Annotated in this window: 58 protein-coding genes and 1 tRNA gene (1 of these 59 cut by a window edge); 29 read left to right on the forward strand and 30 right to left on the reverse strand. The window is 64.9% G+C overall.

The window, feature by feature from the left end:
- Window positions 1–318, forward strand: a 318-nt coding sequence (locus ACX80O_RS10720) for an HNH endonuclease (protein ID WP_459333439.1), incomplete at its 5' end; no start/stop codon positions are given.
- A 240-nt stretch (window positions 319–558) separates the two neighbouring features.
- Here ACX80O_RS10720 and ACX80O_RS10725 read toward each other — a convergent pair.
- Window positions 559–1,944 carry a GH1 family beta-glucosidase gene (locus tag ACX80O_RS10725; RefSeq protein WP_459306206.1) on the reverse strand — a complete coding sequence of 462 codons (1,386 nt, stop codon included), beginning with the start codon at window positions 1,942–1,944 and terminating at the stop codon, window positions 559–561.
- Between the two features lie 130 nt (window positions 1,945–2,074).
- Here ACX80O_RS10725 and ACX80O_RS10730 point away from each other — a divergent pair, with 130 nt between their 5' ends.
- Entirely contained in the window at window positions 2,075–2,971 is an 897-nt protein-coding gene (locus ACX80O_RS10730; protein WP_459333440.1) for a CPBP family intramembrane glutamic endopeptidase, read from the forward strand.
- Window positions 2,972–3,021: 50 nt separating this feature from the next.
- Window positions 3,022–3,831 carry an enoyl-CoA hydratase/isomerase family protein gene (locus ACX80O_RS10735; RefSeq protein WP_459306202.1) on the forward strand — a complete coding sequence of 270 codons (810 nt, stop codon included), beginning with the start codon at window positions 3,022–3,024 and terminating at the stop codon, window positions 3,829–3,831.
- Between the two features lie 128 nt (window positions 3,832–3,959).
- Here the strand turns inward: ACX80O_RS10735 and ACX80O_RS10740 are convergent, their stop codons facing one another.
- The 4 genes from ACX80O_RS10740 to ACX80O_RS10755 form a co-directional block, all read right to left on the reverse strand.
- Complete coding sequence (locus ACX80O_RS10740; protein ID WP_459306201.1) at window positions 3,960–4,196, reverse strand: DUF1059 domain-containing protein; 237 nt, start codon at window positions 4,194–4,196, stop codon at window positions 3,960–3,962.
- Window positions 4,197–4,278: 82 nt separating this feature from the next.
- Entirely contained in the window at window positions 4,279–5,172 is an 894-nt protein-coding gene (locus ACX80O_RS10745) for a sigma-70 family RNA polymerase sigma factor (RefSeq protein ID WP_459333441.1), read from the reverse strand.
- A gap of 212 nt (window positions 5,173–5,384) precedes the next feature.
- Window positions 5,385–5,864 (reverse strand): Dps family protein, encoded by a 480-nt coding sequence (locus ACX80O_RS10750; protein ID WP_459306197.1) that lies wholly within the window; start codon window positions 5,862–5,864, stop codon window positions 5,385–5,387.
- Between the two features lie 225 nt (window positions 5,865–6,089).
- Window positions 6,090–7,589: an FAD-dependent oxidoreductase gene (locus tag ACX80O_RS10755; RefSeq protein ID WP_459306195.1), complete on the reverse strand. Its 1,500-nt coding sequence runs from the start codon at window positions 7,587–7,589 to the stop codon at window positions 6,090–6,092.
- A gap of 123 nt (window positions 7,590–7,712) precedes the next feature.
- On the opposite strand from ACX80O_RS10755, the gene ACX80O_RS10760 reads away from it, so the two are divergent.
- From ACX80O_RS10760 to ACX80O_RS10770, 3 genes are read left to right on the forward strand one after another with little or no spacing between them, the layout of a single operon-like run.
- Complete coding sequence (locus tag ACX80O_RS10760; protein ID WP_459333442.1) at window positions 7,713–8,792, forward strand: acyl-CoA dehydrogenase family protein; 1,080 nt, start codon at window positions 7,713–7,715, stop codon at window positions 8,790–8,792.
- Window positions 8,786–10,147 carry a PIG-L family deacetylase gene (locus tag ACX80O_RS10765; RefSeq protein ID WP_459333443.1) on the forward strand — a complete coding sequence of 454 codons (1,362 nt, stop codon included), beginning with the start codon at window positions 8,786–8,788 and terminating at the stop codon, window positions 10,145–10,147. The genes ACX80O_RS10760 and ACX80O_RS10765 overlap by 7 nt, the downstream gene beginning before the upstream one ends.
- On the forward strand, window positions 10,144–10,848 hold the full coding sequence (locus tag ACX80O_RS10770) for a glycosyltransferase family 2 protein (protein WP_459333444.1): 705 nt from the start codon (window positions 10,144–10,146) through the stop codon (window positions 10,846–10,848). Before ACX80O_RS10765 ends, ACX80O_RS10770 begins: the two co-directional genes overlap by 4 nt.
- A gap of 17 nt (window positions 10,849–10,865) precedes the next feature.
- On the opposite strand, the gene ACX80O_RS10775 is transcribed toward ACX80O_RS10770, so the two are convergent.
- From ACX80O_RS10775 to ACX80O_RS10785, 3 genes are all read right to left on the reverse strand, one after another.
- On the reverse strand, window positions 10,866–11,084 hold the full coding sequence (locus tag ACX80O_RS10775) for a hypothetical protein (RefSeq protein ID WP_459306187.1): 219 nt from the start codon (window positions 11,082–11,084) through the stop codon (window positions 10,866–10,868).
- Window positions 11,085–11,196: 112 nt separating this feature from the next.
- On the reverse strand, window positions 11,197–11,994 hold the full coding sequence (locus ACX80O_RS10780; RefSeq protein ID WP_459306185.1) for an SDR family oxidoreductase: 798 nt from the start codon (window positions 11,992–11,994) through the stop codon (window positions 11,197–11,199).
- A 95-nt stretch (window positions 11,995–12,089) separates the two neighbouring features.
- Window positions 12,090–12,166 (reverse strand) — tRNA-Val (locus ACX80O_RS10785).
- Between the two features lie 176 nt (window positions 12,167–12,342).
- Here ACX80O_RS10785 and ACX80O_RS10790 point away from each other — a divergent pair.
- The 4 genes from ACX80O_RS10790 (at window position 12,343) to ACX80O_RS10805 (ending at window position 15,523) form a co-directional block, all read left to right on the forward strand.
- Window positions 12,343–12,579, forward strand: a complete 237-nt coding sequence (locus ACX80O_RS10790) for a DUF2630 family protein (protein WP_459306183.1) — start codon at window positions 12,343–12,345, stop codon at window positions 12,577–12,579.
- A complete protein-coding gene (locus ACX80O_RS10795; protein WP_459306181.1) occupies window positions 12,579–13,247 on the forward strand; it encodes a haloacid dehalogenase type II in 669 nt (222 codons plus the stop codon). Before ACX80O_RS10790 ends, ACX80O_RS10795 begins: the two co-directional genes overlap by 1 nt.
- A gap of 223 nt (window positions 13,248–13,470) precedes the next feature.
- Window positions 13,471–14,838, forward strand: a complete 1,368-nt coding sequence (locus tag ACX80O_RS10800; RefSeq protein ID WP_459306238.1) for a TrkH family potassium uptake protein — start codon at window positions 13,471–13,473, stop codon at window positions 14,836–14,838.
- On the forward strand, window positions 14,831–15,523 hold the full coding sequence (locus ACX80O_RS10805) for a potassium channel family protein (RefSeq protein ID WP_459333445.1): 693 nt from the start codon (window positions 14,831–14,833) through the stop codon (window positions 15,521–15,523). Before ACX80O_RS10800 ends, ACX80O_RS10805 begins: the two co-directional genes overlap by 8 nt.
- Before the next feature lie 81 nt (window positions 15,524–15,604).
- Here the strand turns inward: ACX80O_RS10805 and ACX80O_RS10810 are convergent, their stop codons facing one another.
- Together ACX80O_RS10810 and ku are read right to left on the reverse strand one after the other, a co-directional pair.
- Window positions 15,605–15,874 (reverse strand): hypothetical protein, encoded by a 270-nt coding sequence (locus ACX80O_RS10810; protein ID WP_459306177.1) that lies wholly within the window; start codon window positions 15,872–15,874, stop codon window positions 15,605–15,607.
- Window positions 15,874–16,734, reverse strand: a complete 861-nt coding sequence (gene ku, locus ACX80O_RS10815; RefSeq protein WP_459333446.1) for a non-homologous end joining protein Ku — start codon at window positions 16,732–16,734, stop codon at window positions 15,874–15,876. Before ku ends, ACX80O_RS10810 begins: the two co-directional genes overlap by 1 nt.
- A gap of 45 nt (window positions 16,735–16,779) precedes the next feature.
- Between ku and ACX80O_RS10820 the strand changes: the two genes are divergently transcribed.
- From ACX80O_RS10820 to ACX80O_RS10835, 4 genes are all read left to right on the forward strand, one after another.
- Complete coding sequence (locus ACX80O_RS10820; protein ID WP_459333447.1) at window positions 16,780–17,271, forward strand: SRPBCC domain-containing protein; 492 nt, start codon at window positions 16,780–16,782, stop codon at window positions 17,269–17,271.
- A gap of 61 nt (window positions 17,272–17,332) precedes the next feature.
- The gene (locus ACX80O_RS10825; RefSeq protein ID WP_459333448.1) at window positions 17,333–19,795 is read left to right on the forward strand and encodes an ATP-dependent DNA ligase; all 2,463 of its coding nucleotides are present in this window, start codon (window positions 17,333–17,335) and stop codon (window positions 19,793–19,795) included.
- 64 nt (window positions 19,796–19,859) lie between these two features.
- On the forward strand, window positions 19,860–20,324 hold the full coding sequence (locus tag ACX80O_RS10830; RefSeq protein ID WP_459306168.1) for an SRPBCC family protein: 465 nt from the start codon (window positions 19,860–19,862) through the stop codon (window positions 20,322–20,324).
- Window positions 20,325–20,569: 245 nt separating this feature from the next.
- Window positions 20,570–22,051, forward strand: a complete 1,482-nt coding sequence (locus tag ACX80O_RS10835; protein ID WP_459306166.1) for a flotillin family protein — start codon at window positions 20,570–20,572, stop codon at window positions 22,049–22,051.
- Window positions 22,052–22,064: 13 nt separating this feature from the next.
- On the opposite strand, the gene ACX80O_RS10840 is transcribed toward ACX80O_RS10835, so the two are convergent.
- A complete protein-coding gene (locus ACX80O_RS10840; RefSeq protein ID WP_459333449.1) occupies window positions 22,065–24,152 on the reverse strand; it encodes a caspase family protein in 2,088 nt (695 codons plus the stop codon).
- Window positions 24,153–24,345: 193 nt separating this feature from the next.
- Between ACX80O_RS10840 and ACX80O_RS10845 the strand changes: the two genes are divergently transcribed.
- Window positions 24,346–26,007, forward strand: coding sequence for a gluzincin family metallopeptidase (locus ACX80O_RS10845; protein WP_459333450.1), 1,662 nt, complete (start codon window positions 24,346–24,348; stop codon window positions 26,005–26,007).
- 37 nt (window positions 26,008–26,044) lie between these two features.
- Here the strand turns inward: ACX80O_RS10845 and ACX80O_RS10850 are convergent, their stop codons facing one another.
- The 4 genes from ACX80O_RS10850 to ACX80O_RS10865 all read right to left on the reverse strand — a co-directional run bounded on the left by ACX80O_RS10850 (window position 26,045) and on the right by ACX80O_RS10865 (window position 28,867).
- A complete protein-coding gene (locus ACX80O_RS10850; RefSeq protein ID WP_459306160.1) occupies window positions 26,045–26,872 on the reverse strand; it encodes a caspase family protein in 828 nt (275 codons plus the stop codon).
- Between the two features lie 74 nt (window positions 26,873–26,946).
- Window positions 26,947–28,056 carry a GTP pyrophosphokinase gene (locus tag ACX80O_RS10855; RefSeq protein WP_459333451.1) on the reverse strand — a complete coding sequence of 370 codons (1,110 nt, stop codon included), beginning with the start codon at window positions 28,054–28,056 and terminating at the stop codon, window positions 26,947–26,949.
- Window positions 28,057–28,125: 69 nt separating this feature from the next.
- Window positions 28,126–28,446 carry a hypothetical protein gene (locus ACX80O_RS10860; RefSeq protein WP_459333452.1) on the reverse strand — a complete coding sequence of 107 codons (321 nt, stop codon included), beginning with the start codon at window positions 28,444–28,446 and terminating at the stop codon, window positions 28,126–28,128.
- A gap of 61 nt (window positions 28,447–28,507) precedes the next feature.
- Window positions 28,508–28,867, reverse strand: a complete 360-nt coding sequence (locus ACX80O_RS10865) for a hypothetical protein (protein ID WP_459333453.1) — start codon at window positions 28,865–28,867, stop codon at window positions 28,508–28,510.
- Window positions 28,868–28,945: 78 nt separating this feature from the next.
- Here ACX80O_RS10865 and ACX80O_RS10870 point away from each other — a divergent pair, with 78 nt between their 5' ends.
- Window positions 28,946–29,845, forward strand: coding sequence for an alpha/beta hydrolase family protein (locus tag ACX80O_RS10870; protein ID WP_459333454.1), 900 nt, complete (start codon window positions 28,946–28,948; stop codon window positions 29,843–29,845).
- A gap of 98 nt (window positions 29,846–29,943) precedes the next feature.
- The gene (locus ACX80O_RS10875) at window positions 29,944–30,870 is read left to right on the forward strand and encodes an ROK family protein (RefSeq protein ID WP_459333455.1); all 927 of its coding nucleotides are present in this window, start codon (window positions 29,944–29,946) and stop codon (window positions 30,868–30,870) included.
- A gap of 58 nt (window positions 30,871–30,928) precedes the next feature.
- Here ACX80O_RS10875 and ACX80O_RS10880 read toward each other — a convergent pair whose 3' ends face one another.
- Window positions 30,929–31,528: a DUF6318 family protein gene (locus tag ACX80O_RS10880; RefSeq protein WP_459333456.1), complete on the reverse strand. Its 600-nt coding sequence runs from the start codon at window positions 31,526–31,528 to the stop codon at window positions 30,929–30,931.
- A gap of 196 nt (window positions 31,529–31,724) precedes the next feature.
- Between ACX80O_RS10880 and ACX80O_RS10885 the strand changes: the two genes are divergently transcribed.
- From ACX80O_RS10885 to ACX80O_RS10905, 5 genes are all read left to right on the forward strand, one after another.
- A complete protein-coding gene (locus ACX80O_RS10885; protein ID WP_459333457.1) occupies window positions 31,725–32,651 on the forward strand; it encodes a carbohydrate kinase family protein in 927 nt (308 codons plus the stop codon).
- 13 nt (window positions 32,652–32,664) lie between these two features.
- Window positions 32,665–33,195, forward strand: a complete 531-nt coding sequence (locus ACX80O_RS10890; RefSeq protein WP_459306150.1) for a YbhB/YbcL family Raf kinase inhibitor-like protein — start codon at window positions 32,665–32,667, stop codon at window positions 33,193–33,195.
- A gap of 31 nt (window positions 33,196–33,226) precedes the next feature.
- Window positions 33,227–33,457 carry a zinc-ribbon domain-containing protein gene (locus ACX80O_RS10895; RefSeq protein WP_459306149.1) on the forward strand — a complete coding sequence of 77 codons (231 nt, stop codon included), beginning with the start codon at window positions 33,227–33,229 and terminating at the stop codon, window positions 33,455–33,457.
- A gap of 82 nt (window positions 33,458–33,539) precedes the next feature.
- Entirely contained in the window at window positions 33,540–34,352 is an 813-nt protein-coding gene (locus tag ACX80O_RS10900; protein ID WP_459306148.1) for an HAD family hydrolase, read from the forward strand.
- Window positions 34,353–34,354: 2 nt separating this feature from the next.
- A complete protein-coding gene (locus tag ACX80O_RS10905; protein ID WP_459306147.1) occupies window positions 34,355–35,149 on the forward strand; it encodes a glycerophosphodiester phosphodiesterase family protein in 795 nt (264 codons plus the stop codon).
- Window positions 35,150–35,241: 92 nt separating this feature from the next.
- On the opposite strand, the gene ACX80O_RS10910 is transcribed toward ACX80O_RS10905, so the two are convergent.
- From ACX80O_RS10910 to ACX80O_RS10940, 7 genes are all read right to left on the reverse strand, one after another.
- Complete coding sequence (locus tag ACX80O_RS10910) at window positions 35,242–36,099, reverse strand: DNA-3-methyladenine glycosylase family protein (RefSeq protein ID WP_459306146.1); 858 nt, start codon at window positions 36,097–36,099, stop codon at window positions 35,242–35,244.
- A gap of 118 nt (window positions 36,100–36,217) precedes the next feature.
- On the reverse strand, window positions 36,218–37,213 hold the full coding sequence (locus ACX80O_RS10915; protein WP_459333458.1) for a phosphotransferase family protein: 996 nt from the start codon (window positions 37,211–37,213) through the stop codon (window positions 36,218–36,220).
- Window positions 37,213–37,908, reverse strand: a complete 696-nt coding sequence (locus ACX80O_RS10920) for an aspartate/glutamate racemase family protein (RefSeq protein WP_459333459.1) — start codon at window positions 37,906–37,908, stop codon at window positions 37,213–37,215. The genes ACX80O_RS10915 and ACX80O_RS10920 overlap by 1 nt, the downstream gene beginning before the upstream one ends.
- A 56-nt stretch (window positions 37,909–37,964) precedes the next feature.
- The gene (locus ACX80O_RS10925; RefSeq protein WP_459306141.1) at window positions 37,965–38,345 is read right to left on the reverse strand and encodes a DUF7793 family protein; all 381 of its coding nucleotides are present in this window, start codon (window positions 38,343–38,345) and stop codon (window positions 37,965–37,967) included.
- Window positions 38,346–38,400: 55 nt separating this feature from the next.
- Window positions 38,401–38,985, reverse strand: a complete 585-nt coding sequence (locus ACX80O_RS10930) for a hypothetical protein (RefSeq protein ID WP_459333460.1) — start codon at window positions 38,983–38,985, stop codon at window positions 38,401–38,403.
- A 177-nt stretch (window positions 38,986–39,162) separates the two neighbouring features.
- Complete coding sequence (locus ACX80O_RS10935; RefSeq protein WP_459333461.1) at window positions 39,163–39,726, reverse strand: RBBP9/YdeN family alpha/beta hydrolase; 564 nt, start codon at window positions 39,724–39,726, stop codon at window positions 39,163–39,165.
- A gap of 5 nt (window positions 39,727–39,731) precedes the next feature.
- Window positions 39,732–41,060, reverse strand: a complete 1,329-nt coding sequence (locus ACX80O_RS10940; protein WP_459306136.1) for a uracil-xanthine permease family protein — start codon at window positions 41,058–41,060, stop codon at window positions 39,732–39,734.
- Between the two features lie 76 nt (window positions 41,061–41,136).
- Between ACX80O_RS10940 and ACX80O_RS10945 the strand changes: the two genes are divergently transcribed.
- On the forward strand, window positions 41,137–41,964 hold the full coding sequence (locus ACX80O_RS10945; RefSeq protein ID WP_459306134.1) for an SDR family NAD(P)-dependent oxidoreductase: 828 nt from the start codon (window positions 41,137–41,139) through the stop codon (window positions 41,962–41,964).
- Complete coding sequence (locus ACX80O_RS10950; protein ID WP_459333462.1) at window positions 41,961–43,346, forward strand: aldehyde dehydrogenase family protein; 1,386 nt, start codon at window positions 41,961–41,963, stop codon at window positions 43,344–43,346. Before ACX80O_RS10945 ends, ACX80O_RS10950 begins: the two co-directional genes overlap by 4 nt.
- 120 nt (window positions 43,347–43,466) lie before the next feature.
- Here ACX80O_RS10950 and pgm read toward each other — a convergent pair whose 3' ends face one another.
- From pgm to ACX80O_RS10980, 6 genes are all read right to left on the reverse strand, one after another.
- Window positions 43,467–45,101: a phosphoglucomutase (alpha-D-glucose-1,6-bisphosphate-dependent) gene (gene pgm / locus ACX80O_RS10955; RefSeq protein ID WP_459333463.1), complete on the reverse strand. Its 1,635-nt coding sequence runs from the start codon at window positions 45,099–45,101 to the stop codon at window positions 43,467–43,469.
- An 83-nt stretch (window positions 45,102–45,184) separates the two neighbouring features.
- Window positions 45,185–45,811 carry a class I SAM-dependent methyltransferase gene (locus ACX80O_RS10960; protein ID WP_459333464.1) on the reverse strand — a complete coding sequence of 209 codons (627 nt, stop codon included), beginning with the start codon at window positions 45,809–45,811 and terminating at the stop codon, window positions 45,185–45,187.
- 51 nt (window positions 45,812–45,862) lie between these two features.
- The gene (locus ACX80O_RS10965) at window positions 45,863–47,386 is read right to left on the reverse strand and encodes a long-chain-fatty-acid--CoA ligase (protein WP_459333465.1); all 1,524 of its coding nucleotides are present in this window, start codon (window positions 47,384–47,386) and stop codon (window positions 45,863–45,865) included.
- A gap of 154 nt (window positions 47,387–47,540) precedes the next feature.
- Window positions 47,541–49,007: a peptide MFS transporter gene (locus tag ACX80O_RS10970; RefSeq protein WP_459333466.1), complete on the reverse strand. Its 1,467-nt coding sequence runs from the start codon at window positions 49,005–49,007 to the stop codon at window positions 47,541–47,543.
- 67 nt (window positions 49,008–49,074) lie between these two features.
- Window positions 49,075–50,478 (reverse strand): amidase, encoded by a 1,404-nt coding sequence (locus ACX80O_RS10975; protein ID WP_459333467.1) that lies wholly within the window; start codon window positions 50,476–50,478, stop codon window positions 49,075–49,077.
- Window positions 50,475–51,227, reverse strand: coding sequence for a Type 1 glutamine amidotransferase-like domain-containing protein (locus ACX80O_RS10980; protein ID WP_459333468.1), 753 nt, complete (start codon window positions 51,225–51,227; stop codon window positions 50,475–50,477). The genes ACX80O_RS10975 and ACX80O_RS10980 overlap by 4 nt, the downstream gene beginning before the upstream one ends.
- Window positions 51,228–51,319: 92 nt before the next feature.
- On the opposite strand from ACX80O_RS10980, the gene ACX80O_RS10985 reads away from it, so the two are divergent.
- The 4 genes from ACX80O_RS10985 (at window position 51,320) to ACX80O_RS11000 (ending at window position 54,098) form a co-directional block, all read left to right on the forward strand.
- On the forward strand, window positions 51,320–51,646 hold the full coding sequence (locus ACX80O_RS10985; RefSeq protein WP_459333469.1) for a rhodanese-like domain-containing protein: 327 nt from the start codon (window positions 51,320–51,322) through the stop codon (window positions 51,644–51,646).
- 10 nt (window positions 51,647–51,656) lie between these two features.
- Window positions 51,657–52,589, forward strand: coding sequence for a prephenate dehydratase (gene pheA / locus ACX80O_RS10990; RefSeq protein WP_459333470.1), 933 nt, complete (start codon window positions 51,657–51,659; stop codon window positions 52,587–52,589).
- Window positions 52,590–52,673: 84 nt separating this feature from the next.
- Window positions 52,674–53,648: a DNA topoisomerase IB gene (locus ACX80O_RS10995; RefSeq protein WP_459333471.1), complete on the forward strand. Its 975-nt coding sequence runs from the start codon at window positions 52,674–52,676 to the stop codon at window positions 53,646–53,648.
- 84 nt (window positions 53,649–53,732) lie between these two features.
- A complete protein-coding gene (locus ACX80O_RS11000; protein WP_459306119.1) occupies window positions 53,733–54,098 on the forward strand; it encodes a hypothetical protein in 366 nt (121 codons plus the stop codon).
- On the opposite strand, the gene ACX80O_RS11005 is transcribed toward ACX80O_RS11000, so the two are convergent.
- A complete protein-coding gene (locus tag ACX80O_RS11005) occupies window positions 54,095–55,195 on the reverse strand; it encodes a diacylglycerol/lipid kinase family protein (protein ID WP_459333472.1) in 1,101 nt (366 codons plus the stop codon). The genes ACX80O_RS11000 and ACX80O_RS11005 overlap by 4 nt on opposite strands.
- 72 nt (window positions 55,196–55,267) lie before the next feature.
- Between ACX80O_RS11005 and serS the strand changes: the two genes are divergently transcribed.
- A protein-coding gene (gene serS / locus ACX80O_RS11010) for a serine--tRNA ligase (RefSeq protein WP_459333473.1) crosses the window boundary here: on the forward strand, window positions 55,268–55,417 show its beginning. 1,137 nt of this gene lie beyond the right edge of the window; 150 of the gene's 1,287 nt are visible here — the first part of the coding sequence; the start codon lies at window positions 55,268–55,270; its stop codon lies off the right edge, out of view.

A 55,417-nucleotide genomic window follows, 5' to 3' on the forward strand; every position in this document is an offset into this window, starting at 1 on the left:
CGGGTGCCGAAAGATTTACAGGACGCGGTCAGGGTACGGGATGGGACGTGCCGTCATCCGGGGTGTAACCGGTTGGCGGTGTTCTGCGAACTCGACCACACGATCCCCTGGTCCCGGGGCGGGACGACCCGCTACTCAAATCTGGCAGCGCTCTGTAAACGTCACCACATGTTCAAAACGGAGGGTTTCTGGCATTACACCCAACCCGAACCCGGGATGATCATCGCGATCTCCCCCGCCGGGGAAACCTACACCACCAAACCCAACCCACCACCCACACCACCACCACCGCGACCAGAAACCCCACCACCGTTCTAGGATGAAGCCCCTCCGTTCGCTTCAATACCACCGCTGCGTGGGGATCTCTCGGTTGGCGGTTGTCTAACGGATGCTGACCTCTCGATGATCACAGCTGCCACCGACACGGAGTTTAACTGGCCACCCGGTAGGGGGGAGCGTGCCCCTCTTGCCCCCTCCAGACAGCCTTTTACCTGTCGCTCTTGCGCCTGTGTCAGATGAAGTAATAGTCCGCCATCAGGGGATGGGCTGCCAGGTTCGCTACTTCGTTGGAGGGTTTTGCTCGGTGGGATGCGGGCCGCTGACCGAGCGGATGATCTCCGCGTAACGGTAGAAGGATGCACGCGGCACCCGCTCCAGTGTCGCGGGTTCCAATCGCACCAGACCAAACTTCTTCGTATACCCCTCCTGCCATTCCCAGTTGTCCATCAGGGTCCAGTGGAAATAGCCGCGCACGTCAATGCCGGCGGCCACTGCTTCACCGATCGCCGCGAGATGCTTCTCGAGGAACTCGATCCGCCGGGTGTCCTGCAGACCGCCGTTCCGGCCAGCCGACCCGCCCTGCGGTTCGTCGTCGTACGCGCAGCCGTTCTCTGTGACGTACACCGGGGGTAGATGGGGATACGAAGCCTTGAGCTGCTTCAAAATTGTGGGTAGACCGGCAGGCAGGACGGGCCAGCCGAAGTCGGTGACCGGGACGCCGTCGTACGGCTTCGGAGCAAAAGGCACCGGGTAAAACGGGGGAGCCGCCCCGACCTTGGTGGGGAAATAATAGTTGACGCCGTAGAAGTCCAGCGGTGCTGAGATGATTTCCATGTCGCCGTCCTGGATTACCTCGAAGGAGATCCCGTCCACCTCCTCCAGTTCGGGCGGATATCTGCCGGCGAGGACCGGGCCGGCGAACTGGCCGTTGTGATAATGGTCGTAGAGCACCGCAAGACGCGCATCCTTGTCGGAGTCTGTGGCAGGTTCCACCGGGGAATGGTTATTGACGATTCCCACTGGGGTGGAGAGGGTCTCGCGCAGAATCCGCACCGCGTGACCGTGCGCCAACAGTAGATGGTGAGCGACGACGAAGGCACTGCCCAGCAGCATCAGACCCGGTGCGGCGTGTCCGATCGCATGCCCGACGCCGGCATGCACCACCGGCTCATTCAGGGTCATCCAGGCAGCAACCTTGGTGCCGAACTCGTCGCGAAGGATCCGGGTGTAGTCGGCGAAGGCGCCAACCGTGTCACGGTTCTGCCAGCCGCCGGCATCCTGTAGCGCAAGGGGCAAGTCCCAGTGGTAGATGGTGACCCAGGGCTGAATGCCGCGCTCCAGCAAGGCATCGAGCAGTCGATGGTAGAAGGCAACGCCCTCCGGGTTGGCCGGTCCGCGACCCATCGGCTGGATCCGCGGCCAGGCGATCGACATCCGGTACACCTGCCCGCCCAATTGCTGGAGCAGGTCGAAGTCCTCGGCATACCGATGATAATGATCGCAGGCGATCGCAGCGCTCGACGCATCAAGGATGTTCGTGTGGGTCCTCGCGTAAGCGTCCCAGATACTCTCGCCGCGCCCGCCCTGGTGGATCCCGCCCTCAATCTGCGCGGCAGCGGTGGAGGTTCCCAAGACAAACCCGGGCGGTAAACCAAACTCATTCATCTATTTCACCCGTTCTAACGCTCGGACTGATTCCTTTACCTAAAACCCCTAAACACGTTTGGTCAATGGCATCGGCCTGCGATGTCGGCGATTGCTGCGGTCAGTGAGGCGTGCGGGTAGTGTGCTGACTATGCGGATCAAACCCACCCCCGACCCGTCCGGGGCGCAGGCAGCTGGTCCAACAGACGGCCTGAACGGTGCGCCACACGCCCGGTTCGCCAACCCCGCACAGCATAGCCCGGCAGGACCCCTCAGGCCGGGGTGGGGACTCTGGCAGGCGGCAACCGGTCTGGTGCTGGTACTGGCGTTACCCCTGGGGGCTACGCTGGCCCTCTCCTCGGTCCTCCCGTTCGGGCCTGAGCTGGTCTTCGTGTCATTGTGCTTCACCTGGATCGCCCTTCTGGGGACCAGCATTCTCGCATCGCGGGTGTGGGGCTTCGGATCGCTGGCCAGTGACTTCGGGCTGCGGTTCAAGTGGATCGACCTGGCGATCGGGGTTGGCGTGGGCATCGCGGCGCGCATCATCCTGGCACTCGTACAGGTGATCATCACCCTGCTCTGGCCACTCGGTGAAGGTGAAGTTCTGCAAGGAAACGCCGGAGTCTTCCTGACCGGCGACACTGGCTGGATCTTTGTGAACGCGGTCCTCGGCGGGGCGCTGATCGCGCCGTTCCTTGAGGAACTCTTCAACCGTGGACTCGTCCTGCGTGCCGTCCAGAACGCATGGTGGTTACGTGGCTCCGCCAAAGGCAAGGTCTCGCCCGCAACCCCACGGCGCTCCCTGACGACTGCGACAGTGGTGGCAATCCTCATCAGTTCCCTCGCCTTCGGCCTGCTGCATACCGGCGCGGTTGCCGACCTCCGCTCCTCGGTCTACCTGTTGGTCGGCACCTTCACGGTGGGAGTAATCTGCGGCGTCCTTACCGTGTGGACCGGCCGACTGGGGCCAGCGATCATCACCCATGTGGTCTTCAACGGTTCGGCAATAGGGCTGCTCTTGATCCTCCCGCCCGAGCTGCTCCCATAGATCGCCTATTCACCACCTAAGTCACCGCCGACAGGAAAGCGCCGCAGCCCATGCAGCTCAAGCAATATTCGACCGTCCTGGTCACCCACGAGGACTCATTGGTCACCATCACCCTCAACCGGCCGGAGGCGCTCAACGCTCTGTCGTCACAGGTACTCGACGATTTGGAGGCCGTCTTCAACGTTCTCAGCACGGCGGCCGACGACGGCGACTGGCCATTCCGCGGCGCAATCATCACCGGAGCGGGCGAGAAGGCATTTGTAGCCGGGGCGGATATTCGCGAAATGGCCGCAATGACACCCGATCAAGCCTGGGCGTACAGCACCAGGATGCAGGCGCTTACGCTCACGCTGGAGGCTCTCCCGGTACCGGTTATCGCTGCGGTCAACGGGTACGCCCTGGGCGGAGGATGTGAGCTGGCGATGGCCTGTGATTTCATTTATGCCACAAGAGCAGCCTCTTTTGGCCAACCGGAGGTGAGTCTGGGGCTTGTTCCGGGGTTCGGTGGTTCCGTCAGAATGCAGCGCAGGGTGGGACCCGCCGTAGCCCGGGAACTGCTCTACACCGGTCGGCGTATCCCAGCGGATGAGGCGCTTCGATTGGGCCTCGTCAACGCGATTTTCAGCGACCAGGATGAGCTGCTCGCGGCCGCACGGAAAACGATCGGAGCAATTGCCAGGCAATCTCCCACGGCGGTCGCCGCGGTGAAGGAGACGGTGGCACGCGTAGAGGGTCTATCCACCACCGACGGTCTGGCCATCGAAGCCGAATCCTTCAAGCAGGCTTTCACTACGTCGGACATGCGCGAAGGAACCCGGGCCTTTCTTGCCAAGGAAAAACCCGCCTTCCCCGGCAACTAAGCGGGGAAGGCGGGTCAGCGGGCACCAAGTGGTGCGGCGCGCGAAGTCGGGTTAGATCAGCTCGGCTGCGGCTAGCCAGTCGGCCTCTTGAGCGCCAAGACCGATGTCACAGTGCGCATCCGGTGCACTCAACCCGGAGGGAGCTCGGCGTAGGCGCGCTTGACTCCGTTGTACCAGTCGAGCGCTTTCTTGGGTCGCATCCAGCGGCGCTTCATTTCGTCACGTGCCTCCGCGTGTTTGACGTCCCCCGCCTTGACTGTCTCCTTCAGGTGCCGGTCCTGTGCCTTAATAATCTCGTCGGCTGTTGCCGCTCTGTGCGCTAGTTCGCAAGGTCCGCCAAGATCGTGGCAGGTCATCGTCTTCATGGTTTCCTCTTCCTGGCGTCGCGCCCTGCGGCGGCTCCTATCCCTTTGACGAGTGGGTGGCCAAATATGTGACCGAACCGGCTCAACCCGTTACGGATCCGGTCATGTCAGGCATAACGGTTAGCCCGGTGCGACGAACGATACCCGCGAGCACCTCCGGTTCGGCACGAAACACGATCGACTCTATTGCGCCATCTACAACGGCGAAGTCAAACGCGACCATGGGCCGCCCGCGGTGGAACCAAGCGGCACCTGGTCGACCATTGACAAATACCGGAAGCGCTGCGTGCGCGCTGCCGTTGAAGAAGCGCGCAACGGCTTCTTGACCCTCGATTTGTTGGGGGGTGCCCGACGCGATCGCCGCGGCGTCGGCCCTCACGCTCGCTCCGGGAGCGAGCAGGGCCAAGAGCCGGATCAGGTTGCTCCCTCGCGCGGCTGCCATGAAGGCATCGACGACTCGCCCGTCGGTGACTGGTCCGCCCCTCTGTACGTTCGCGACCTTGGCGCGCGCTCGGGAGGCGAGCTTCCGGGTGGCGGCCGGGGTACGGCCCAGTATCTCGCCGATAGTGTCGAAGTCGTAAGCGAACGACTCGTGCAGCACGAGCGCGACACGCTCATTCGGGGTCAGACGATCGACGACCACCCGCAACGCCTGGCCGACGGACTCCCTCTGCTCGACTGACTCAACCGGGTCGTGACCAAGGTTCCTTGGCCCGCCGCGGTCCCCCGCGAGCGTCGCAAAAGTTTCCTGGAATTCATGGGGAGCGGGTACCCGGGCGCGAAGGCGATCGACGCACAACCGCGTGGTTACCTTGGTCAACCAGGCCGGAAGATTCTCAATCTCGGCCGCGCTATTGTCTAGCCGGAACCAAGTCTGCTGCACGATGTCTTCAGCCTCATGACGATCGTCGAGCACCCGAGTCGCGACGCTGACAAGTCTGGCTCGCTCGCACTGGAATACTTCTGCCTGCTCCACGGATTCATACTATGGCTCCATCCGCTCCGATATCCAGAACGCAGAGGACAGAGGGCAAGCCCCAAGCGACACTGATCACCTCAGCACTGGAGATTTACCTACCGACCCGGCGAAGGCAACAGTGCCAGTAGATCAGCGCCGCATGACGAAACGACATCTCGGTCAAACCGGACTCATCGGCCGCCTTGAGCGAGCGGAAGATCAGCGGACGCCTAGACCCTGGCGGGCTTCGTTACCGTCGCCGTCGGCTCCATGTTTTCAGCGTCAACCATCCACGCGTACTGTTCAAGCTTTTCGATGAAGCCGTGCAGGATGTCGGCCGTGGTGGGATCTTCCTCGTCGATCTGATCGTGGACGTCACGCATAGTTTTCACAGTGCCCTCAAGCATTGCGACGACCATGGTGACCGTGTCCTTGGTCGAGACCAGTCCCGCCGGGAACTCATTGAGGGTGGTGCCCTTCGCAACTGATGTGCTGCGGCCATCGGGTACCGCATGCAGGGCACGCATGCGCTCGGCGATCTGGTCGGCGAAGAGGCGGGCGTCGTCGATGATCTCATCAAGCTGCAGGTGCATGTCGCGGAAGTTCTTCCCGACGACGTTCCAGTGAGCCTGCTTTCCTTGTAGGTGGAGCTCAATGAGCTCCACCAGTACGGCCTGCATGTTATCGGTCAGTGTTTTGGACGCCTTCATAACTATCCTCCTGTGAGTCGGACCAGCCCGCCCGATCCCGGGAGAGTCAAAGTAAGGGGTGAATGCATCTTCACCCTAGACCGCGAATGTTGTGGAAATCCAGCGGGAACTACTACCATAAGCCACCTTAGTAGCTCTTGTGGCGTTGGCCCCACCCGTGCTCAACCCTCGCGCCGAGCTACCCGGCAGGCAGCTGGCGCTCACGGCCGGGTACCCACCGGCCGGTCAGGAACCTGGCGTGAGGTCGCGGGTAGCAGGTCCTTCCAGAAGGGTTCCATCCGCGGTGAAACGTGAGCCGTGCAGGGGACAATCCCAGGACCGTTCGGCGTCGTTCCAGCCCAGGACGCCGCCCAGGTGCGGGCAGACCACCGATACCCGGTGGGTCACGCCGTCGACCACGCAGACGCCCACAGGCCGCGCACCGTTGCGAACCACGATGCCCTGACCCTCCGGTGGACTCACCGTGCTGGTGCGGGCCAGCCCGCCCAGCCAGCCGCTCAGCAACTCCAACCCGGCGCCGGCGTTCGACCTGACGGTGCTGAGCGCGTCCTGCCGGGCGATCCGAGTGGCGTAGAGCTTGTTGGCCCAGGGCATCTGTCCACCGAGAATCTCGGCCGATAAGGCCAGCGCGGCTGCCACCGCGTTGGTCATACCCCACTTGTTGTAGCCGGTTGCCGTGTAGATTCGGTGGCGGCTGAGGGGCAGCTTGCCCACGTAGGGCAGGGCGGACGCAGGTTCGTAGTCCTGCGCGGACCAGAAATGAACCGGCCGCGCCGCTGGAAAGTGTCCCCGGGTCCAGCGCACCAGATCATCAACGAGACCCTGCGTGTGGCTTTCGCGGCCCACCCGGTGCCCGTTGCCGCCGACAATCAGGTAGCTGCGACCGTCGACGACGGCGGTCCGCAGGGAACGCGTCGGCGAGTCGATGGAAAGGTACATCTGGTCGACACCCTGCGGCGCCCCGTCGTCGACGGCGAACGCCACCGCGTAGGACCGCTGCGGGGTAAGAACGGAGAAGTGGCCCCCACGGTCGAGGATCGGCGTACCGGTTGCAAGGATCAGGTTTTCGGCGGTCACCGACCCGCGCGGGGTATTGACCTGGATCTTGTCACCCTTGAGCCTGCCGGTGCTGATTCCTTGCACCCTGACCCCCTCAACGAGGTGACCGCCGTGGGCCCGCAGGTCTGCCGCGAGGCCGGCAAGGCCCTGCAGGGGGTGGAATTGCGCCTGTCCGGGGAGGCGCAGCACGCCGGTGACAGCGAACGGCAGGGTAGAGACATCCTCCAGGATGGGCGTCAACCCTGCCTGGAGGCAGGCATCACGCTCGGCTGCGAGGGCAACAGCACCGGAATCCGTGACCGCGTAGGTGACCGCATCAGTGGTGTCGAACGGAATCCCGTGGTCACTGCAGAAACGCAGCAACCAGGACTGTCCCTCAAGGTTCCCGGTGACGTAGTGACGCGCGATGTCGGCGTCGTGATGCCGGATAATGGTGGACAGCTGGGTTCCTTGCAGAAGCGAGATTTTACCGGTGGTATTCCCGGTGGTGACATCGCCAGCACGTCGGGCCTCCAGGACGGCGACTCGTTGGCCGGATCGCGCAAGCAGCAACGCGGTGCAGATCCCGGTGATTCCGGCGCCTACCACCACAGAGTCGAAGCTGGCATCAGGAGTAAAGGGGTCGGTCGGAATGTGGGGCCGAGTCGCCTGCCAGAGGGATGCCATCGGGTGCCTTCCGCCGTCGGAGTGTGGGACCTAAGCCCACTCCGAAAATCCTCCCCCGTCAAGGCGTCGCCCGTCTCGCCAGGTTTCCCGACGACGACGGACCCGGATTGACTAAGTATGCTGATGATTGGACCGCCAGAGGAAGAGGACCATGTGACGACGCCGAAGCGGGCAGTACTTTTGACGAGTGGGTCAGACACAGAGGCTGCCCTCAACGACCGGGACGCCCTCTACGACCGGGCACTGGCCGCTGCAGGGTCGGTGCCGCATGCCCTTACTCTGGCCGCGGACGTCGGCCAGATGACCCCAGTTCCCGGCGCGGGATCGACTGTAGTTCTGTGGGAGACGCTGGCGACCCTCGCCGCCGCTGACCTGTCGGTCGCCCGCACCGTCGAACCTCATCTGGACGCCCTGGCCATCTTGCAGCAGGCCCAGCTGCCGGTGACTGACGGCACCTGGGGTGTGTTCGCCGCCGAAGCACCCGGAGCCCGCCTTGATGCGAAGCCAGGCATCGACGACGCCTGGCTCCTGACCGGACGCAAGCCCTGGTGTTCCTTGGCGAGCAGGCTCGACCTGGCGGTGGTGACGGCTCACGTCCCCGACGGCGAACGGCGTGCCTTCACGGTTGACCTGCGGCAGCGGGGAGTCACAGCAATCTCCGGTACCTGGGTGAGCCGCGGGCTCACCGCAGTGGACAGCGGGCCCGTCGACTTCGACCAGGTACCCGTTTCACCGGTCGGCCCCGACAACTGGTATCTGGAACGCGACGGGTTCGCCTGGGGCGGATTGGGGGTAGCTGCGTGCTGGTACGGCGGAGCGGTAGGTGTCGCCCGGCGGCTGCTGCGCTCGTTCGGGGAACGACCACCTGATCAGGTGGCGCTGATGCACCTCGGCGAGGTGGACTGGCACCTGCACGCAGCCCGGGTAGCGTTGGCCGGGGCAGCGGCCGACGTCGACGCCGGCAGGGCGGCGGGCGCTGCTGGGGCGCTGCTTGCCGCACGGGTCAGGGGGATCGTTGCGGTCGCCGCCGAATCGGTACTCTCAACGGTGGCTCACGGGTTGGGGCCCGCCCCGCTGGTGCTTGAGGAAGACCACGCGCGGCGGGTTGCCGACCTGCAGGTCTACCTGCGGCAGCATCACGCCGAACGCGATGCAGCGTCACTGGGGCGCCACCTCCACCAGACGGAGGTTGCCCCATGGTGACCTTTACCCATGACGAGGCAGGGACACCCGAACAGAGCTGGAGCCAGGACTGGCGGAGCGACGCGCGGCTCAGCCTTGAGGCACTCTTTGACGGACGGATGCCTGAGCGCGTGATGCTGGTCGCAGCGCACCCTGATGACGAGACGCTCGGCGCGGCCGGGCTGGTCCGCCGTCTGGCCAGCGCTGGAGTGGCAACGGACATCGTCGTCGCCACCAACGGCGAAGCGTCCCATCCGAACTCCCCGACACACACCCCGGTTCAGCTGGCCGAGGTGCGGCGAAGGGAACTGGAGGAAGCCGTGGAGTTACTCGCGCCCTCAGCGCGGACACATTTCCTCGACCTACCCGACGGCTTGCTGGACGCTGGGGAGCTCGTTGGCCAACTGCGCCGGATTGCTGCGATGGGCGGACGGCCTGACGAACGCCTCCTGCTGGTGGCGCCCTGGCGGGGGGACGGGCACGGCGATCATGAGGCCGCTGGCGAGGCGGCAGCCATGCTGGCCACCGACTTGAATATGCCGTTGTTGGAATACCCGGTATGGCTCTGGCATTGGGCGACCCCGGATTCCCCGGAAGTGCCCTGGGAACGCCTTGCGGTGCTTGACCTGGCCGGTGACGAGCAGGCGTTGAAGCAGTCGGCGTTGCTCCTGCACGCCAGTCAGACGGCGCCGCTGTCCGGGGCGCCCGGTGATGAGGCTCTGCTCGCACCGGCGTTCCTTGACCACTTCGCCCGCGGTTTTGAAACCTTCATCCCCACTCCAACGTCGGGTGTGTTTGAGCGGTTGCACGCGGCAGCCGACGACCCGTGGGGGCTCCAGGACCGGTTCTACGAACGCCGCAAACGGTCGGTGGCATTGGCGCTGCTGCCGAGGGAACGGTTCGCCGCAACACTCGAACTAGGGTGCTCGATTGGGGTGCTCTCAGCCGAGCTCGCGGCGCGCTCAGATTCTTTACTTGCTCTGGACATCAGCCCAACGGCGGTCGCTGCCACCCAGCACAGACTGGCTGGCTATCCGGCCGCCACGGCCCAGGCGGCCTCGGTGCCGCGGGACTGGCCCGCAGGCGAATTCGATCTCATAGTACTTTCCGAGGTGGGATACTTTCTCACCCGTCCGCAGCTGCTCGACGTCGTCGCCCGGGCGGTCGCGTCCTTGACTCCCGACGGCGTGGTGCTGCTCTGCCATTGGCGTCACCCGGTGGACGGCTGGGAGTTGGACGGGGACACCGTGCACGAGATTTTCCGCAGGTCATCACCGCTGGCTCTGTTGGCTGAACAATGCGAGGAGGATTTCCGCATCGACCTGTTGGTCCATCCACCGGCGGTCTCGGTGGCCCGGGCGACCGGTGTGCTGTGACAGCCCAGCAGCTCCCCGAGGTTGTCGTCGTCGTCGTTCCCGCCCGGAACGAGGAGGAGAGCCTGCCGCTATGTCTTGCCGCCCTCGACGTGGCTAGCGGGGCGCTCGCGGACGCCTACCCCACCGTTGACCTGACGGTCATTGTGGTGCTGGACGGCTGCACCGACTCGTCAGCGGAGGTGGTGAGAGAGTATCCGTTTGCCCGGCCGCTGGATGTCGATTTCGCGTCGGTCGGACCAGCACGCCGGGCGGGCATCGCTCACGCCATCGAGCGGGTAGGTCGGCCGCCCGGCGGGATTTGGGTGGCGAATACCGACGCCGACACCGTGGTGCCACGACACTGGCTTGTCGAGCAGTGCCGGTTGGCTGCCCAAGGAGTGCAGTTGGTGTTGGGGACCGTGGTGCCCGATCCAGCGGGGCTAGGCGTTGAACGGGAGCGGGCCTGGCACGCGGCGCATCCGCTCGAGCATGGGCACAACTACATCCATGGGGCAAATCTTGGATTCCGGGCGGATAGCTATCTGCTGGCAGACGGGTTCGCGGCGCTGGATGTCCACGAGGATGTTGATCTGGTGGATCGCCTGAAAGCGCTGGGTGTCACCTGGTCGGCTGTGGATACCATCAGGGCGACCACCTCCGCCAGGACGATGGGCCGCACGCCGGGCGGGTTTGCCGGCTATCTGCGGGAGTTGCCGCTGTAGCCGGTAGTGGGTCGTGACTAATCGGCCCGCTTGAGCCGGTAGCCGTCGTCGCAGTGAATCAGGCGTCGACCCGCGCCGCCGTTGAGCTGGATCCACAGCACCGACGCGTCGTCGGTGCGCATCTCGACGACGCCGGCTACCGGCCCGTCGCTGTGATGATTGAACGCGACCTGCTGCCCGCTGCGGAGGGTAGACCAGTCCTTGATGTGATCGCGGGATGGCGATGAAGTGTCCATGGACGGAATTCCTTTCAGTACGGGAGGCTGATAACCCAACGTACTGTCCCAGCCTGAACAGCAGGTGAATGCCACCTGAGCGTCCGGGGCCGCCCGGACGCTCAGACGCTACTTAAACCGAGCGCCAGTCTCCGCTCGTCAGATGCGAGCCGGCCTGCGGGCCCATCTGCAGCATGCCGCCGTCTACCACCCATGAGGCGCCGTTGACGTAACTGGACGCGGGGGATGCAAGAAACCCAATTACCGCTGCGACTTCCTCGGCCGCTCCGGGGCGGCCCAGGGGAATGCCTGGTCGGTCGACATCGTGGGGATCCTTGTCGCCGGCGTCGTTCATCGGTGTCGAAATTTCCCCCGGCAGGACAGCGTTGGCGGTGATCCCCTGGTCGCCCAACTCCAGGGCGATGGTCTTGATCAGTCCGCCGAGGCCGTGCTTTGATGCGTCGTAGGCGGCCGAACCGACGCGGGGCTGCTCCTGGTGAACGCTGGTGACGGCGATGATCCTGCCGCCGTTTCCCGCCGAAATCATTGTCGCAGCGGCGCGCTGGATACAGACGAACGCCCCGTCGAGGTTGGCGGCGACGGTACCCCGCCATTCGTCGTAGCTGGTGTCCATGAAGGGGGTGCCGCCGTTGACGCCTGCGTTGTTGACGAACACATCGACTCCACCGAGGTCGCTGATCATCTGGTCCACCACGTCGCCGCATGCTGGGGCATCGGTGGTATCGAGTTGGGCAACCACCGCAGCACGTCCAAACTCGCGGACCAGGCGGGCGGTTTCGTTGGCGCCGTCCTCGTCGGAGTGCCAGGTGATCCCGACATCGCACCCAGCCTCTGCGAGGGCAAGGGCTGTCGCCCGGCCAATTCCTGAGTCGGATCCGGTGACTATTGCGGTGCTGGGTGAGTATGCCATAGCTCCATCCTTCCGAGGATCGAGCTTTGAAAGCAAGCCTGCTGGTCTCCCGGTTAAGCCAAACCGGCCCGCCGCGATGAGCGAAGGGCCGGTAGTGGTGCCTGCGCGGGGCCTTGATCCCCGGGCCTTCCGCGTGTGAAGCGGATGCTCTGCCAGACTGAGCTACACAGGCGAGTGTTCCGCTGCGCATCAGCGCAGAGCAACAGCTCCCAGTTTAGGCCATCCTCGGGCTGTGCAAAATCCGAAAGTTCTTTGACGCTGCGCCAGGATGCAACGGGCTGGTTTTTCGGCCCAGGACTACATAGCCTGACACCCTGAAGCCACACACAACGTCGAGGAGATTTCGTCATGGAAAACCGGGACCTGCTGGAACGCATCCAGAAGCTCGTCGATGAAGAACACCAGCTCCGGGAGGGCACGGTCGAGGACGCCGAATCCCGCCGTGAGCGGCTGCGCCGGGTGGGACAGGACCTTGACCAATGCTGGGATTTGTTGCGCCAGCGCCGCGCCCGGCAGGACGCCGGCGGTGACCCGGCCGACGCCGGGGCACGCCCAATCGACCAGGTAGAAAGCTACCGGCAATAATGGCTACGCCGGTCATAGTTTTCGACGTCAACGAAACCCTCTCTGATTTGTCGCCCATGGCGCAGTATTTCGCGGAGGTTGGAGTGCCCGAGGAGCTGGCGGGCAGTTGGTTCGCCGGGGTGCTGCGCGACGGTTTTGGCCTCGCCGCTGCCGGCGCCAACGAACGGTTCTCGGTCATCGCCGACGCTACGCTGCGTTCGATTCTCGCGGGCCGGCGGCTCAACCGCAGCATCGACGACGCCGTCGCCCATCTTCTGGGCTGCCTGCAGGCGTTGCCGGTGCATCAGGATGTTCCCGACGCCGTCGGGCGGCTCGCCCATGCCGGGCACCGCCTGGTGGCGCTCACCAACGGCGCGACTGCTACGGCGGACTCCCTCCTGAAGCGGGGTGGGGTGCGGGAGCATTTCGAACTGCTGCTGTCCGTTGAGGATGCTCCGCTCTGGAAGCCCGCACCGGCGTCGTATGCGTACGCTGCCGTCCGCTGCGGCACCGCCCCCGCGGATATGTTGCTGGTTGCTGTGCATCCGTGGGACATTGACGGGGCAGCCCGGGCGGGCCTGCAGACGGCATGGATCAATCGCTCCGGCGTCCCGTATCCCACCTACGCCACGCCACCGACCTATACCACCGACGGTCTCGCCGCCCTGGCGGACCAGCTCACCCGCTAAAGGGGCGGCCCCGTGAGGAGATGCAGTGGGCTAACTCCGGGACACCTTGGCCATCAGACCGTAAAGAACCCATAAAGATCGCCGGTTCTGCCTAAGACGGGCGGTTCAATTGAGACGTTAGCCCGCGGCTCTGCGGGGCCGTCGATCTGTTGAGTGGTTGGTTCACGCGGTGAAGTCCTTCAAGGCCGTCGTCGATGGGGCGCGCGCTTGGGTTGCGCCTGCCATGCACTCGGCGGCCCGCTGGTTGGCCACCGTGGTGGAAGCACTCTCGCCGAAGCACCCGGCCCAGTTCATCGTCACGGGGTTCGCCGCCGCCATCGCTGTGGGCACCGGCCTGCTGATGCTGCCAGTCTCCAAGGTCGGTCCCGGCGGCGCGACCTTGCTCGAAGCACTCTTTACTGCCACATCAGCTGTCTGCGTGACGGGGCTGACTGTGGTCGACACCGCCGTGTACTGGACGCCACTGGGGCAAGTCATCATCCTGGCGTTGATCCAGCTCGGCGGGTTCGGGATCATGTCTTTCGCCTCCCTCCTGGGAGTGCTGCTTGCGCGCCGACTAGGACTGAAGTCCCGGATTTCGGTGGCCGCCGAGACCAAGAGCTCAGGATTCGGTGACGTCCGGCGGGTGCTGCTGGGGGTGCTGAAGGTGACACTTGTGGTTGAGGCAGCAACCGCCGTCGTCCTCGCGGTGCGGTTCTGGGCGGGCTACGGCCACAGCCCGCTGGATGCTGCCTGGCTGGGGGTCTTCCACTCGGTCTCATCCTTCAACAACGCCGGTTTCGCCCTTTTCAGCGACAACCTCATGAGGTTCGTTTCCGATCCGTGGATCTGCCTGCCCATCGCGGTTGCCGTGATCATCGGCGGAGTCGGCTTTCCCGTCGTTTTCGAACTGCTCAAGGAGTTCCGGGTGCCCCGGCGCTGGAGCATGAACACCAAACTGGTGCTCAGCGGAACGGTAATCCTGTTGTTCACCGGAGCACTTTTCATTACGGCGGTTGAGTGGTCCAATCCCGGGACGCTCGGCCCGCTCAGTACCCAGGACAAGATCCTGGCCGGGTTTTTCCAGTCGGTGCAGACCCGCACCGCAGGCTTTAACAGCGTTGACCTGAGCCAGGCCAACCCGGTGACCTGGCTCATCATGGACCTTTTGATGTTCATCGGCGGTGGACCTGCTGGAACTGCGGGCGGTCTTAAAATCACTACCTTCGGGGTGCTGTTCTTCATCCTATATACGGAGATTCGCGGTGGTGCCGCGGTGAACGTGTTCGGAAAGCGGCTGCCTCGCTCAGTACACCGGCAGGCAATCACCGTGGTGCTCCTCTCGGTGGCCTTGGTCGTGGGTTCCACCATGGTCCTCATGCTGATCACCGACGTCGGTCTTGACCGGCTGCTGTTCGAGGTGGTTTCAGCGTTCGCAACCGTGGGACTGTCCACGGGGATTACCGCTCAACTTCCAGCCGCCGGGCAGTTGGTCCTCGTGGCTGTCATGTTTGTCGGACGGCTGGGCACCATCACCCTCGCATCCGCCCTGGCCCTCCGGTCACGGCCCGTTCTCTACGAGTTCCCGAAAGAAAGGCCACTCATTGGCTAGCCTATTTTCCCCGAAGACCCTCGACTGGATCGCTGAAGCTGACTCCGTTGCGGTGATCGGGCTCGGTCGGTTCGGTGGATCCCTCGCGCTCGAACTGGCCGACGCCGGCACCGAAGTGCTGGGAATCGACGCCCGCGAAGATATTGTCCAGGCCTTCAACGGGCGGCTGACCCATGTGGTGCGTGCAGACTCGACAAACCCTGAGGTTCTCCGGCAGCTCTCGGTCCACGATTTTGATCGGGTTGTGGTGGGAATCGGCAGCGATCTGGAAGCGAGCATCCTCACCACCTCGCTGCTGCTGCGATTCGAGAAAACTACCATCTGGGCGAAGGCAGTCAGTGAAGCCCACGCTCAGATCCTTGTCCAGCTCGGTGTTGAGCATGTCATCCGTCCGGAACACGACATGGGCAGACGGGTAGCCCACCTCGTGCGGGGGGCAATGCTCGACTATGTTGAATTTGAAGACAACTTCGCTCTCGTCAAGACACGTCCGCCCCGCGAAATCTGGGACCGGGAGTTGGGAACAACTGGCATCCGTGCCAGACACGGTGTCACAGTCGTCGCGGTCAGACGAAGCGGCGGCGAGTGGGGTCACACCACGGCCCAGACCACCCTGTACAGTGACGACCTCATCATCGTTGCCGGGCCAACCGCGAAGGCCGAAGCCTTCAGCGCGCTCGCCTAGAGTCCGGTGGGCAGGGCAGGTGGGGTATCGCTTCGTTCCTGGGAATTCTGGGGGTTCCCGGGGGACAACCCCGGCAGCGGGCTAGCGTAGCGCGAGCCAGCCCAGGGTCACCGCGCCCAGGGTCCGGCGGAACCCACTCTCGCCATTTACTAACTCCAGTACTGCCCAGAGACCCAGGCAGGCGATACTGACGGTCCGCAGAATCCGCCGGTTGTCTTCCCGCCGCGCCATCCGGGAGGCAATCCCAAAGATGGTCCACCCGAGCACAGGTGCGTTGGGAGCCTGCGCGATGGTCTGTTCGCCCCGCGAATTGGTGAAAAAGCCGGACAGGGGGGAGGGCGGGTAGGCCATCAGGCTCCTTTCGATTTTGCTTTGGCTGGTGCAGTGGTCTTCGGCTCGGACGCCTTCGTGCCGGCGGCGCCCTTCTTCTCGCGATTCTTTTCGACGCTCCGCCGCAGCGCCTCCATCAGGTCCAGGACCTTGCCGCCGCCGTCGTCACCGGATTCCCCGAACGTCTCCTCCGTGTCGAGCGCCTCACCCTTCTGAAGCTTCGCGTCGATGAGGGTGCGCAGCTGTTCCTGGTACTCGTCGGTGAAGTTCTCGGGGTCGAAGTCGGTGGAGAAGGAGTCGACCAGGGCCGCCGACATTTCCTTCTCCTTGGCCGAGATCCGCACCCGCTCATCGAGAGCCGGGAACTTGGCCTCCCGCACCTCGTCGTCCCACAGCAGCGACTGGAGCATGAGCACATCGCCGCGGACGCGGAGGGCACCAAGCCGGCTCTTTTGCCGCAGTGTGAACTGAACGATCGCCGTACGGTCAGTCTCCTCAAGGGTGCGCCGCAGCAGGACGTAAGCCTTGGTGGAGGTCGAATCCGGTTCCAGGAAGTAGGAACGGTCCAGCATGATCGGGTCGATCTGGTCGCTGGGAACGAACTCCACGACGCCGATCTCGCGGCTTTTCTCAACGGGAAGCGTCGCAAAATCCTCTTCAGTGAGCACCACAGTGCGCTCGCCGTCGTCGTACGCCTTATCGATGTTCTTATATTCGACCACCTCCCCGCAGATTTCGCAGCGACGCTGGTAGCGGATACGACCGCCGTCCTTGTCGTGGACCTGGTGGAGGCTGATGTCATGATCTTCGGTGGCGCTGTAGACCTTGACCGGCACGTTGACCAGCCCAAAAGCGACGGCGCCCTTCCAGATGGCTCTCATGTACCAAGTGAACCAGTGTTTGGGTTCCGCCGATACGATGGCTTGGTGAATCCTGAAAAAGCCCAGCCCATGGTCGCCAAGACGACAGTCGACGGGAAGCCGGCCCTCCGGTTCGAGATGCGGTACGACTTCCCCGCAGCAGTGCTGTGGAAGCACCTGACGGACCCACGCAAACTCAAGTACTGGTTCCCCTGCGAAATGGACCTGTTGCCACGCCGGGGTGCCGAGGTGACCTTCACGTTCCCCGGGGAGCGGCCCACGAAAGGCAAGGTCCTCGACGCTGAGAAGCCGCGGCTCCTCGCCTACACCTGGGACCGTGAGGTGCTGAGCTGGGAGCTTGAGAACGACGGCGATTCCGGTTGCCTGCTCTCCCTGACCAACACCCTGCAGGATCCGGAGGCGGCCGGCAACTCGGCAGCGGGTTGGCACTTCACGCTGATCGGCCTCGACGACCTGCTGAACGAGCGGCCGCTCGGGCAAAACCCCGCCGACTGGGAGCGGCTGGTGGCCCAGTACCAGGAGCAGTTCAGCGACTGACCCCGGGGTGGCTGGTCTCCCATGGGTGGAGTTTGGTGCCATTCCGGACAAGACTGGTCCAATGGGTTCCAGTAAAGGCCAGCTGCAGCAGACCGTCACTGTGGACGGGCAGCGCCTTCGGCTGACCAACCTGGACAGGGTGATCTACCCTCAGATCGGCACCACCAAGGCTGACGTCCTCGCCTATTACGCCGCCATTGCCGGGTACCTGATCCCGCACGCCCGCGACCGCCCGGTCACCCGCAAACGCTGGGTCAACGGGGTGGGGACGGCCGAGAAACCCGGTCAGGTGTTTTTCCAGAAGAACCTCGAACAGTCGGCACCGGTCTGGGTGCAACGCCATCCGATTGCCCACACGGACCATGTCAACCTGTACCCGATGGTCAATGACCTGGCCACCTTGACCTGGTTCGGCCAGATTTCCGCCCTGGAAATCCATGTACCGCAGTGGCGGTTCGGGGTTGACGGGGAAATCAGCAACCCGGACCGGCTGGTGCTCGACCTTGACCCGGGAGAAGGGGTCAGCCTCGCGGAGTGCGCCGGGGTTGCCCGCGACGCCCGCGCAATCCTGGAGGATATGGGTCTCACGCCGTACCCGGTCACCAGCGGGTCGAAGGGCATCCACCTCTATGCGGCGCTGGACGGCTCCCAAACCTCCGACGAGGTATCCACGGTGGCCCACGAGCTGGCCCGCGCACTTGAAGCCGACCACCCCGACCGGGTTGTCAGTGACATGAAGAAGTCCCTCCGCGGCGGCAGGGTGCTGGTCGACTGGAGCCAGAACAACCGGAACAAGACCACTGTGGCGCCATACTCGTTGCGCGGCAAACTGCTCCCGACCGTCGCCGCCCCCCGTTCCTGGGCGGAACTGGATGACCCCACGCTGGCGCAGATTGACTACCGGCAGATGATGGACCGGGTGCATGAGCTGGGCGACCTGCTCGCAGGACTCGACGACCGACCGGCGGAAGGCCGGAACGACGACGACGCCACGCCGGGCGATGGTGCAGGTTCCACCGACCGCCTCCACACCTACCGTTCCATGCGCGACGTCGCGAAAACGCCGGAACCCATCCCCGACGGCGTGGGTCATGCCGGCGGCAACCGGTTCGTCATCCAGGAACACCACGCCCGCCGGTTGCACTACGACTTCCGGCTGGAGCGCGACGGCGTCCTCGTCTCCTGGGCGGTGCCCAAGGGTCCCCCGGACACCCCGGACACGAACCATCTCGCCGTCCAGACCGAAGATCACCCGCTGGAATACTCAACCTTTGAGGGCACCATCCCCAAAGGGCAGTACGGCGCGGGGGAGATGTACATCTGGGATTCCGGCACCTATGAGGCGGAAAAGTGGCGTGAGGGCAAAGAGGTGATCTGTACCGTCCAGGGCCGCGACGACGGCGGGCTGGCCCGCAGCGGCAGCGCCGTCCGGCGGTATGCCCTGATCCACACCGGGGCCGGCGGGAGTTCGGGCGAAAGGAACTGGTTGATGCACCTGATGAAGGACCAGGGGTCTGACCACGGTTCGGGGGTCAAACCCCTGGCGGCCAACAACGAAACACCGCCAGACCTCACGCCGATGCTCGCCACATCGGGGACCAACGCTGACGTGACCGTCGGGGACGACTGGGCGTTTGAAATGAAGTGGGACGGGGTCCGGGCCATCGCCACGGTCACGCCCGACGGAGTGCGCCTGACCAGCCGCAACGGCAACGACATGACCCTCCTGTATCCCGAGCTCGCTGACCTGGGCGATTACGTCAACGGGGAGAACGCAGTGCTGGATGGGGAAATCGTCGCCCTGAACACGTCGGGGCGCCCTGACTTCGGACTCCTGCAGAACCGGTTCAACCTCACCAGGAGTGCGGAGATTGACGCTGCGCGGCGCAAGGCGCCGGTGCACTTCATGGTCTTCGACCTCCTCCACCTTGACGGAAATTCGCTCCTGCAACTGCAGTACGACCAGCGCCGGGAAATCCTCGAACAGGCAGTCGACACTCCCGCGGACGGCCATATCCAGGTACCCCCGGCCCTGGACGCCACCCTTGAGGAAGCAGTAGCGGCCAGCCGTGAACTGGGGCTTGAGGGAGTCATGGCGAAGCGCACCCACGGCACCTATGCTGCCGGACGGCGCTCCCGGAGCTGGATCAAGATCAAACACCAGCTCACCCAGGAAGTGGTGGTCGTCGGATGGCGGCCGGGGAAGGGTAGCCGGGCGCACAAGGTTGGGTCCTTGCTGGTCGCCGTGCCCGACGGCGTCGACCTGAAGTATGTTGGCCGGGTCGGGTCAGGGCTGACCGAACGCGACCTTGCGGAAATCGGGTCCCGGCTCCGGAAAATGTCCAGAAAAACTGCCCCGCTGGCCGACGTGCCAGCGGCCGACGCGTCGGACGCGCACTGGGTACGCCCGGCGTTGGTTGGGGAGGTCCAGTTCAGTGAACGGACCGGCGCCGGAAAGCTGCGGCACCCTGTGTGGCGCGGTTGGCGCCCCGACAAACTGCCGTCCGACGTCGTCGAAACCTGATGAGCACGCTTCATCGGCTGCATCCAGCAGCACACTTATCCAACACCATCAAAGGAGAACAAGAATGAGTGACAAGACCATCACCGCAACCCGCGTCATTGACGCAGCAGCAGACGCCATCTTCAACGTCCTGTCCAACCCCGAGCGACATGCGCAGATCGATGGCTCAGGCATGGTGCAGTCTGACGAGAAGTCCGACCGGATTACTGCTGTGGGACAGATGTTCACCATGAACCAGCACTGGGACAAGCAGGGCGGCGACTACAAAACCGACAACCATGTGGTGGGTTATGACCACAACAAGCTCCTGGCCTGGAAGACGGCCGAGGCCGGCACCGAACCGGCGGGATGGCAGTGGGTGTGGGAGCTGACGCCGCAGGGCCCCGACTCCACCGAAGTGACGCTCACCTACGACTGGAGCAGCGTCACCGATTCGGCGGTGCTCAAGCGGGTGTCGTTCCCCGCTGTGTCCGCCCACGACCTTGAAGCCTCGCTGAACAATCTGGCTGCCGCAGTGTCGGAGGCCTAGCCTTTCCTGCACTGCTCGTCGTCGGGCTGCCGCTCTCGCAGTGAGAGCTGCGGCCCGACGGCGTCGCTGGACCCCTGAAGCCTCTACGGTCCGGGAACGGGTCGTGTACGGTCCATAGGGTGGCGTCCGACACATGACGGGCGGTGGGGGACCGCACGGGCTCTCCAGTGATCACCCAGCCAATTCGGCCGGGCACTGGAACTTCCGGCCACTCAACCTTATTGAATCCCACAGAAGGGGCTGTAGTGGACCTCAGTCAGTTTATTGTTGTCGGCATTGTGCTTGCCGTGCTGGTGGTGTTGGCAGTTGTCGCCGCCATCGTCGCACGTCTCGCACTGCGGATTGCAAGCCCGTCCGAAGCACTGATCATCACCGGCAAAGGCAGCCAGGAAAGCCAGCGCGTGGTGTTCGGCCGCACATTCATCAACCCGTTCAGCCAGCGTGCGTTCTCCATTTCGCTCGCCTCACGCCAGGTAACCCTCCAGATTGAGGGCATCTCCAAGAACGGCATCAAACTGCGGCTCACCGGCGTCGCCCAGATCAAGGTCGGCGGCGACGAAGAAGCGGTCCGCCGGGCGGCCCAGCGATTCCTGAACCAGCAGGACCAGATCGACCATTACACGCAGGAAACCCTTTCCGGTTCGTTGCGTTCCATCGTGGGCACACTGACCGTGGATTCCATCATCAAGGACCGCGCTTCCTTCGCCAAGAGCGTCAAGGAAGAGGCCGAGCATTCGATGCACAACCAGGGCCTGGAGATCGATACCTTCCAGATCCAGTCGGTCGACGACGACTCCAGCTACCTGAAGAACCTCGGCCGTCCCGAGGCGGCCCTCGCAGAGAAGCAGGCGAAGATTGCTGAAGCGAACGCGGCGCAGGAAGCCGCCGAGGCTGCCGCGATTGCCGACGAGCAGGTGGCGCTCGCCGAGCAGCGCCTGGCCATCCGCCGGGCCGAGCTCAAAGAGGTGGCTGACGCACGGCAGGCCCAGGCCGACGCCGCGGGACCACTTGCCGCAGCCGAGCAGCGCCAGTCGATTCTGGTCAAGGAGCAGCAGGTTGCTTCGCGGCAATCCGAGCTGCGTGAACGTGAACTGGATATTGAGATCCGCAAGCCTGCCGACGCCGAGAAGTACCGGGTGGAGCAGGAAGCCGCGGGTAAGCTCGAGCAGCGCAAGCGTCAGTCGGAGGCCGATCAGGTTGAGGCTGAAGTGGCGCTGACCAAACGGCGCCTGAGCGCCGAGGGTGACAAGGTCACCGCCGAGGCGGAGGCCGCAGCGAACACCGCGCGCGGTAACGCAGCGGCGTCAGTGACCCGAGCCAACGGTGCAGCCGAGGCGGAAATCATTGCGCTCCGCGGTCAGGCGGAGGCAGATGTGGTCCGGCAGAAGGGAATTGCTGAGGCCGAGGGAATCGAAGCCCAGGCCAAAGCCTACGAACAGTTCAACGAAGCCGCCATTCTCAACAAGGTGATGGAAATCCTCCCGCAGATCGCGCGGGAAATCGCCGCCCCGATGGCGGGAATCGACAACATGACGGTCATCTCCAACGATGGTGCCACCCAGTTGAGCAAGAACGTATCCGGCGGGCTGCAGGAGACCTTCCAGCTGCTCAAGGACACCACCGGGCTGGACGCCGTCGCGATGTTGAAGAACTGGGGCGGTGCCAAGGACGGTGCCACCCCGGCATCGGCATCGCCGACCGAGAACACTCACCCGGCTGTCGTCTAGCTGTCCAGCGGTTTCATCCCTCAATGAAATCGGCAGTTGCCCGTAGGAAGGATGCCGCCGCACGTGCGCGTGCGGCGGCATCCCCCGGGGCGGCAGCCACAAGCTGACCCGCCGGTCCGGGCGCAGGGCGGAGACCCTGCCCCTCAAGCGCCGGCACGGCCAACGGTGCCGTCAGCGGTGCCAGGAACGTCCTGGTCGCCGCGGCGGTCACGCCGTAGAAGTACGGATTTTGCCGTGGTTGATGGGCGAATGATTCAAGCACCTGCGCCAGGAAATCCGCGTTGGTGATCTTCTCGGCGCTGGGGACCAGCAGCAGGCTGGCCGCGGCGGTGAAGTCGCCGTGCCCACCCGTCTCGTAAGCCACCTCGTCGGGCTGACAGGCGCTGAAAAGCAGCTCCCGGGCGTTGGCGCGCCGGAGCGTACTCGTGGCGGAACCGCGCCGCAGCCTGAAATTCCTGGTGGTGGTCTCATCTGGCACGAGGAACCGGGCCCGCCGCCCATGATCGGCCGCCTGTTGCGCTCCATCAACGACCGCGACGCCGAAGGACGGTAACAGCCGGGTGCCATCGCCAGAATGGCAGGAATCGAAGAAGCCTGTCAGGCTCACGCCGTCGGGCAGCAGATCGAAAATCTCCCCGAGATCGTCGTCGATAATCAGGTTCCCGCCCTGGAAATCCACCGGGCAGAGGGCCTCATCGTGCAGTTTCTCCTCGTTTCCTGCCTCCTTTTCGTCGCCGTCGAGATCGTCGACGTAGGTCCCGTGACCTGCGTACTGCACCACCAGCACGTCCCCGGTGGTGCTGCGGGTGACCAGATCGAAAATCCCCTGGAGGATGTTGACCCGGGTGGCCTGGGCGTCAAGGAGCGTGGTGACATCGAACCCAACCGATTCCAGGTGCTTGCCCCAGGCCTGAGCGTCGGCCACACAGCCATGAAGCTCGCTGCCGGGAGGATAAGCGTTGATCCCGATGCACAGGGCACGGCGGGTGCTCACCGGCGGGTCCTCGCGGGTGATGGACGCTACGGCCCAGGGTTCGCTCGCCGCCCGGGTGCCGAAGGATTTCGGCTTCTTCCCGGTGATCCGGCGGGCAACACTTTCCATGGTCGAAGAATTGTCGTCAAAACCCCCATGCGAGGTTGCAGTGCTCCGGCGGGTCTCAGGCCCACCCTCGGTCACCGACCAGACCACCTCGGCTTTCGCCTTGGCGCCATCCGTATTGAAGAACTTCCGCAATTCCGGGTCCGCGTTGACGCACTCCTGCAGGCCGAGGATCGGCGTGAATTCCTCCTTCTCGAAGGACGCCCGGACCAGATAGAGCAGCGACTTGCCGTACCCACCCGGGCAGGTGTCGGTCAGTTCCGTGTCCTGCGTCATGGTGAACATGGCCAGGGACTTGATGCCTTTACCGGTCTCCGGGGCAAGCATCGCCTTGAAGGTGTCCGTGCGGACAGCCGGAGCCAGCAGGCTCACGGTGGTGAACTCCGGAACGCCGGCCTTGAGTGCGGCTGGCACAAAATGGGAGTGGAAGATGGAACCGGCGCTATGCCCAACGGCGTGCACGGTGGTCTGGGGATGGGCTGACATATACTTCGCCAGTGCTTTGGCGACATAGAGCGCCCCGCCTCCGGGCGCTGACGCATCTTCGGCGAACTGCTTCATCTCGCCCCAGATTTTCTCCCCGTTGGCCGCCCTCGCCAAGAGCTCGATCGCCCTGTCCTTCATATCACCGAGCACCCCGCGGGCGCCGGGCAGTGAGCCGAACACCGCGTCGAGGAAGCCGGTCTCCCAGACGAAGAAGATCGGATACACGCCGATCGATTTCCACCACTCGCTCTGCAGATGGGCTGACCGCAACCCGGCACCCTCGCTCACCAGGCCGCCGTGGGCGTACAACATGATCGGTACAGCTGAGTCCGCGGGAGCGAAGGCGGGAAGATGCCGCTCGAAAATGGCGTCCACGTCCGCGGCGGTGGTGCTGGTTTCCCCGCCCGTGGAGAACCTGCCGCGGGTGAGGTTCACGATATGGGGCTTGAGGGCTGCGATCTGCCCGGCACTCAGCCCTGAGCCGCGTGGGACGGTCGCGGCGGTGGGGGTACTCATTGCTACTCCTTGGTGAGCGGTTCGCTTCGGTAGCAGTGCCACGGCGACGGCGACCGCACAGGACGCAGTATCCGCCGGGGCGCGTTACCGGGGTGTTACTGGGGCTGATCCTTGACGGCCGCGCCGCGGAGGTGGATATTGCAGGTAGCTGCCCAGCAGGCCATCAAGCATCACGGGCAGGCCGGAGGAGGAGGTGCCGATTGTGGGCGTGATGCTCGGTCCAGGGAGCCACACCGGGGAGCTGCGCCCGCTGACCATCCTCGCCGAAGGTCCCTTCACGCTGGGCCCCGATGGTCCCATGACGACGATGCTCAGGGTGCCCGTCGAGCGTATTGGCGTCGGCCCACGCAGCGCCCGATTCGACGTCGTCGTCCGCGGTCCCGAGGGCAAACCTCTGGACCTGCTCCTCGGGGAGGACGCCGACCCGTGGATGCTGATGGACGAGTGCCCGCCCCGCGATCTGGGGGAGCTGCTGGCCAACCGGCGGTTCCTCGCGCAACACACGTACGCAGTGGCAGCGTCGACCCTCGCGGCGTTTGAGTCCACCCTGGGACGCCGGATGGGCTGGCCCCGCGGACGGCGACTGAAAATCCACGCCTACGATACGGTGCCCTACGCCGACTCCGGATACGACCGGGAGGAGGGAGTGATCAGGTTTGGGCATCGCAGGGATGGCCGGGAGCGGTTGTCCGTGCCCCTGGCGTTGTACCGGGACCTGGTGGCCCATGAGGTGACACACGCCATCCTCGCCGGCTACCGGACGCGCTGGTCGGATCAGTTCGCGTCACTCGACCAGTTTGCCCTGCATGAGGCGATCGCCGATCTGGTGGCCATGCTGTCGGTGTTCTCGTCAGCGGACCGGGTGGAGCAGTTGCTGGACCCGCTGGGATCCGGGGCAACAGATCTGGCGGGGCTGGATGAGCAGATCCTGTTGAGCGGTCTGTTCAGTTTCGGGGACGGGCTCTTCTCGCACGGCCCGGCACGCCAGTCCATGCGGACTCCGGTATCCGGCGACTGGCGGACCCTGCCGGATCCGCATCGACGAGGCGAACCGATTGTTCGGGTGATCCTCAACGTGGTGGCACGGCTCTGGAAGGTCCGGCTGGACCAGCCCGGTGGACGATCAAGTCTGTACCAGGTGGCGAAATCGGGGGCGAAGGTGGGCGAGCAGGTGCTGGCCATGCTCATTCGCGGACTGGGCTACATGGCGCCGGTGGACGTGACCTGGACCGACCTCCTGCGGGGCATCCTGTCAGCCGATCTGGTGCTGGTGCCTCAGGACCGGTACCGCTACCGGCAGGTGGTGCGGGACGCCTTTGCCGAAGTGGGAGTGACCACGGACCCTGACGAGCAGCTCTCCGGGACGGGTGCCATGAGCAGCCTCAGGTATCCCGTGCGGCTGTCGGCGTTGGGAACGGACCCGGAGGAGATTGTCCGGTTCATCTGGGAGAACGGCGACCTGCTCCGGGAAACTGCGATGGACGAACGGCATTCAATCACCGTGGACCGGGTGCGTCCGAGTATCAGGGTCAGTCCCGACGGGTTCGTGGTGTCGGAGATCGGCGCCTCGTTTGTGCAGGAGTTCACCATCGGACGAACTGAGATGCGCCGCCTGGGTCTGACCGGCCCCGGGCCGGTCACGGTCAGGGGTGGCGGGTTGCTGCGCTTCGACGAGGGGGGCCACCTCTGTTACGCGGCGTTGAAACCGGTCTACGACGCCCGGCGGCAGCAGGACATCCGGGAGGCCAAGAGCCGTGACGCGGCGATGCTCGCGGAGATTACCGCCGCTGCCGGATCCCGGGCCGGCGGCGCAGCGGAGAAGCTCACGTTCCACCGGCAGGGTCGTGGACGGTAGCTGGTCCGTGTCTCGGTGTATTGCCTAGGTGTATTGCCTAGGGCGCAGTGCCCCACGCCAGGCTTTTGGCTGCCGCCGGCGCCTCCAGCTGGGCCCGTTGGGTGAACCGCCCGCCGCGCAGGTCCGCGCTGACCCGCTTCAGGACTTCCCGGCGGCTCTTGGTCGGGTCGTCCCTGAGTGCCTTGAGCAGGAAATAGCTGAAGGCACCGCTGTACCGGCCAGAGAAGTCGGCGTCGGCCGCCGTTTGATCCGATCGGCAGGCCGCGAAGAGGACGGGTTTGGCTTTCGTGTCTGACCGCACCAGGTCGCGGAAAGCCCGCGGATCCGCCGATTCCGTCAGTTCGAGACCGAGCGGGGTGGGTGGCGGCACGAACCGCGGCCGCCGGGTGGGCAGCAGGTCCAGTGCCCTGAGGCCGGAGCCGCTGTGGCAGGTGTCGAGAACGACGTCGAGCAGGGCACCGTCGGGCAGGGTGCCCAGCAGGTCGTGCAGTTCGTCGTCGAGAATCAGCGTGGCGGGGTCCCACTGGTCGCCTTTTTGCCGCATGTCGAAGGTGACAAAGGCTTCGTCGGCGCCATCCGGTTCGTCCGCTGACGCATCGAGAACCTGGGTGCCGTGGCTGGAGAAGGTGAAAACCAGGTGGTCACCCGGCTTGGCCCGTTTGATCATCGCCTGCAGCTTCCCGACGACGGTGGCCTTCGTGGCCTTCGAATCCAGCAGCACCGTGACGTTCCGCTTCGCGAAACCGTACTGGCCGGTGAGCAGCGCGGAAAAGTCTTTGGCGTCGTTGACGCAGCCGTTGAGCCAGCCGTTGGTTGGAAGGTTCTCAAACTTATTGATGCCGACACAGAGTGCGTATTTGGACATAGCGTCGTTCCTCCCACGGGACCTGCCTCATCGCAGGTACGCCGCAACCTAGCGGGTGCAGTGTTACTGCTGCGTTACTGGCTGGTTCCGAGCGCCCGGTAGGTGGCCATCTGCCGATGCCGGCGCTGCAGGCTGTCGCGTCGCGGCGAGACGGCGGTGTCCGCGGCCTCGGCGGTCAGATCAATGTGGCGTTCACCGTAATGCCAGAGGAGAACGTCGTCGAGCAGCCGGTCCGGGCCCGGCGAATACCGGTGGTCCAGGGCGCGGCGCACTGAGGTGATGGTGTCCGCCTGGAGCAGCGAGGCGAGGGCCGTCGTCGTCGTCAGTCCGTGGGCAGCGAGCAGTTCGGCCGCCCAGCCCCAGTTGTCGTCAGACTTCCGGTCGACGTGCGGGAGGAGGGTCTGCCAGACGTCCCGCACCCGGTTGGGGGTAAGCGGGGCACTTCCTTCGCCGTCCTCGTCCCAGAACCCGGTGACCGTCTCATACCGTTCGTGGAGTTCCGCGAACGCCGACTCCACCGATTCGAGCATGGCCGCGGTACCCGTGAACTGCCGATCAAAGTAGGGGCTCCAGGCGCGCGGGTTGGAGGCCTTGAACCTGATGTCGTGTTCGATTTCCGACCAGGCGTGCGCCAGCACGGTGCGGATCTGCACCTCGAGCATGTAGCTTCCGCCCGCTTTCGCTGCAGGGTCAAGGGCCCGCTGGTACTCCTTCACGGCGTCGCTCTGGATTGTTCTCAGGATCAGGTGCCGGCTCGAGTAGCCGTAGGTGCCGGATTCGATGGTGCCGATGTCTTTTTCGCGGTCACCGCGGCAGTCGAATTCCTGGCGTTGCCGCTTGATCAGGTTGGCTGCAACGTCCACTTCGTGTGGCAGGGTGGTGATCACCCGGACCCCGACGACGTCGGTCAGGTTGCGCAGCGGATCAGGGAACACGAGGGTGGGGAGGTCCCCGGGAACGGCTGCAGCGAGCATCCGTGAGGCCTTGTCGCGGAATGACTGGACGGTTTTGGTCCGGGCGGTAACGAACAGGGGGCTCAACTCGGAGCCGACAAAAATCTCCTGGATCCCTGCCTGCATCTGCCGGGTCACCTCTTCAAGACGCGGGCGCACACGTTCGAACTCGCGGGTGCTCGCTTCCACCGCGGGGCGGAGACGGTCATCCAACTGATCCCAGGCGCTCATAAAGACTCCTCCGATGATGGCTTCAGGCCATCCTATCGGCCGGGTCTGACAGTCCTGGTGAAGGTTCGGTTAGAGGGGGCCACCGATCTGGCCCTGGCGGGCGGCGGTCGGCATGGAGTGGCTGTCGATGGGCCGGTCGTCGTCTTGGGTGGTCGCCTGCCGGGTGTCGTAGCTGCGCGCGGTGTTCAGGTCGCGGGATCGCATCCGCAGCCCGGTGATCACCAGGAACAGCCCGCCCAGCAGGAGGAGGGCTCCCACAGTGAACGGCGAAATCGTGGCGCCGTCGGCGGTGCCGTTGAACACCTCAAACAGAGCCGTGGGTAGGACGAAGATGGTCGCTACCAGAGCGATGCCGCCGGCGATGAGCCGTCCGGTTCCTGAGGTGTTCATGGTTCCCCCTTGATTGGTCTGTCCATTCAAGCACCAGGGTCACCCCAACGGAAGGGATGGGTTAGAGCGAACCGAGATCCCCGGCACAACTACCGCTGGAAATTTGGGGGGTATGGATCACCCCGGTACCACCGCGAGCCCCTGCCTTGACGCCGCCCTGCCGCGTCGTATGGCTGGGTGCGTCGTAACTGAGGGAATCGTAGGTGCGAGGGGAATGAAGTTCTCGTGATCGACTCAGCAAGCCACTGAGCACCAGGCAAATGCCGCCGCCCAGAAGGGCCAATCCCAGAGCGAAAAGCGCGACAACGGCACCCTCAGTTGTTCCGACGAAGACCTCGAACAGTGCCGACGGCAGGATGAATATCGTCGCGACTAGCGCTATCGAGCCGGCGACGAGCCGCCGGGTTCCTGTGCTATTCATGGTTCCCCCTTGATCGGTTTGTTCATTCAAACATCGGGATGACCGCAAGGGAAGGGCTGGTGCGGCTACGCTTCCGGTGTGGACAACCTATCCCGACGCACGCTGCTGGCTGCAGCTGGCACCCTTTTCGCCGCTACTGCCGCAGCAGCACTCGCAGGCTGCGCCCCCGGTGCACCCGCCGGCCCCACCCAGAATCCTGAGGACCCTGTGACACCGCAGCGCTACACCTATGGGGACGATCCGAGCCAGTTCACCGAGCTGTACCTCCCGGTGGGCCAACCCAGACCCGGCGTCGTCATCATCATTCACGGCGGCTACTGGGGCGCCGGCTATGGACTGGACTTGGGCCAGCCCCTTGCCGAGGACCTGGCGTCCCGCGGTTATGCCTGCTGGAACCTCGAGTACCGGCGGGCCGGCAACGCCGGTGGCTGGCCGGAGACCTTCGACGACGTGAGCTCAGGGATTGACCTCCTCGCGACGGCGGCAGCGGAGCACAGTCTCGATCTGGGCAGGACGACGGCGCTCGGCCACTCTGCCGGAGGCCATCTGGCGGTCTGGGCGGCCGGGCGGTCGACGCTTCCCGCCGGTGCGCCCGGGGCCGGGACGCCGCTGGTGCCGTTGACCGGCGTCGTCAGCCAGTCGGGTGTCCTGAACCTCGCCGAGGCAGATGAGCTGGGGCTGGGCGGGGGAGCGGTGCGGAACCTGTTGGTCGTTGATCCTGACGAGGACCCCGAACGGTACCGGCTCGCCGACCCGATGACGGCGATTCCCCTCACCATTCCGGTGCTGGCCCTGCACGGGGAGGAGGACTCTACGGTGCCGCTTAGCCAATCGGAAAGCTATGTGACCGCTGCGGATGCCGCTGGAGCTGACGTGGAGTTGATCATGATTCCCGGCGATCACTTCGCCATGATCACGCCCGGAACCGACGCCTGGACACAGGTGGTGCTGGCGGTGGATCGGCTGATGGTGCCGTAGCAAACGTAGCCCGCCCGGTCCCGCAGCGGGCCGCAACGAATTACTGTTGATCAGCGTTCGGGGATACCGTAATCAGACCGACTGAAAGGCGCCCATCGATGAGTGGCCCCACCCTTGCCGTGCTTGAAATTGGAGGCACCCACCTGACAGCCGCGCTGGTGGAATCCGGAACGTGGCGCATTGACCGGGAGTCCCTGGCACGGGTTGACCTGCAGGCCCAGGGGACAGCGGAGAGCCTGGTCGAGGAGATCGGGGTTGCCGCCGACGCACTCGGGGGAGCACCGGGAGCCACCTGGTCGGTGGCGATCCCCGGACCTTTCGACTACGAACAGGGGATTGGCCGGTTTGAACATGTGGGGAAGTTCGACAGCCTGAATGGCTTCAACCTCGGTGCCGCCCTGCTGGAGCGCATCACCCCCACGCCCGGCATCATCCACTTCCTCAACGACGCCGACGCCTTCGGGATCGGCGAATATGCGCTCGGCGCCGCCCGCAACCGTGAACGTGCCATCTGCATCACCCTGGGGACCGGCGTCGGGTCAACGTTCCTTGTCGATGGGACACCCGTCAGCACCGGTCCAGCCGTCTCTCCCGATGGGAGCATCCATCACGAGCTGTATCAGGGCAGTCCGCTGGAAAACACCGTGTCCCGCAGGGCCATCCGCGCGGCTTATGCTGAGGCCGCCGGGGTGGATCCGGCAACAGGACTCGATGTACACACCATCGCCGACCTCAGCCGCTCCGGTGATGAAACCGCGCGGCGGGTGCTGGATGCCGCGTTTGGCGCCCTCGGGGAAACCCTGGCGGTGGTGATCAGGCGCTTCGATGCCGGGATCCTGGTAATCGGCGGGTCCATGTCCAGGTCCTGGGACCTGGTGGAACCTGCCATCCGCTCCGGACTGCGGGTGGCCGATCAGGGCCTCGAGGATTTCACGATCGAACAGGCAATCCTGCCCGACGACGCCGCACTGGTGGGGGCCGCCTACTGGGCCTCACAGCGTGAACGCGAGCGAACCGGAGGGTAGGGCTGTGCGGAAAATCCGACCCGGTCGTCAACGGCCTGCGCTGACGACCGGAACCTGATTACTCGGACGGAATTTCTGCGTCGGGGGTCTCTTCGAGGTAGGTGGCCTTCCAATCGCCGTCCGTGTAGACAACCGTCGCCGAATAGATGGTGCCGGCGGGGTCGAACGGACGGGTTTCCTGAACCTCGCCTGCCTCATCGAACGAGGTGTAGGCATCGGGGTTGACGGTGATCAAGGCGTCAACCTCGACGTCTTCGGCCACCTCATCAGCGGGGGTGGTGACGATGATCTGCTTGACCTTCGGCTGTCCGCCGAGAACCCAACCGCCGTCCTCGTAAATAGCCGCAAAGTCTTCGGCCACGGTAACCGCTGCCTCGGCGCCATCAAAGGAGGCAAGGAGCTTTTCGGTCTCCCCGGTGCGCTGGTTGTAGGACTTCAGTTCGAAGACGTGGTGGAGAAACGCCCGCGCGCCTTCGGGGCTCGCCTCGCCCATCAGGTCGTTCGTTTCCGGAGGCTGAATGTTCTGTGCGGGCGCGGTTGAGCTCGCGGGGGTGGGAGCCGCAGCCTCCGAAGGGGCAGCGGACTCGGTGGATTCGCCGCACGCGGTCAACGTGGCAAGAGCGATGACGGCGATGGCCGCGGCATTTCTGATCTTCATTGATTCCCCAACAGGTAGTAAGTTTCTGGCTCCGCTTAGGTCGGCGCACCCGGACAGTCTAACCGTAGCCTTAGGCAACTAGGCTCGGGATGGAGTCCACTGTGCCGGAGATCACACCCGATGACGATTGCCGGCCTAATGATCCGTTCGGCGCCCGGCGGGGTCGCCTACCGGGTGGGGATGCTAACTTGTTAGCGTGCTCACCGTGATCGGGGAAACCCTTATAGACGAAGTCATCAGCGATGTCGCTTCACCCCGCGCCCACGTGGGGGGGAGCCCGATGAACGTGGCCGTGGGGCTTGCCCGGCTGGGGCACCCCTGCCGGTTCATCGGGCGCTGGGGGGACGACGAGTATGGCCGGATGATCCACGAGCACCTCAGCAGCAACTCGGTGCTGACTCCGATGGGGCAGGATCATTACCCCACCAGTATTGCCACCGCGCGCCTCGACCCAGCCGGCGGAGCCTCCTATTCGTTCCAGCTTGTCTGGGACCTTCCCACCATCAGTGAGCAGAAGGACCAGATCCTCGACGGCACCACCCTGCTACACACCGGCTCAATAGCCACAATGCTGGCGCCGGGTGCAGCCGAGGTGCTCGCCGTCGTCCAGCACGCCCACCCGCTGGCCACCATTTCCTACGACCCGAATTGTCGGCCGAGCATCGTCACCGACGTGGACTTCGCCCGCGCACAGGCCGAGAAATTCGTAGCGCTCGCCGACGTCGTCAAGGCCTCCGATGAGGACCTTGAGTGGCTCTACCCGGGCCAGGACGTGTTCGATACGGCTCGCCAATGGCTTGCTCACGGCCCAGCCATGGTGGTGGTGACACGTGGCTCCCTCGGGCCGTGGGCCGTCGTCGCGCGCGGCGAAACCTCGGTTCCGGCCCCCGCTACCCGGGTGGTGGACACGGTCGGCGCAGGAGACTCCTTCATGTCGGCGCTCCTGGGGTCACTGGTGGACCGCGGCCTCGTCGGCGCGCCTCGGCGGAATGAGTTGCGCCAATTATCCGTTGAGCAGATGGAAGCAGTCCTCGCCTACGCAGCAAAGGCGGCGGCCGTAACCGTCTCACGCGCCGGTGCTAACCCACCGGTGCGCAGCGAGCTAGTAGCAAACCCCCAGTGAAACAGGAGCAGTTATGACCCGCGATCCGTACGCAGACCTCCCCGCAGTCCCCGGCTTTAGCCTCACCAGCACCGACGTCGAGCACAACCAGCCCCTGGACGTCAGGCACGCCTCGGGGGCTATGGGCATCGAGGACGGGAAGGATCTATCGCCCCAGCTGTCCTGGAGCGGGTTCCCCGAGGGGACAAAAAGCTTTGCCGTGACGGTCTATGACCCGGACGCCCCAACGGCCAGCGGGTTCTGGCACTGGGCGGTCTTCAATCTTCCAGTAAGCACCACGTCCCTGCCGTCCGGCGCTGGCGTGGACGGCGGCACCGATCTGCCCGAGGGCGCAGTTCAGTTGAAAAACGACGGCGGCTTCAGTGGCTTCATCGGAGCAGCACCTCCGGCCGGTCATGGACCGCACCACTATCACGTGGTGGTGCACGCTGTGGATGTGGAGAGCCTTGAGGTGCCAGCGGAAGGCAGCAACGCCTACCTCGGATTCAACCTTTTCTCCCATACGCTCGGACGCGCCCGGCTGATCCCCACGTTCGAGCAATAGATCACGTCACCCAGAGACTGGAAGCCGACCGATGTTCCTCCTGTTTGGTTTTAAGACTGCGGTCCGGCATTTGTTCAGCGTTTCGAACACCTGCCCATACTGCGGCCAGCTGATCGCGCAGCGCGTCGAGGAACGCGCCACCCGCTTCACCCTGTTCTTCATTCCCCTGCTCACCACCCGACGCCGGTATGGCATCACCTGTTCCAACTGCGGCGGCTCGACCGTGCTTTCCAAACGGGAAAAAGAAGCGCTAGCCCGCTGATCTGAGCGATTCAGCACTAATCGGCGCAGGTAGGCTTAGACGACCCTGCTGTTTGAACTGCCCGCTGAAAGAGAGTACCCGCATGCGCCTGGTCGCCAGCGACATGGACGGAACTATCGTCGGCCACGACGGCAAGATCAGTGCCCGGACCGTCGAAGCGTTCCGGGCCTGCCTGGATGCCGGAGTCGAAGTTGTTTTTGTCACCGGACGGCCCCCGCGGTGGCTGGACCCGCTGCGTGAACAGCTGGAACACCGCGGCACGGTCATCTGCTCCAACGGTGCAGTGACCTACAGCCTTCACGACGAAAGGGTGTTGAGCGCACACCTCCTGGAGCACAGCAACATTCTGGCAGCCCGCGAGATCATTCTCGACCTCTACCCGGCCGCCTCCTTCGCCGCCGAAACAGTCAACGGCTTCCACATCGAGCACGGGTTCGCCGAAGACGGCTCGGTGGAACTGCTCGCCGGCGCCGTCGCCATGCCGCTCGCGGACTCCCTCGCGGGAGAGCGGGTGATCAAATTCCTGGCCCGGGAACGCGACGTCTTGCCCGATCACTTCCTGAACACGGTCCGACCAGCCGTCGCCCACCTGGTCACCGCAACCCACTCGGCACCCAGCATCGCCCTGCTGGAAATGTCGATGCCCGGCATCAACAAGTCGGTCACCCTCGCCGAATTCGCCGCGAGCCGTGGGATCAGCCAGGCCGACGTCGTCGCCTTCGGAGACATGCCCAATGACGTGCAGATGTTGACCTGGGCGGGCACCGGATACGCGATGGCCTCCGGGCATCCCGAAGCGATCATGGCTGCCGATCTGCAGGCCCCAGCCTTCGAGAACGACGGCGTGGCGCAGATCCTCGAGGAGCGCCTGGCCGCCCTGAACGCCGCCCCGTAAGGATGCTGCCCTACCTGCGAAACGTCGGACCGGCCGGAGAGCAGCGGAAGCTCGCTCTCTCGCATCGCGGGTTTTCGCTCGACGGGTTGGAAAACTCGATGGTCGCCTTCGCCGCCGCAGTCGAGCTGGGCTTCGGCTATCTGGAGATCGACATCCGCACCACCAGTGACGGCGTTGTCGTGGTCTTCCACGACGAGCTGTTGGACCGGGTCTGCGACGCTGCTGGCCCGGTGGCCGATCGTACGCGGGAGGAATTGGGGGCCGTCCTCATCCGGGGCGTCGAGCCGATTCCCACCCTTGAAGAGGTGCTGACCCGGTGGCCAGCCATGAAACTGAATATCGACATCAAGGACGACGCTTCGGTGGAGCCGTTCGTCGAGCTGGTGGAGCGGTTCGGTGCGCATGACCGGGTGTTGGTCGCCTCTTTTTCGGATCGGCGGCGGCTGAAGGTACTGAAACTGCTGTCCCGACCGGTGGCATCGTCGGCGGGGATGGTGTGGTCGGCGTCGCTGTGGCTGCTAGGTCCACTCGGCCAGACGCGGCGCCTCGCCCAACTGGCCAAGGTCGATTGTCTGCAGCTGCCGGTGCGCCATGCCGGCATCGTGGTGGTGACCGAACGGTTCGTCAGGCGGTGCAGGAAGGCCGGACTGCCGCTCCACGTCTGGACCATCAACGACGCCGAGTCGATGGATCGGCTCCTATCCCTGGGCGGTGGTGTGGACGGGCTGGTATCCGACCGCGCAGACCGGCTGGCCGCCGCTATGCGCCGCCGCGGTCAGTGGCCCCAAAGCACGTAGGCCCGGCCGACCGGACTGCTCCGAAAACAGTGTCCCACCCGCAGACGCGCTGTTGGGCAACCACTATTGTGCGGCCCAGGCACTTGCTTGGCTCAAAGGGTGGTCGGCCGGTAGGTAGCTTCGGTCCACAGGTGGAACAGGGCATACGCGCGATACGGTCGCCACCGCTGGGACCAGGTCTCGGCTTCACTGATGCTGGGGTTGTTCATGGCCCGGCGCAGCACAAGGTCACCCGGCGTGAAGGCGTCCCGATCGCCAAGCACCCTGACCGCCAGGTAGTCGGCGGACCAGGGGCCGATCCCAGGAAGAGCCAGCAGGGCCTTCCGGACCGCAACGGGGTCACCGTGAAGAGTCAGCCCGTCACAGAAGGCCCGCGCAACGTGCTGCACGGTCGCTCCCCGCGTTCGGGTCACGCCGACGGCGCTGCGCAGGGCCTCCGCCGGAGCGGCAGCCAGTAACTCGGGAGTGGGGAAGGTGGTCAGTCCGGCGTCGCCCGGGATGCCGTAGGCGGACGCCAGCCGTCCGCCAAACGTCCCAGCGGCAGCCACCGAAACCTGCTGGCCGAGGACAGTCATGATGGCAGCTTCGAACGGTTCTGGATAACCGACGGCGCGCAGGCCTGGGCGACGCCGGACCAGCGGTCCGAGCAGGGGGTCCGGGTCGAAGGCCCCGGTTACCTTCTCGAGGTCGGCGTCCAGATCGAGCCAGCGTCGGATCGTTGCCGCCAGATCGGGGATTTCGCTGGCAGGTGCCCTGGTGCTGACCGTCACCCCCGATGAGCCGATGGTGACGGTCACCGCGTACTGGCCATTGGGTGTGCTGAGGAGCCGTGAGTGGGACAGCCCAGCTGGGTCGGGGATTTCACAGCCGGGGATGAAGTGGTTTGAGAGCAGGGAAACCATTGGCCCCACCTCGATCGGTCCGTTGGCTGCCAGCGAAAATTTCTTCACCGGGCAAGCCTACGGCCGGTTCCCGGCCCGCCATGACCAGGAAAGTGCCTCACCTGCATACGCGCTGTTGGGCAACCACTACTGGGCAGCTGCAGCACTTTTCTGGCCCGGGCAAAGCCTACTGAAGCACCGGATCGGTCAGCGTCCTCAAATATTCGAGGGCTTGCGGGCCGTACTGGGCCATCGATGCGTCGTCGGCGTGAACCAGGAGCCGCAGCCAGGACCCATAACGGTGAAGCCGCGCCAGCTTCAGCGCTGGCTCGACGACGAGACGCAGCTCGGTCATGGGAGCAAAGTCGGTCCAGCACTTGAGGTAGGCGGTGATGACTTGCCGGATCCGCGGGTCGTCGACTGTGGTCTGCCACTGTTCCTGCATCACAGTCAGCGGAACATACAGCGAACTGAAGGGGTGCGCCCAGTAGGAGTCACCGAAGTCGAAGAATCTCAGCGGGGCGGTGGTGGTTCCCGGGATGAAGGCGTTGCCTGGGTGGAGGTCGTTGTGTTCAAGGCTCAGGGGGATTCCCACTACCAGAAGCGTTGCGGCGGCCTGCTCAAGGGTCGGGATACTGGCAAAAATACCGTCGGCCGCCTGCGCTGAGAGATGCAGGGGATGTTCGGGCGGCAGGCCCGTGTGAAGGAGCAGCTGGTTGCTGGCGAAGTTCCCGGCAATTCCGGGATCCATGCTGACCAGGCCAACGGCGGCCAGCGGGGCGCCGTGTGGAATGAGTTGCCGTTGGAGGTCAGCGAAGTCCTTCACCACACGGACCCATAATTGGTAGTCGGTCGACTTGAGGGAGGCGAGGGTCTTCCCATGGTCGGGGGTGAGCAGCCAGCCCTTGGCCGGTTCGAAGGCCAGGGGTGCGGCAACATGGTCCGGCACCAGTTCGGACATCCGGGCCACTAGGGCTGCCTCAGTGAACTGGCCGGGGTTGTTTTCCTTGAACCAGAGCCGTCCGTGATTCGTTGTCACGGTGAGTTGGGTGGACCAGAACCGGGTCCGGGTCGGTTCCAGCGGGCCTGTCTGCGTCAGGTTGCAGCCTTCGAGCACCTGGGTGATCCACTGCTGCACAGCTTTCCGCCACTCCGGTGACGCCCAGACCTGCTGTCGGTCCATCAGCGGCCCGCCAACGCTGCGGTCAGAGCGGCCCCGGCGTGGATGGCGGTGGTGGGAAACAGGTGCAGCGGCGTGTCCGCGGGTGATACCAGCAGTTCTATCTCGGTGCACCCAAGAATAACTCCCTGGGCACCACTGGCTCCGAGCGCCTCGATGATGCTGAGATACCTGCGCCGCGAGCGGGTCGAGATGATTCCCAAACACAGCTCCTCGTAAATGATCCGGTGGGCGACTGCCCGATCCTCGGTGCCGGGTGTCAGGACTTCCACGCCGTGTACTGCAAGCCGGTCCCGGTAGAAGTCCTGCTCCATCGTGAACGCTGTTCCGAGCAGCCCCACTGTGCTCATGCCTGCTGCGCGGACCGCGTCAGCGACGACGTCGATGAGGTGGATGAACGGAACACGGACTGCCTGCTCGATGGCTGGCGCGACCCGGTGCATGGTGTTGGTACACAGGACGATCAGCTCCGCCCCGGCAGCCTCCAAATCACGGGCACCCTGGGCCATAAGTGTGCCGGCTTCGTCCCAGCGACCCTCCGTCTGAAGTGCTTCGATCACGGCGAAATCAACCGATCGCAGCACACAGTCGGCCGAATGGAAGCCACCCAGCCGCTCCTTCACACCGTCGTTGATCAGCCGGTAGTACTCGGCGCTACTTTCCCAGCTCATCCCGCCCAGTAACCCGATCCTCAGCATCACACCAGTTTAGGCACTGCCAGCCAGGGAGGTGACAGGGTGTGGGTGGCGTCCCATCAGACGAAGGTTTCGAGCCAGTCGATCGCGTCGCGCTCGGATGTGAAGAACTGGGCCGGGTGCGCCGCATTGTCGGCAAACGCCGCGACTACACGGTCGACGGGATCCTCGCCGACCAGGGCAATGGCAGTGATGCCCTCTTCGTCGCAGAATGCGCGCCGGGCCGCGTTGGTGAAAGCTACACCTTTCATGCTCAGCAGGATCCGGCGGGTTCCTGGGTTGAGGAGGGATGCATCAAGGGCGGCTCGGGCATCGTCAACCGTGACCACAGCGGAGGGATGCCACCACGCGTGCAGGATGCCGTCCTCCCGCAAGGTGAGCGGTCGCGATTCGTCGTCGGTCGGACAGCGGCCAGCGACGGGGATAGAAGAATTGTTCATAGGGTCCCCCGAAGTTTAAGCAATTCCATTGAAGATTAAAGTAAGAGTCTGTGAATTACTTCGTCGCAGGTGATCTTTTGGATGTGTTCGCCCCAAACGAATATTCGTTGACCAGCCCGACGATGGCCGCGGCCACCTGGGTCACCTCAAGTCCTTCGGTTGAAATGAGCGCGTCGTCAGAGTCGGCCTCCTGCAGGATCGACTGCAACTCGCCGGCACGGTGTAGATGCCAGCCCAAAGCGGGGTCGGAGGCGACATGACGTCGTCGCAGTCTGTCCCGGACTGTGGCGAGCAGGGCATCGAGGCGAATCACGAGGAGGGGGCTGCCAAGCGCCAGCTCGTATTGCAGCCGTTGAGCGGACCCTTCAATCACCCCGGCGAGGATCAGGATTTCAGGTCCCGCGGCACGGAAATTGGCTACCATGGCCGCCAGGTTGGCGAGCTCCAGGTCGCGGTTGAACGGGTCACCAGCCGGGGCCGGCCAGGCGTAGCGCAGCCAGTCAAGATCGATGACCGCATGGGGTACTCCGTCGGCGGCCAGGAGGGCTGCGGTTGCCTGGGCTACTGACGTCTTTCCCGCCCCCACAGTCCCGTTGAGGAAGACACACTGCATCGTTCCACCTCGCATCGTCCCGCTCATGGCCCAAGCCTAATCTGGTCGCGACGCTCCCCATCGGCTTGCCGCGGGACTAGCGTGTGACCATGACCGACGACGACGTCCGGAGCCTTTCGCTGTTCCTACCGGAAACCTCTGAGCGTGCATCCTAGGGAACGCCCGGATTCCGGGTCAATGACAGGCTCTTCGCCCGTCTCCGGGCTAGTCGCGGACAGCCGTAGTAGCCAGTCCAACGAGTTCCGCCTCAACCTCGGGGAAGGTCCGGTAGCCGTCGTCGGACCCGAAATGCCCGCCCCCGGGGACGACGACCAGCCTGCCACCGAGCCTGTCCGCGAGACTGGCGGTGATCGCCGGAGCTACCACTGGGTCGTTGTCCGATCCGATCACCGTGCAGCGGGGTACCACCAGGTCGTCGACAAACTCACTGCCGGCAGTAAAGCCGTCGAGGAGTGGGAGCGAATCGATGGGTTCGGCGAAACCAGCGACGAGGATCAGCCCCCCAAGTGACCAGCCCGGATCCAGCGCCGCCAGGTAGCGAAGCGCCGCAATGCAGCCGAGGCTGTGGGCGACGATCACCATCCCAGCCGACGGTCGGCCGATGGACGTATGAAGGGCGCCTGTCCAGCCGGCTGTGGTGGGCTCGTTCGGTGTGGGTAGGTCCAGCACGGTCACCTGGTTCTGGACCGATGAGAAGCGGGACTTCAGCCAGGGAAACCAGTGCTGACCCGGAGACGCCTGATACCCGTGGACCACGAAGATGTCCATCCGGCTCAGCCCAGCTTCGACGGGCGGGACCCCTTGTCGGAGGCGTCAACGTCGTCGGGCCCCGTGACATGCTCACTGCCGCGCCAGCGGGCCAGGCCGTTCATCCCGTGGTAAATCACGAGGGTTGCGGCTGTGCCGAGGGCGATGCCCTCGAAGGTGAGGTCCCCGATGGTCCAGGTGAAGTTGGCGATACCGACCACCAGGGCCACCCCGGCCGTCGACAGGTTGATGGGGTTGGAGAAGTTGACCTGATTCTGCACCCAGATCCGGACCCCGAGGATGCCGATCATGCCATACAGCACCACTCCGGCGCCGCCGAGGACACCGGGTGGGACGGTGGCGATCAGTGCTCCGAACTTCGGGAACAGGCTCAGGAGGATGGCAACAATTCCTGCCACCCAGTAGGCCGCCGTCGAATACACACGGGACGCTGCCATGACGCCGATGTTCTCCGCATAGGTGGTGGTTCCGGAGCCGCCGCCCGACCCCGCGAGCATCGTGGCGAGGCCGTCAGCCATCAGTGCGCGGCCGGTCACGGGGTCGAGGTCGCGCCCGGTCATTGCCGCCACCGACTTCACATGACCGATGTTCTCGGCGACGAGGACCAGGACCACCGGGACGAACAATCCCACCACTGAAAGGTGGAACTCGGGGGTCTGGAAGGGGGGAAGGCCAATCCAGGCGGCGTCGCTGATGGCAGTGAAATCGACTTCTCCGCGCAGCATGGCGGCGACGTAGCCGGCGACAACGCCCACGAGGATCGATAGCCGCCCGAGGATTCCCTTGAACAGGACGGTCACCAGGAGGATGACCACCACGGTGATGAGCGCGGTCAGGGGGGCCTGCTCGAAGCTCGATTTTGCTGTGGGGGCCAGGTTAAGGCCGATCAGCGCGACGATGGCACCCGTGACGATCGGCGGCATCACCACCTGGATCCACCGGGACCCTGCCCTGTGGACGATGGCACCGATGATCGCCAGGACCGCACCGGCCATGATGATCCCGCCGAGCGCGCCCGCTGCGCCATGCTGGCTCTGGGCGGCGGCGATCGGCGCGATGAAGGCGAAGCTTGACCCAAGGTAGCTGGGAACCTTCCCGGCGGTGATGATCAGGAACAGGATGGTCCCGATTCCTGAAAACAGGAGGGTGGTGGCCGGCGGGAACCCGGTGATCAGGGGGACCAGGAACGTTGCGCCAAACATCGCGACGACGTGCTGCGCGCCGATCCCGACAGTCCGGGGCCAGCTGAGCCGCTCATCCGGGGCAACAAACTGCCCGGGCAGGACGTTCTTCCCATCGCCGTGGAGTGTCCAAGAGGTACCGAGCCTGCTCATGGCTGTGCCTTCCAAAAGATGTTGGGGTGATCTGTCGGAAATCCTACAGTCCGCCGCGGGATGTTACGTTGCACTCATGTCATTCACTGTCGAAGGCCGAACAGTCCTCATCACCGGTGCCGCCAGCGGGATGGGCCGGTTATACGCCGAACGCGCTGTCAGGGAGCGGGCCGGCGCCGTCGTCCTCTGGGATGTCGACGCCGACGCGCTCCACGCGACCGCCGATTCCCTGGGAGGTGCGGGATCCTCGGTGCACAGCTACGTCGTCGATCTTGCCTCGCTGAGTGCGATCACGACGGCGGCCGCCGCCGTCAGGAACGACGTCGGGATCCCGGCGGTACTGATCAACAACGCCGGCATTGTGCGCGGGAAGTACTTCTGGGAGCACGAGCAGGAGGCGGACATCGCACTGGTCATGCAGATCAACACCCTTGCGCTGATGCACCTGACCCGGGAGTTCCTGCCGGACCTCATCGCGTCGCGCGAGCAGGCACGTATTCTCAACGTTGCGTCGGCGTCCGGCACCCTGTCGGTGCCCCGGATGAGCGTCTACACGGCTTCGAAGTGGGCAGTCATTGGGTGGAGTGACTCGCTGCGCCTTGAACTGCGCGAGGCCGGTCACCGCCACATCAAGGTCACCACGCTGATCCCCAGCTACATCCGGACGGGCATGTTCGAGGGGGCCCGGGGTCCGCTGTTCACGCCTCTGATGGACCCGGCCGACGTCGTCGACAAAGCCTGGCGGGCGCTGCTGGCCGGGCGTCCCCGCCTCCAACTGCCGTGGTCGGTGGCGTTGGGCGGTGCGCTGCGCGGTGTCCTGCCGCAGCCGGTGTGGGACGTGGTCGCCGGGCGCGTGTTCAAGGTGTACAGCTCCATGGAGCACTTCACGGGCCGCGCGAAATGACTCTCCCAGCGGCGGCCGAGGAGGCTACGGCTGTGGCACGGCTGCGCCGGACCTTCGACGCCGGGACCACCCGCCCGCTGACCTGGCGGCGGGCCCAGCTCACGGGGCTGATCCGCATGTTCGCCGAGCGGGAGGTGGACCTTACCGACGCTCTGCACGCCGACCTCGGCAAGAGCCGCCTCGAAGGACTGGTGTCCGAACTCTCACTGGTCAGGGCCGAAGCCGAATACGCCCTGCGGCACCTGACCGAGTGGACCAGTGCCGAACGCGTGCCGGTGCCAGCTGGGCTGCTGCCGGCGACGGCCCGCCGGCAGCCCGAGCCACTGGGCGTGGTGCTGATCATCGGTCCCTGGAACTACCCGGTGCAACTACTGCTGTCCCCTCTGGTCGGTGCGCTCGCGGCAGGGAACTGTGCTGTCCTGAAGCCGAGCGAACTTGCCCCTGCCACGTCGGCGGTCATCGCCAACCTGCTGCCGCTCTATTGTGACGCCGCCGCCGTGGACCTGGTGGAAGGCGGCCCCGAGGTAAGCACCGAACTGCTCACCCAGAAATACGACTCCATCTTCTTCACCGGGGGTGCCCGCGTCGGAAGGATTGTCGCCCATGCCGCGGCCGAGCAGCTCACCCCGGTCACGCTGGAGCTGGGAGGCAAGTCGCCCGCCGTCGTGATGGACGGGAACCTCCGCGCGGTGGCGCGGCGCCTCGTGTTTGGGAAGTTCCTCAACGCTGGCCAGACCTGTGTGGCCCCCGATTACGTGCTCGTCGAGGCGGGGTTCGAAACGCAGTTGCTGCGCCACCTGAAAAAGGCGCTCGCCGACTTTTACGGCAGGGATCCACAACGCAGCGCCGATTACGGTCGAATCATCAACGAGGCGCACTTCGATCGCCTGGTCGGCCTGCTCAGCGGCGGCACTATCTACGCCGGTGGATCGTACGACCGCGATGCCCGGTATCTCGAACCCACGCTGCTGACCGGAGTGTCGCCGGAGTCCCCGGTGATGCAGGAGGAAATCTTCGGGCCCATCCTGCCGATTCTGACGGTGGGCGGAATGGACGAAGCTGTGGACTTCATCAACTCCCGTCCCAGTCCCCTGGCGGCATACCTGTTCAGCAACACGACGACGGTGCGGCAGGACTTTGAGGCACGCGTGCGCGCCGGAGCGATCGGCCACAATGCCTGCAACCTGCACCTGACGGTGCCCGGACTGCCGTTCGGCGGGGTGGGGGACAGCGGGACCGGCGCCTATCATGGCCGCTATTCCTTCGACGTGTTCAGCCAGTTGCGGGGAGTGCTTTCCAAGGGCACCAGAATCGACACCCTGCGACTGGCCTACCCGCCGCACAACCGCCTGAAGAGGTGGCTCCTGCGTCGGCTCCTCTGAGCTGGCGGCGGGCTTCACGCCCCACCCCTCCAACCCGTTTCACCGAACCGTGAGATTAGGTGGACCGGGCGCCGACCTGAACTCGCCGACGGGCCACACCTCACGGTGCGGCGGTGGGGGTTAGCCGCCGATGACGGCGTCTACCAGGGCCTTAGCCTCTTCCTGGACCTGCTTGAGGTGGTCAGCGCCCTTGAAGGACTCGGCGTAGATCTTGTACACGTCCTCGGTTCCCGACGGGCGGGCAGCGAACCACGCGTTCTCGGTGGTGACCTTCAGCCCACCGATTGACGCTCCGTTGCCCGGGGCCGTGGTCAGCCTTGCAGTGATGGTTTCGCCCGCGAGGGTTGTCGCCGAGACGTCCGACGGCGACAGCTTCCCGAGCGCCGCCTTCTGCTCCCGCGACGCGGGAGCGTCGATCCGCGCGTAGACGGGCGAGCCGAACCGGTCGGTCAGGCTGGCATAGAGCTGGGACGGCGTGCGGCCGGTGACCGCCGTGATCTCGGAGGCCAGCAGAGCCAGCAGAATGCCGTCCTTATCGGTGGTCCAGGGCCCGCCGTCGTGGCGCAGGAATGACGCCCCGGCAGACTCCTCCCCACCGAAGGCGAGCCCGCCGGAGAGCAGACCCGGCACGAACCACTTGAACCCCACGGGCACCTCTTCGAGGGTCCGCCCCAGCTCGGCGGCCACCCGGTCGATAATCGACGACGACACGAGGGTCTTCCCGACGACGGCGTCCGCCCGCCAGTGCGGACGGTTCCGGTAGAGGTAGTCGATGGCCACCGCAAGGTAATGGTTGGGGTTCATGAGGCCCGCATCGGGGGTGACGATCCCGTGCCGGTCGGCGTCGGCGTCGTTCCCGGTGGAGATATCGAACTCCGACGAGCGGGCAATCAGCGAGGCCATCGCCGACGGCGAGGAGCAGTCCATCCTGATCTTCTCGTCCCAGTCGAGAGTCATGAACGCCCACTGGGGGTCGACGGCGGGGTTCACGACGGTCAGGTTCAGGTTGTGGGTTTCACCGATGGCACCCCAATAGTCGACAGCGGCCCCGCCCATCGGATCGGCGCCGATGTGCAGGCCGGACGCCCGGATGGCATCGAGGTTGAGGGCGGTGGGCAGATCCTCGACGTAGTGCTGCAGGAAATCGTAGGTTCCGATGCCGTCCGCCTGCCGCGCCTGGCTGGCGGGGACGCGCCGCACCTCCCGTAGCCCACCCTCCATCAGGGTGTTGGCCCGGTCGGCGATCCAGTTGGTGGCATCCGAGTCTGCTGGGCCGCCGTGCGGGGGGTTGTATTTGAATCCGCCGTCGCCCGGCGGATTGTGTGAGGGTGTGATGACGATGCCGTCGGCTTGATCGGCGCCGCGGGCGTTATGGGCGAGAATCGCGTGGGAGACGGCAGGGGTGGGGGTATAGGCGCCGCGGGCGTCCACCTTGACTGTGACCTCGTTCGCGGCCAGGACCTCAAGGGCTGTCTGCTGGGCCGGTTCGGAGAGTGCGTGGGTGTCCCGGCCCATGAACAGGGGACCGGTGATGCCCTGGCCCGCCCGGTATTCGACGATCGCCTGGGTGATCGCAGCGATGTGCCCCTCGTTGAACGAGGCTTTCAGGGAGGATCCGCGGTGACCCGACGTGCCAAACGCGACCCGCTGTGCCGGGTCGTTCAGGTCCGGGACGACGTCGAAATACGCGTCCAGAAGCGAAGAAACATTGACGAGATCGCTGGGGAGGGCGACTGTGCCCGCTCGGTTTGCCATTGCTACAGCATGCCAAAGAACCGGGACTATTACAGCCCCGGGTGGCAAATGCGCGGCGCGTTTCGACATCCAGGCCGCCGGGCTCAGGGTTTACGGGCGTGAATCCGTTCAATGGTGCCGGCTTTGAGGCGTTCCACCTCGACGACGACGAATCCGGCAGCCTGCACCAGGGGTAATTGGCGGCGGCTGAAGTGCTCGCCAGCCGTCCGGACTGTGAAGCGCTCCAGCAGCCACTGCAGTGCGTAAATCGGTGGCCAGGTGCTCGCCACGTGATCGAGGAGGAGCAGCCTTCCACCGGGCACCAGCACCCGCCAGGCCTCCCGGACGGCTGCCTCCGGATCAGGAATCCCGCAGAGCGATAATCCACAGATCACCGAATCGAACGAGTTGTCGTCGAACGGCAACTGTTCGGCGTTACCTACCCGCACGTCAACGTCGCGGCCCAGGCGGCGTGCCCGGTCAACTGCGACGGCGAGCATGGCCGGGCTGAGGTCAACCCCGGTCACCCGGGCGCCAGGCGGGAGATGGGGGAGGTTCAGCCCGGTACCGATGGCCACCTCAAGGATGCGGCCCTCGGCGCGGTCACCCAACCATTCGCGGCCGCCCCCAAACCAGACCCGGTCCAGAAAGGCGATCTGCCGGTCGTAGTTGTCAGCGTTTTGCTCCCAGGCACGCAACACCCGGGCGGTCTGATCTTCTGGTGCGGCCATCGTCTGCCTCCCTCTACGTTCCCAGCACCTACCGGGTGAACGGTGGCGCAGTTAGACCTGGATCTCGCGTTTGAGGATCTTCCCCGTCGGGCCCTTGGGCAGGGCTTGCACCAGCACCACCCGGCGGGGGTATTTGTATGCGGCAACGCGCTCCTTGGTGAATTCAAGTATTTCGGCGCTCAGCCGCTCACGGGCGTCGTCGTCCGCCGGTTCGAGTTCGGCCTTGATGCCCACGACTGCCACAATCTCCTCACCCTGGAGGTCATCCGGAACGCCGATGACTGCGGCTTCCGCTACAGCGGGGTGTTCGTAGAGCGCCTCTTCCACCTCGCGCGGGTAAACGTTGTATCCCCCACGGAGGATGACATCCTTCTTCCGGTCGACGATGAAGATGGCCCCATCCTCGTCAAACCGTGCCAGGTCTCCGGTGCGGAACCAGCCGTCGGGGATGGCAGCCGCCGTGGCGTCGTCGTTGTTCCAGTACCCTTTCATCACGCAATGGCCTCGAACAGCGAGCTCACCCACCTCGCCGGTGGGCACCTCGACTCCGTCGGTGTCGAGCATCCGCACCTCAACGCCGTCCACCGGTGTCCCAATCGAGCCCGGCTTGCGGATCGTCCCGCGCCGGTTGAAGCTGACAATCGGCGATGTCTCCGACAGGCCGTACCCTTCCAGCAGCTCAGCAGCGAAGACCCGTTCAAACTCGTGCAGCACCTCCACCGGTAGCGCCGACCCACCGGATACGGCCACGCGGAGCGATGACAGGTCGGTCCCCGCGACCGACGGATGCCGCAGCATGGCGATGTACATGGTGGGGACGCCCTCAAAGATGGTCACCCGGTCGCGTGCAATGATCTCCAACGCCTTCCCGGGCTCGAACCGGGGGAGCAGCGTCACGGTGGCGCCGGTGAGCACCGACGCGTTCAACGCGCAGGTCTGCCCGAAAATGTGGAAGAACGGGAGCCCGCCGAAGAGCACGTCGCCTACCTTCGTGCCCATCAGGTCCCGTGAAATCTCGGTGTTACGCTGCAAATTGGAGTGGGTCAGGGCCGCGCCCTTGGGGCGGCCGGTGGTCCCGGAGGTGTACAGCAGAACCGCAGTGTCATCAGCATCGACTGTTGCAACCACGGGGTCCGGTTCCACAGCTCCCAACTGCTGCATGAACGTTGCCCCATTAACGGTGATGACCTCCAGCGCCGCGCCCTGGTCAGCCGCCGACTGTTCCGCGCCCTTCGTTGCCTCAGCGACAATTCCCTCCCAGGCAAACACCAGCCGGGCGCCGGAGTCGGTGAGATGGTAGGCCACCTCGCGGGCCTTCAGCAACGGATTGAGGGGAACCACCACGGCACCAAAGCGCAGGACGCCATAATAGATAAATGCCATCTGAGGAATATTCGGCATGATCAACGCCACCCGGTCTCCGGGCCGCAAACCTTTCTGCGCCAGCAGCCGGGACACCCGTTGGCTCCACTCGTCCAGTGCCGCGAAGGAAAGTTCGACGTCGTCGAGCTTGATGCCCACCGCGTCCGGGTGCACCATGGCGGTGGAGGCGAGGTTGTTGGCGAGGTTGGGCACGTGATCTCCTTCGATCATTGCGGGTTACCGGTGAGTAACAGTCTCATTCATGACACGGCGGCGCGCAATACCGGCAGGGGCGCGCGGCAATGCCACAACGACGACGACGCCCGCCCCGGTGCTGGGGCGGGCGCCGTTCGGCCGGGGGAGCGGGTTAGCGAACCCCGGACATCAGCTTCTTGATCGCTGGAGTTGCTGCTACCAGCAGGATACCCAACACGATCGCGGTGATCCCGCTGAAGGAGAAGTAGGGCACCTCATTGTCCTGGTCGTAGTAGCCGGCCAGGATGCCCGAAACCGTAGTACCCAGGGAGATGGACAGGAAGTTTAGGGCCACCATCTGGGTCCTGAACGTTTCGGGCGCCAGCTTGGTGGCCACCGAGAGGCCAATTGGCGAGAGGAACAGTTCGGCGAAGGTGAAGAACAGCAGGATCATGGCCAACGCCAGCAGCGGTGTGCTGTTCGCGCCGCCGCCCGAGAACGGAATGAACATCAGGAAGGCGACACCCATAAAGATCAGGCCCAGCGCGAATTTGAGCGGCGACGACGGCTGCCGTGACCCCAGCTTGGTCCATAGCGCGGCGAAGACCGCGGCGAACAGGATGATGAACGCCGGATTGATCGACTGCACCCAGGCGGCGGGCATGGTCCAGCCCAGGATCTCCCGGTCCAGGCTCTGCTCCGAGTACAGGAGCACCACGGTGAACTGCTGCTGGAACAGCGCCCAGAACGCAGCACTGGCGAGGAAGAGCGGCATGAAGGAATACACCCGGCGGCGCTCCAAGGCACTGACTTTGCGGCTCCGCAGGATCACCGTGAAGTAGGCCACCGTGGCAATGATTGCCGCATAGGCCATCAGGTCCGCCAGATCGTCGGGGGTGACTGCACCGGTCAGGATGGCCACCGCAACGAGGGCCAGGAACGCGACGGCGATCAACATCCACTTCCGGTAATCGGCGGACGGCAGCGGGTTCTCCACCGCATGCGATTCCGCGGGAAGGTACTTCCGGGTCAGGGTGTACTGCACCAACCCGATGGCCATGCCCACCGCCGCGGCGCCGAAGCCCACATGGAATCCCCAGCTTTGTTGCAGCCAGCCGGTAATCAGCGGGCCGACCAGGGCGCCAAGGTTGATGCCCATGTAGAAGATCGAGAAGCCGGCGTCGCGCCGCTCATCCCCTTGCCGGTACAGGGTGCCGACCAGGGAGGTCGCGTTGGCCTTAAGGCCGCCGGAGCCGATGCCAACGAGGATCAGGCCCACCGTCAGGCCCGCCCCGCCTGGCAGCACAGCCAGGGCGATGTGGCCGACCATGATCATGATCGCCGAGGAGAAGAGGACCTTCTCGGACCCGAGCACCCGGTCGGCCAGCCAGGCGCCGAGGATCGTCGACAGGTAGACACCGCCGCCATACGCGCCGACCAGACCAGCGGCAACCCCCTGGTTGATCGCCAGCCCACCCTCGGTGACGCTGTAGGTCATGTACAACAGGAGGATGGCCTGCATCCCGTAGAAAGAGAAGCGCTCCCACAGCTCGATACTGAACAAATTGGCCAACATTCGGGGGTGGCCCATGAATGTTTTTTCCGCCGGACGGGCGGACGTCTCAGATGATGTGGTCATTTATCCCATGGTGCCACGCGCATTTTGGCTACTGAAATGGACCCGGCGGATTTCGCCGTCGTCCCGGCTAAACGCCCTGCGCTTCAAGCTGCGCCGAAACCGCCAGTAGTTGCGCCTCGGCGCTGGGGCGCCCGATCAGCTGGACTCCCATGGACAGGCCGCTATTGGTGGCGAGGGTTGGCAGGGTGATCGCCGGCAGTCCGCACACATTCACCATCGACGTGTAGGGGGAATACTGGCACTGTCTCATGTAATCGACATCACCTTCCTCCGAGTCGTACCACCCGATCGGGCGGGGAGTCTGGCCCAGCGCCGGTGTCAGAATGAGGTCGAACCTCGAGTAATCGGCAATGGTCTGCTGCTCAAATTGCCGGAGGATGTCGACGGCGGCGACCAGCTCGGCCGCGCTGCGCGCCATGGCACGGCGCCGCATATCACGGGCGAGCGGGGAGAGCAGTGCTTCGCGATCCGGCGGGATGGGAGCCGCTGCCAGGGCGGCGGTCCAGACCAGCTGGAAGGCCTGATGGTAGCGGGGGTCGTAGCTGATGTCGGCGTCGACCACGTCGTGCCCCGCGGCCCCGAGAGCCGTGATGCCCTGCTGGTAAGCTGCCACGGCCTCAGGGTCCAGGACAATGTCGTAGGCACTGGCGAAGGGCGAGACAGTGCTGGCGCCGATCCGGAACGTGCCGTCCGCCCGGAGGGCAGCGTCGAGAAATGACGTCGATCCTGGCACCGCACTGGTGGCCCGGTGGTTGGGCTCGGCCACCATCGCGTCGAGCAGAAGTGCGGCGTCGGCGGTCGTCCGGGCCAGGGGTCCCGCCACCACGAACTGGCCGAGGTCCGCCTGGCCGGACAGGGAAGGAATTCGCCCCCGGTTCGGTTTCAGCCCGATCAGGCCGGTCGCCGAGGCGGGAATGCGGACCGATCCGCCGCCGTCGCTGCCCGGCGCAAACGGGATCAGGCGGGCCGCGACCGCTGCCGCGCTGCCGCCGGAGGATCCGCCGGGGCTGAGGGACAGGTCGAGCGGGTTCCTGGCCGGGGGCGCAATAGTGTTTTCGCTGTGGCAGCTCAGACCGAATTCGGGCACCTGGGTCTTGCCGAGGCTGATGCCGCCGGCAGCTCGGAGAATCGCCACCAGCGGCGAATCAGTGGCAGCGAGTACCTGGTCCATCGCCGCCGTGCCGTAGGTGGTCACGACGCCGGCGACGTCGGTCAGGTCCTTGTGCGCCAGCGGCATGCCGTGGAGCACTGGCAGGTGACCGCCCGACCGGGCGGAAGACGCCTGCCGGCTGTCCGCTGCGGCCGCCTCGTGCATCGCCTGATCCGCGGTCACCGTGATGAAGGACCCCAGTCGCGGATTGAGTTCGTCAATCCGGCTGAGATAGTGGGACGTTAATTCGCGCGAGCCCAGTTCGCCCCGCGCGATAGCGTCGCGCTGGGCCAGCGCGGTCAGGTTGTGAAGTTCGGTCACCGGATTTCCCCCAGCAGCCGGGGTTCCAGTGTTTCCTCAACTGCCACCGCATCGACACTGTCGCCCGCGCCGGCCCGAACAAGGTAGGCGCTCTTGCCAGGGGTTTCGCTGACCGCCTCCACCAGGGTGGTGCCGTGGTAGACCAGTCCCACGCCGTCGTCGGTGCAATGGGTTTCTCCGAGGGTGCCGTCGGCGACCATCCGGTGGATGAGCGGACGCCTGCGTTCCTCCGAGTCGTAATGCACGCCGTTGCCGTAGGGGAGAAAGCCCAGGCCATTGGTGACCGGTAGCAGCTCGGGGCCGAAGGAATCGGTTGCGCCGCCGCGGAACCAGCAGATAGAACCGGCTGAAACCCCGCCGAGGACCACGCCGGCCTGCCAGGCCCGGTGAAAGAGCTGGTCGAGGGCGTGCACGCGCCAGACGGCCAGCAGGTTCGCAACCGACCCGCCACCGACCCACACCACGTCCTGGGAGAGCAGGTGATCCTCCATCGGATCGATATTGGGCATGGTGAACAGGTTCAGGCACGCTGCGTCGAAGCCCGCAATCCGGGCAGCCTCGGTAAACCGCTGATTCCACTCCCGTGAGTCGCCGCCTGCGGTGCCCACATAGGTGACCTGCGGGGCTCGCCCTGTGACGCCCGACAGTTCGACGGCGTGATGCATGAGCAGATTGAATTCGAGGTCCACCCGGAGGCCCTTGCGGTACCCGCCTGACGTCGCAAGGATGGTGGGGCGATCAGCCGTCATTGGTACCTCCCGGTTGGGTGCAGCATGGTGGGTGAGGTTCGCCTCCCACTATAGGCTTGGGCGGAATACGACCCATGGGAAGGGGATGAGTGATGAGCGAAGTTGAGAACGTCTCGATTGATTCAATTGTCGAGGACACCACTGTGGTGGACGTCAGGGAGGACTACGAATGGGCCGCCGGTCACATCGACGGCGCACTGCATATTCCGATGGAGCAGATTCCCGCACGGCTGGACGAGTTTGACCCTGACGCTGACCTGCACGTGATCTGCCGGACCGGGGGCCGTTCCCAGCGCGTTGCCCAGTGGCTGGTAGCCAACGGGTACTCGGCAGTCAACGTGACCGGTGGAATGGGCGCATGGCTTGAAGCTGATCGTCCGATGGTCTCCGACACCGACCAGCCACCCGCGGTCCTGTGAGCTGGACATCATGACCTCTCCAGCGTCCTACACCTTCCTCGGCCCCGAGGGGACTTTTACCGAGGCAGCCTTGCTGCAGGTGCCCGGAGCCGATGTCGCCCGCCGGGTTCCCGCCCCGACCGTCAACGCCGCGCTGGATTTGGTGCGGGATGGCTCTGTCGACGCCGCCATGGTCCCGATCGAAAACTCGGTGGAAGGCGGGGTGAGCGCCACCCTTGACGCCATCGCCCAGGGGGATCCACTCCGGATCATCCACGAGGTGCTGGTTCCCATCACGTTTGTCCTGGTTGCCAAACCAGGATCGCTTCTGACCGAGGTGCGCACCATTTCCACCCACGGTCATGCCTGGGCACAATGTCAGGCGTGGACCGCCAAACATATTCCCGACGTAGAATATCTGCCAGGATCCTCGACCGCCGCGGCCGCGGTTGGCCTCCTCGACGCCGGCTGCCCCTACGACGCAGCAATCTGCTCGCCGTTCGTGGCCGAACGGTTGGGCCTGGAGGTGCTGGGACGCGATATCGGTGATGTGTCCGACGCCGTGACCCGGTTCATCCTGGTCAGCCGGCCCAACGTGCTCCCCGAACCCACGGGTGCCGACAAGACGACGCTGGTCATTCCCCTGCCGGAAGACCATCCAGGGGCGCTGATGGAAATTCTCGACCAGTTCGCCGCACGCGGAGTGAACCTGAGCAGAATCGAATCCAGGCCCACCGGCCAGTTCCTCGGCGACTACTTCTTCAGCATCGACGCCGAGGGGCACATCGCCGATGCCCGGGTGGCCGACGCGCTGAAGGGATTGCACCGGATCAGCCCTCACCTGCGGTTCCTGGGCTCCTACGCCAGGGCCGACCGGCGTGAACACTCGGTCGCCAGGCACACCTCCGACGAGGCGTTCCGGGCGGCGAGGATCTGGGTGGATTCGCTCCTCAAGGACGACTAGGCGTAAGGGACGCCCGTGATCCGTCCATACCGGATCGGCAGCTACGCAGTAGGCTGATCTTCTCAATCCTGAAAGGTGGCACCCATGCCCCGACTTCGGCGCAGCAACTGTGAAAAGCCGGGCATCACCCGTCGCCGGCACGGAAAGGGCTTTGGCTACCGGACACCCGACGGAACACCGCTTCGCGATGCCATCGAGCTGCGGCGGATCAAGGAGCTGGCGATCCCGCAGGCCTGGCAGGACGTCTGGATTGCCCCGTATCCCAACGGCCACATCCAGGCGCTCGGCACCGACGCAGCGGGGCGGCGCCAGTACGTCTATCACACGGCGTGGCGCCAGAAGAAGGACCGCGAGAAGTTCGACCGCGCCCTGGAATTCGGGGAAAAGCTGCCTGCAGCCCGGCGAGTCATCACCTCCCATCTACGCAGCGAGGGCATCCCCCGGGAGCGCGCGTTCGCCGCTGCGCTGCGGATTGTCGATTCGGGGTCGCTGAGAATCGGTTCCGAACAGTACGCCGAAGCCAACGGATCCTTTGGGGTCACCACCCTCCAGGTCGAGCACGTCAGTATCAAAGGGTCGGTGATCACCTTTGAGTTCCCCGGGAAGAGTGGCCAACAGTGGCAGTCAACCGTTGAGGACGCTGACCTTTCGGCGGCGATGCGGCCCATGCTTAGGCGCGAACCGGCCGACACGGCGCTCGCCTACCGGACCGCCGACGGCGAATGGCACCGCGTTGACGCATCGCAACTGAACGAATTCCTCCGCCAAGTCACTGGGGAGGGCTTCACCGCAAAAGACTTCCGCACCTGGCAGGCGACGGTCGTCGCGGCCATGGACCTCGCACGCAGTGACCTGCTGGCCACCAGCCGCACCGCCCGCCAGAAAGCTGTCGCGGCAACCATGCGCGCGGTCGCCGAGCGACTCGGGAACACCCCGGCCGTAGCGAAGCGCTCGTACGTGGACCCACGACTGGTCGACCGGTTTATGGTCGGCGAAGTCATTGAGATCGCCAGCTATTCAGCCTCCGAGAAAGCTGTTCGCGGGCTGCTTAAAGCGTGAAGATCCTTCCCACCGGAACCTTTTCCTCAGTAGGCTTCACTCAAGGCGCCAGCGTAGGCGCACACGTTCAACGAAAGGCGCACCATGAGCGAGCAGGCTAACGAAGGACGAGACAGCACCTCGAACGAAGGCGGCGGAGCCACCTCCGACGAGAACTACCGCGGAGACGCCGGAGACCAGGCCAACGACCTGCGGTTCTCGGAGGAGCAGCAGCTCATCAACAGTCAGGCGAAGGGCGAATTTCCTGATTCGGACACCGAGAACCTCGAGCCCGTCCCCGGCGGCGGATACACCGGTGCGCAGAAGAAGAGCGCCACCGACGGCGGATTCACCGGCGAGCAGAACCCCGAGAACGAGGGCGAGTACACCGACGTCGAGGAAGACCCATCTGATGGCACCGGCCCACAGGGTGGGTACACGGATGCCGACACAGAAGGTGGTTCCCGCTAGCCGCGCGTCCTTCGCACCACTGGTCGGGTGCGCTGCGAAGCGGGTGCCGGGAGGGACCTGACGATCAGCGCACCCGGATCGATGCTAACGGTGACTGACGTGACAACGCCCGAGAGGTCGCCGTCGAGCTGGGTCTGTGTAGGTTCAGACACCGTCACTGTGACGCTCCGTGCCTGATAGTAGTTGATGACCGGGATAACGCTCCGCGGCCGGAGGACAATTTTGGCACCCATCCAGATCCAGCCGAGGATACTCCGCGGGCTCATCACCACCACATCCAGGTAGCCATCATCGAGCGTCGAATCGGGGATCAGCTCGATCCCGCCGGGAAGGCGCCCGCAGTTGGCGAACAGGACGCTGTGGACGGTCCTGACCTGCGACGGCTGACCATCGAGGCTGATTCCCATTCGCTGCCGCTTGCCCGGCAGGCTGCGGAAGCCGGCTTCGCTATAGGCCAGCCACCCCAACCTCTCTTTCAGGACGTCCCGCGTCGCCGCTACCACGACGGCGTCCAGGCCAACTCCGCCCATCACCAGGAAAACGTGCTCGGTGCCTGAACCAGTCCGGTCGTCGAGCAGCTTGACGCGTCCCATATCGATCCGGCGCCCACCGCCATGAAGCGCGTGGCGCACACTCGTTGCCAGATCCGACACCGGAACGCCAAGATTCCGTGCCAGCAGGTTTCCCGTCCCCAACGGAATGAGGCCCAGCACGGCGCTCTGGTGCGCCATAGCCCGGGCCACGGCACGCACCGTCCCGTCCCCACCGGCAGCGATGACGACGTCGGACCCTTCCCGGAGGGCCTGGCTGGCCTGACCAAAGCCCGGGTCGGAGACGCTGGTCTCGAAGACCAGCGGCGGGTCCCAGCCAGCCTCCACGCAGGCCAGTTCAACCAGGTCCCGGGCGAATCCAGCATGGGGCTTCCCCGGGTGCACGACCAGGGCCACCCGCTGCCGGTCAGTTGGTGCCGGAAGGGGAGGTGCCGCGTCGGGTGCGGGGGGTTTGCGGAAATGTAGCCGGCGGACTCCTCGCCAGCTCGCAACGGAACCGGCCGCGACCAGGGCCAAGGCAATCAGGAAGATCAGGCGAAGTTGCATGATGCCCCTCAGGCTATCGCCCCGTGGAGAGGTCGGGGCATCATCGCGCCGTGCCATTGATAGTGTTGGCTCGTGATCGATGTTAACGAGCTCCGCGACAATCCTGAGAAATTCCGCACATCACAGCGCGCCCGCCGTGCTGATGTCGACCTGATCGATGCGATTATCTCGGCTGACTCCCGCCGCCGGGAGGTGGTCACCAGCGCCGAATCCTTGAGGGCA

The organism is Arthrobacter glycogeni, from assembly GCF_054511155.1.

Excerpts from the sequence above, each read along its gene's own strand:
- ACX80O_RS10725 (WP_459306206.1), bottom strand. The coding sequence starts at position 1,944 with ATGAATGAGTTTGGTTTACCGCCCGGGTTTGTCTTGGGAACCTCCACC.
- ACX80O_RS10730 (WP_459333440.1), top strand. The coding sequence starts at position 2,075 with ATGCGGATCAAACCCACCCCCGACCCGTCCGGGGCGCAGGCAGCTGGT.
- ACX80O_RS10735 (WP_459306202.1), top strand. The coding sequence starts at position 3,022 with ATGCAGCTCAAGCAATATTCGACCGTCCTGGTCACCCACGAGGACTCA.
- ACX80O_RS10740 (WP_459306201.1), bottom strand. The coding sequence starts at position 4,196 with ATGAAGACGATGACCTGCCACGATCTTGGCGGACCTTGCGAACTAGCG.
- ACX80O_RS10750 (WP_459306197.1), bottom strand. The coding sequence starts at position 5,864 with ATGAAGGCGTCCAAAACACTGACCGATAACATGCAGGCCGTACTGGTG.
- ACX80O_RS10755 (WP_459306195.1), bottom strand. The coding sequence starts at position 7,589 with ATGGCATCCCTCTGGCAGGCGACTCGGCCCCACATTCCGACCGACCCC.
- ACX80O_RS10760 (WP_459333442.1), top strand. The coding sequence starts at position 7,713 with ATGATTGGACCGCCAGAGGAAGAGGACCATGTGACGACGCCGAAGCGG.
- ACX80O_RS10765 (WP_459333443.1), top strand. The coding sequence starts at position 8,786 with ATGGTGACCTTTACCCATGACGAGGCAGGGACACCCGAACAGAGCTGG.
- ACX80O_RS10775 (WP_459306187.1), bottom strand. The coding sequence starts at position 11,084 with ATGGACACTTCATCGCCATCCCGCGATCACATCAAGGACTGGTCTACC.
- ACX80O_RS10780 (WP_459306185.1), bottom strand. The coding sequence starts at position 11,994 with ATGGCATACTCACCCAGCACCGCAATAGTCACCGGATCCGACTCAGGA.
- ACX80O_RS10790 (WP_459306183.1), top strand. The coding sequence starts at position 12,343 with ATGGAAAACCGGGACCTGCTGGAACGCATCCAGAAGCTCGTCGATGAA.
- ACX80O_RS10795 (WP_459306181.1), top strand. The coding sequence starts at position 12,579 with ATGGCTACGCCGGTCATAGTTTTCGACGTCAACGAAACCCTCTCTGAT.
- ACX80O_RS10800 (WP_459306238.1), top strand. The coding sequence starts at position 13,471 with ATGCACTCGGCGGCCCGCTGGTTGGCCACCGTGGTGGAAGCACTCTCG.
- ACX80O_RS10810 (WP_459306177.1), bottom strand. The coding sequence starts at position 15,874 with ATGGCCTACCCGCCCTCCCCCCTGTCCGGCTTTTTCACCAATTCGCGG.
- ku (WP_459333446.1), bottom strand. The coding sequence starts at position 16,734 with ATGAGAGCCATCTGGAAGGGCGCCGTCGCTTTTGGGCTGGTCAACGTG.
- ACX80O_RS10825 (WP_459333448.1), top strand. The coding sequence starts at position 17,333 with ATGGGTTCCAGTAAAGGCCAGCTGCAGCAGACCGTCACTGTGGACGGG.
- ACX80O_RS10830 (WP_459306168.1), top strand. The coding sequence starts at position 19,860 with ATGAGTGACAAGACCATCACCGCAACCCGCGTCATTGACGCAGCAGCA.
- ACX80O_RS10840 (WP_459333449.1), bottom strand. The coding sequence starts at position 24,152 with ATGAGTACCCCCACCGCCGCGACCGTCCCACGCGGCTCAGGGCTGAGT.
- ACX80O_RS10850 (WP_459306160.1), bottom strand. The coding sequence starts at position 26,872 with ATGTCCAAATACGCACTCTGTGTCGGCATCAATAAGTTTGAGAACCTT.
- ACX80O_RS10855 (WP_459333451.1), bottom strand. The coding sequence starts at position 28,056 with ATGAGCGCCTGGGATCAGTTGGATGACCGTCTCCGCCCCGCGGTGGAA.
- ACX80O_RS10860 (WP_459333452.1), bottom strand. The coding sequence starts at position 28,446 with ATGAACACCTCAGGAACCGGACGGCTCATCGCCGGCGGCATCGCTCTG.
- ACX80O_RS10865 (WP_459333453.1), bottom strand. The coding sequence starts at position 28,867 with ATGAATAGCACAGGAACCCGGCGGCTCGTCGCCGGCTCGATAGCGCTA.
- ACX80O_RS10875 (WP_459333455.1), top strand. The coding sequence starts at position 29,944 with ATGAGTGGCCCCACCCTTGCCGTGCTTGAAATTGGAGGCACCCACCTG.
- ACX80O_RS10880 (WP_459333456.1), bottom strand. The coding sequence starts at position 31,528 with ATGAAGATCAGAAATGCCGCGGCCATCGCCGTCATCGCTCTTGCCACG.
- ACX80O_RS10890 (WP_459306150.1), top strand. The coding sequence starts at position 32,665 with ATGACCCGCGATCCGTACGCAGACCTCCCCGCAGTCCCCGGCTTTAGC.
- ACX80O_RS10895 (WP_459306149.1), top strand. The coding sequence starts at position 33,227 with ATGTTCCTCCTGTTTGGTTTTAAGACTGCGGTCCGGCATTTGTTCAGC.
- ACX80O_RS10900 (WP_459306148.1), top strand. The coding sequence starts at position 33,540 with ATGCGCCTGGTCGCCAGCGACATGGACGGAACTATCGTCGGCCACGAC.
- ACX80O_RS10905 (WP_459306147.1), top strand. The coding sequence starts at position 34,355 with ATGCTGCCCTACCTGCGAAACGTCGGACCGGCCGGAGAGCAGCGGAAG.
- ACX80O_RS10915 (WP_459333458.1), bottom strand. The coding sequence starts at position 37,213 with ATGGACCGACAGCAGGTCTGGGCGTCACCGGAGTGGCGGAAAGCTGTG.
- ACX80O_RS10920 (WP_459333459.1), bottom strand. The coding sequence starts at position 37,908 with ATGCTGAGGATCGGGTTACTGGGCGGGATGAGCTGGGAAAGTAGCGCC.
- ACX80O_RS10925 (WP_459306141.1), bottom strand. The coding sequence starts at position 38,345 with ATGAACAATTCTTCTATCCCCGTCGCTGGCCGCTGTCCGACCGACGAC.
- ACX80O_RS10930 (WP_459333460.1), bottom strand. The coding sequence starts at position 38,985 with ATGAGCGGGACGATGCGAGGTGGAACGATGCAGTGTGTCTTCCTCAAC.
- ACX80O_RS10935 (WP_459333461.1), bottom strand. The coding sequence starts at position 39,726 with ATGGACATCTTCGTGGTCCACGGGTATCAGGCGTCTCCGGGTCAGCAC.
- ACX80O_RS10940 (WP_459306136.1), bottom strand. The coding sequence starts at position 41,060 with ATGAGCAGGCTCGGTACCTCTTGGACACTCCACGGCGATGGGAAGAAC.
- ACX80O_RS10945 (WP_459306134.1), top strand. The coding sequence starts at position 41,137 with ATGTCATTCACTGTCGAAGGCCGAACAGTCCTCATCACCGGTGCCGCC.
- ACX80O_RS10950 (WP_459333462.1), top strand. The coding sequence starts at position 41,961 with ATGACTCTCCCAGCGGCGGCCGAGGAGGCTACGGCTGTGGCACGGCTG.
- pgm (WP_459333463.1), bottom strand. The coding sequence starts at position 45,101 with ATGGCAAACCGAGCGGGCACAGTCGCCCTCCCCAGCGATCTCGTCAAT.
- ACX80O_RS10960 (WP_459333464.1), bottom strand. The coding sequence starts at position 45,811 with ATGGCCGCACCAGAAGATCAGACCGCCCGGGTGTTGCGTGCCTGGGAG.
- ACX80O_RS10970 (WP_459333466.1), bottom strand. The coding sequence starts at position 49,007 with ATGACCACATCATCTGAGACGTCCGCCCGTCCGGCGGAAAAAACATTC.
- ACX80O_RS10980 (WP_459333468.1), bottom strand. The coding sequence starts at position 51,227 with ATGACGGCTGATCGCCCCACCATCCTTGCGACGTCAGGCGGGTACCGC.
- ACX80O_RS10985 (WP_459333469.1), top strand. The coding sequence starts at position 51,320 with ATGAGCGAAGTTGAGAACGTCTCGATTGATTCAATTGTCGAGGACACC.
- pheA (WP_459333470.1), top strand. The coding sequence starts at position 51,657 with ATGACCTCTCCAGCGTCCTACACCTTCCTCGGCCCCGAGGGGACTTTT.
- ACX80O_RS10995 (WP_459333471.1), top strand. The coding sequence starts at position 52,674 with ATGCCCCGACTTCGGCGCAGCAACTGTGAAAAGCCGGGCATCACCCGT.
- ACX80O_RS11000 (WP_459306119.1), top strand. The coding sequence starts at position 53,733 with ATGAGCGAGCAGGCTAACGAAGGACGAGACAGCACCTCGAACGAAGGC.
- ACX80O_RS11005 (WP_459333472.1), bottom strand. The coding sequence starts at position 55,195 with ATGCAACTTCGCCTGATCTTCCTGATTGCCTTGGCCCTGGTCGCGGCC.